The organism is Zavarzinella formosa DSM 19928 (assembly GCF_000255705.1).
GTDB lineage: Bacteria > Planctomycetota > Planctomycetia > Gemmatales > Gemmataceae > Zavarzinella > Zavarzinella formosa.
Genome location: NZ_JH636439.1, coordinates 592,111 through 636,929 on the forward strand (window position 1 = coordinate 592,111; position 44,819 = coordinate 636,929).

The 44,819-nt window shown below is 57.0% G+C and carries 35 protein-coding genes (1 of these 35 running past the window's edge); 18 read left to right on the forward strand and 17 right to left on the reverse strand.

Annotated elements, in window-relative coordinates; translation table 11 throughout:
* Window positions 1–38 carry the final stretch of a HEAT repeat domain-containing protein gene (locus BGIM_RS0103385; RefSeq protein WP_020468390.1) on the forward strand. Its footprint begins 1,798 nt before the window's first position, so only the last 38 of its 1,836 coding nucleotides appear in the window; its start codon lies off the left edge, out of view; the stop codon is at window positions 36–38.
* A gap of 55 nt (window positions 39–93) precedes the next feature.
* Here BGIM_RS0103385 and BGIM_RS48495 read toward each other — a convergent pair whose 3' ends face one another.
* The 3 genes from BGIM_RS48495 to BGIM_RS0103400 form a co-directional block, all read right to left on the reverse strand.
* Window positions 94–837, reverse strand: coding sequence for a segregation and condensation protein A (locus tag BGIM_RS48495; RefSeq protein WP_020468391.1), 744 nt, complete (start codon window positions 835–837; stop codon window positions 94–96).
* Window positions 838–866: 29 nt separating this feature from the next.
* Complete coding sequence (locus BGIM_RS0103395) at window positions 867–4,370, reverse strand: tubulin-like doman-containing protein (protein WP_029629702.1); 3,504 nt, start codon at window positions 4,368–4,370, stop codon at window positions 867–869.
* 180 nt (window positions 4,371–4,550) lie between these two features.
* Window positions 4,551–7,985: a tubulin-like doman-containing protein gene (locus BGIM_RS0103400; protein WP_029629703.1), complete on the reverse strand. Its 3,435-nt coding sequence runs from the start codon at window positions 7,983–7,985 to the stop codon at window positions 4,551–4,553.
* Window positions 7,986–8,141: 156 nt separating this feature from the next.
* Here BGIM_RS0103400 and BGIM_RS0103405 point away from each other — a divergent pair, with 156 nt between their 5' ends.
* Both BGIM_RS0103405 and BGIM_RS0103410 read left to right on the forward strand, forming a co-directional pair.
* The gene (locus tag BGIM_RS0103405; RefSeq protein WP_020468392.1) at window positions 8,142–8,564 is read left to right on the forward strand and encodes an ASCH domain-containing protein; all 423 of its coding nucleotides are present in this window, start codon (window positions 8,142–8,144) and stop codon (window positions 8,562–8,564) included.
* Entirely contained in the window at window positions 8,561–9,250 is a 690-nt protein-coding gene (locus BGIM_RS0103410; RefSeq protein WP_020468393.1) for a (5-formylfuran-3-yl)methyl phosphate synthase, read from the forward strand. The genes BGIM_RS0103405 and BGIM_RS0103410 overlap by 4 nt, the downstream gene beginning before the upstream one ends.
* Here the strand turns inward: BGIM_RS0103410 and BGIM_RS0103415 are convergent.
* The gene (locus tag BGIM_RS0103415; protein ID WP_020468394.1) at window positions 9,225–9,782 is read right to left on the reverse strand and encodes an amino acid kinase family protein; all 558 of its coding nucleotides are present in this window, start codon (window positions 9,780–9,782) and stop codon (window positions 9,225–9,227) included. The genes BGIM_RS0103410 and BGIM_RS0103415 overlap by 26 nt on opposite strands.
* Window positions 9,779–10,768, reverse strand: coding sequence for a hydantoinase/oxoprolinase family protein (locus BGIM_RS48500; protein WP_020468395.1), 990 nt, complete (start codon window positions 10,766–10,768; stop codon window positions 9,779–9,781). The genes BGIM_RS0103415 and BGIM_RS48500 overlap by 4 nt, the downstream gene beginning before the upstream one ends.
* Window positions 10,769–10,848: 80 nt before the next feature.
* On the opposite strand from BGIM_RS48500, the gene BGIM_RS0103425 reads away from it, so the two are divergent.
* The 5 genes from BGIM_RS0103425 to BGIM_RS0103445 all read left to right on the forward strand — a co-directional run bounded on the left by BGIM_RS0103425 (window position 10,849) and on the right by BGIM_RS0103445 (window position 19,381).
* Window positions 10,849–13,623 (forward strand): hsp70 family protein, encoded by a 2,775-nt coding sequence (locus tag BGIM_RS0103425; RefSeq protein ID WP_020468396.1) that lies wholly within the window; start codon window positions 10,849–10,851, stop codon window positions 13,621–13,623.
* 33 nt (window positions 13,624–13,656) lie between these two features.
* Window positions 13,657–14,586 carry a hypothetical protein gene (locus BGIM_RS0103430; protein ID WP_020468397.1) on the forward strand — a complete coding sequence of 310 codons (930 nt, stop codon included), beginning with the start codon at window positions 13,657–13,659 and terminating at the stop codon, window positions 14,584–14,586.
* Between the two features lie 136 nt (window positions 14,587–14,722).
* Window positions 14,723–17,416: a PSD1 and planctomycete cytochrome C domain-containing protein gene (locus BGIM_RS48505; RefSeq protein ID WP_020468398.1), complete on the forward strand. Its 2,694-nt coding sequence runs from the start codon at window positions 14,723–14,725 to the stop codon at window positions 17,414–17,416.
* Window positions 17,417–17,458: 42 nt separating this feature from the next.
* Entirely contained in the window at window positions 17,459–17,968 is a 510-nt protein-coding gene (locus tag BGIM_RS48510; protein WP_063607859.1) for a protein-tyrosine phosphatase family protein, read from the forward strand.
* A gap of 21 nt (window positions 17,969–17,989) precedes the next feature.
* Complete coding sequence (locus BGIM_RS0103445) at window positions 17,990–19,381, forward strand: DUF1501 domain-containing protein (protein ID WP_029629704.1); 1,392 nt, start codon at window positions 17,990–17,992, stop codon at window positions 19,379–19,381.
* A gap of 9 nt (window positions 19,382–19,390) precedes the next feature.
* On the opposite strand, the gene BGIM_RS0103450 is transcribed toward BGIM_RS0103445, so the two are convergent.
* On the reverse strand, window positions 19,391–20,203 hold the full coding sequence (locus tag BGIM_RS0103450) for a metallophosphoesterase family protein (RefSeq protein ID WP_029629705.1): 813 nt from the start codon (window positions 20,201–20,203) through the stop codon (window positions 19,391–19,393).
* A 207-nt stretch (window positions 20,204–20,410) separates the two neighbouring features.
* Here BGIM_RS0103450 and BGIM_RS0103455 point away from each other — a divergent pair, with 207 nt between their 5' ends.
* Window positions 20,411–21,010, forward strand: coding sequence for a thymidine kinase (locus tag BGIM_RS0103455; RefSeq protein WP_020468402.1), 600 nt, complete (start codon window positions 20,411–20,413; stop codon window positions 21,008–21,010).
* 22 nt (window positions 21,011–21,032) lie between these two features.
* On the opposite strand, the gene BGIM_RS0103460 is transcribed toward BGIM_RS0103455, so the two are convergent.
* Together BGIM_RS0103460 and BGIM_RS0103465 are read right to left on the reverse strand one after the other, a co-directional pair.
* On the reverse strand, window positions 21,033–22,394 hold the full coding sequence (locus tag BGIM_RS0103460) for a DUF1501 domain-containing protein (RefSeq protein ID WP_020468403.1): 1,362 nt from the start codon (window positions 22,392–22,394) through the stop codon (window positions 21,033–21,035).
* 206 nt (window positions 22,395–22,600) lie between these two features.
* Window positions 22,601–23,419: a phosphatidylinositol-specific phospholipase C/glycerophosphodiester phosphodiesterase family protein gene (locus tag BGIM_RS0103465; protein ID WP_157368584.1), complete on the reverse strand. Its 819-nt coding sequence runs from the start codon at window positions 23,417–23,419 to the stop codon at window positions 22,601–22,603.
* 82 nt (window positions 23,420–23,501) lie between these two features.
* Between BGIM_RS0103465 and BGIM_RS56875 the strand changes: the two genes are divergently transcribed.
* Both BGIM_RS56875 and BGIM_RS0103475 read left to right on the forward strand, forming a co-directional pair.
* On the forward strand, window positions 23,502–24,050 hold the full coding sequence (locus BGIM_RS56875) for a lecithin retinol acyltransferase family protein (protein ID WP_157368585.1): 549 nt from the start codon (window positions 23,502–23,504) through the stop codon (window positions 24,048–24,050).
* Window positions 24,051–24,232: 182 nt separating this feature from the next.
* Window positions 24,233–26,533 carry an alpha/beta hydrolase family protein gene (locus BGIM_RS0103475; protein WP_020468406.1) on the forward strand — a complete coding sequence of 767 codons (2,301 nt, stop codon included), beginning with the start codon at window positions 24,233–24,235 and terminating at the stop codon, window positions 26,531–26,533.
* A 17-nt stretch (window positions 26,534–26,550) separates the two neighbouring features.
* On the opposite strand, the gene BGIM_RS0103480 is transcribed toward BGIM_RS0103475, so the two are convergent.
* From BGIM_RS0103480 to BGIM_RS0103490, 3 genes are all read right to left on the reverse strand, one after another.
* Entirely contained in the window at window positions 26,551–27,393 is an 843-nt protein-coding gene (locus BGIM_RS0103480) for an SDR family oxidoreductase (RefSeq protein WP_020468407.1), read from the reverse strand.
* A gap of 5 nt (window positions 27,394–27,398) precedes the next feature.
* Window positions 27,399–28,082 carry a two-component system sensor histidine kinase NtrB gene (locus BGIM_RS0103485; RefSeq protein ID WP_020468408.1) on the reverse strand — a complete coding sequence of 228 codons (684 nt, stop codon included), beginning with the start codon at window positions 28,080–28,082 and terminating at the stop codon, window positions 27,399–27,401.
* Window positions 28,083–28,171: 89 nt separating this feature from the next.
* A complete protein-coding gene (locus BGIM_RS0103490; RefSeq protein ID WP_020468409.1) occupies window positions 28,172–29,062 on the reverse strand; it encodes an SMP-30/gluconolactonase/LRE family protein in 891 nt (296 codons plus the stop codon).
* A gap of 156 nt (window positions 29,063–29,218) precedes the next feature.
* On the opposite strand from BGIM_RS0103490, the gene BGIM_RS0103495 reads away from it, so the two are divergent.
* Complete coding sequence (locus BGIM_RS0103495) at window positions 29,219–30,655, forward strand: Ig-like domain-containing protein (protein ID WP_020468410.1); 1,437 nt, start codon at window positions 29,219–29,221, stop codon at window positions 30,653–30,655.
* Between the two features lie 37 nt (window positions 30,656–30,692).
* On the forward strand, window positions 30,693–32,078 hold the full coding sequence (locus BGIM_RS0103500; RefSeq protein WP_020468411.1) for a BBP7 family outer membrane beta-barrel protein: 1,386 nt from the start codon (window positions 30,693–30,695) through the stop codon (window positions 32,076–32,078).
* A gap of 35 nt (window positions 32,079–32,113) precedes the next feature.
* Here BGIM_RS0103500 and BGIM_RS0103505 read toward each other — a convergent pair whose 3' ends face one another.
* Entirely contained in the window at window positions 32,114–32,962 is an 849-nt protein-coding gene (locus BGIM_RS0103505) for an MBL fold metallo-hydrolase (RefSeq protein ID WP_040887580.1), read from the reverse strand.
* A gap of 75 nt (window positions 32,963–33,037) precedes the next feature.
* Here BGIM_RS0103505 and purE point away from each other — a divergent pair, with 75 nt between their 5' ends.
* Together purE and BGIM_RS0103515 are read left to right on the forward strand one after the other, a co-directional pair.
* Window positions 33,038–33,526: a 5-(carboxyamino)imidazole ribonucleotide mutase gene (gene purE, locus BGIM_RS0103510; RefSeq protein WP_020468413.1), complete on the forward strand. Its 489-nt coding sequence runs from the start codon at window positions 33,038–33,040 to the stop codon at window positions 33,524–33,526.
* Between the two features lie 21 nt (window positions 33,527–33,547).
* A complete protein-coding gene (locus BGIM_RS0103515) occupies window positions 33,548–34,648 on the forward strand; it encodes a 5-(carboxyamino)imidazole ribonucleotide synthase (protein WP_020468414.1) in 1,101 nt (366 codons plus the stop codon).
* Window positions 34,649–34,715: 67 nt separating this feature from the next.
* On the opposite strand, the gene BGIM_RS60150 is transcribed toward BGIM_RS0103515, so the two are convergent.
* Window positions 34,716–34,889 (reverse strand): DUF1328 domain-containing protein, encoded by a 174-nt coding sequence (locus BGIM_RS60150; RefSeq protein WP_020468415.1) that lies wholly within the window; start codon window positions 34,887–34,889, stop codon window positions 34,716–34,718.
* A 182-nt stretch (window positions 34,890–35,071) separates the two neighbouring features.
* Between BGIM_RS60150 and BGIM_RS0103525 the strand changes: the two genes are divergently transcribed.
* From BGIM_RS0103525 to BGIM_RS0103535, 3 genes are all read left to right on the forward strand, one after another.
* Complete coding sequence (locus tag BGIM_RS0103525; RefSeq protein ID WP_238537510.1) at window positions 35,072–36,664, forward strand: transglutaminase-like domain-containing protein; 1,593 nt, start codon at window positions 35,072–35,074, stop codon at window positions 36,662–36,664.
* A 104-nt stretch (window positions 36,665–36,768) separates the two neighbouring features.
* A complete protein-coding gene (locus tag BGIM_RS56880; protein ID WP_157368589.1) occupies window positions 36,769–38,502 on the forward strand; it encodes a hypothetical protein in 1,734 nt (577 codons plus the stop codon).
* 62 nt (window positions 38,503–38,564) lie between these two features.
* Window positions 38,565–39,863, forward strand: coding sequence for an outer membrane protein assembly factor BamB family protein (locus BGIM_RS0103535; RefSeq protein ID WP_020468418.1), 1,299 nt, complete (start codon window positions 38,565–38,567; stop codon window positions 39,861–39,863).
* 56 nt (window positions 39,864–39,919) lie between these two features.
* Here BGIM_RS0103535 and BGIM_RS0103540 read toward each other — a convergent pair whose 3' ends face one another.
* The 4 genes from BGIM_RS0103540 to BGIM_RS0103555 form a co-directional block, all read right to left on the reverse strand.
* A complete protein-coding gene (locus BGIM_RS0103540; protein WP_020468419.1) occupies window positions 39,920–40,246 on the reverse strand; it encodes an ATP-dependent Clp protease adaptor ClpS in 327 nt (108 codons plus the stop codon).
* Between the two features lie 31 nt (window positions 40,247–40,277).
* Complete coding sequence (locus BGIM_RS0103545) at window positions 40,278–42,044, reverse strand: SpoIIE family protein phosphatase (RefSeq protein WP_020468420.1); 1,767 nt, start codon at window positions 42,042–42,044, stop codon at window positions 40,278–40,280.
* Between the two features lie 173 nt (window positions 42,045–42,217).
* On the reverse strand, window positions 42,218–43,906 hold the full coding sequence (locus tag BGIM_RS0103550; RefSeq protein ID WP_020468421.1) for a putative ABC transporter permease subunit: 1,689 nt from the start codon (window positions 43,904–43,906) through the stop codon (window positions 42,218–42,220).
* The gene (locus BGIM_RS0103555) at window positions 43,903–44,658 is read right to left on the reverse strand and encodes an ABC transporter ATP-binding protein (protein ID WP_040888009.1); all 756 of its coding nucleotides are present in this window, start codon (window positions 44,656–44,658) and stop codon (window positions 43,903–43,905) included. The genes BGIM_RS0103550 and BGIM_RS0103555 overlap by 4 nt, the downstream gene beginning before the upstream one ends.
* Between the last annotated feature and the right edge of the window lie 161 nt (window positions 44,659–44,819).

Below are 44,819 nucleotides of genomic sequence, written 5' to 3' on the forward strand. Positions count from 1 at the left end.
CATCTTGGCGGGAATGGTGGATGACCCAAAAGAAATGAACTACATGTTTGATTGGAAATTCGTGAGTGCCTTGGGTCATTTTTCTTGTCGGGTTTATTCGGATGTTTCATCCGGTTCACGGGCGAGTCTGGGCATCGCCAGCGGAGTGAGCCAGATCATTCCGAATTCATCGGGTTGTTCCAGCGTGACCTCGCCTTGTTTGAGCAGTTCCAAGATGGCCAGAAAGTAGCCGATCAATCGCACCCGTGTCAGGGGCGGGGTGATCACTTCCGCGAGGGATAACCGGCCCCGCACCCCCAATTCCACGCGGATCATTTCCCGGTAGGACGACTGTGGCGTGTCATCCGAGCCGATTTCCAAAATCTGATGAGTGTGGGTTTCTCGCAGCAGGCGGGCGAATGCGCTCACCAAATCCCACATTTCCACCGGCCGGAACCTTGGGGAGGTCGCCCCCTCATTGTCTTCTGGCATGGTGCGGGCCACATGGAACTGTCGCTCTTCCGCAAGGCGTTCCAGTTCTCCCGCCGCTTCCTTGGTGCGACGATACTCGATCAACTGCCGGACAATTTCACGGCGGGGGTCGTCCTCCGGCTTGTCCGGTTGCTCTTCTTTTTGTGGCAACAACATCCGGCTTTTGATTTCCATCAATGTGGCAGCCAGCACCAGAAAATCACCAGCCCACTCGATGTCGATGGTTTGGATGAGCTGCAAATAGTCGAAGAATTCAGCGGCGATTTTGGCGATGGGAATGTCGAGGATGTCCACCTCGTTCTTGCGGACGAGGTAAAGCAACAAGTCGAGGGGACCATGATACGCTTCGAGATTGATCTGGTACATCGTCCCTGATGCCCGCCGGTCGGCGAAGTTCAGACGGTTTCGACATCCTGCCAGGACTTCACGTCGAAGCGACTGTGCGGCGTGACTCCGTCCAAGGCGGCATTATACGCATCTTCGCCGACCGGTCCTGTTTGGGGCAGGGCGTTCAGCGGAACTTGGGAGTATTCCCGGTAAACGAGGATCTCATCCTGGCTCGTGACATAGTCGCAAGGCGAGGACGGAATCGCCTGTTTGGCCAATTGCTGAAACTGGTGGGCGCTTTGTCCGGCCGGGCCGGCCACCAACACCATTTCCCTCCGTTCGGACGGAGGCAACACCAGCGGAGGGGTGGCTTGCTCAAACAACCAACCCATTGCCTGCGTCGCCGTCTTCATGTCCGGGAAGCGGGCGAAGAACATTTGAGCGATGTTGGCCGCTCCGAGACGCGGGGCGAAGAACTCTCTGGCCTGATCCTCAATGGTGGATTGGAGACTCGCCAGCAAAGTGGCCGAACTCTGGCACACGTTCAAGAGGGTGGTAAATTCCTTTTCAATGCGAATCTGGAGTCGCTTGTCGAACACACGAACATCTTCGGGCGTGATGCTTTTCTGGAGCGATTCCAAAGCCGCCTCCGGCGAGGCAACTCCCGGAGGAAGGAGCATCCGTTCCGGAGGGGGGACGTGGTCGTGACGTTCCCGCAGCATCCCGCGCATGATATCGGCAAGCCGCTGACGGCAGAATTCAAATTCCCGGAGTTGGTCGTCCAGTTGTGTCTTGGCCAGATTGAAGATCCGGCAGACTTGACGCAAAACCAGCGAGTGAAACCGCCATGTCGGGTAATTTCGCATCGCCTCGACGGCTTCGGTCAGGTTCGGCCGTCGGGGGCCTTTGGTCGTGGAAACGAACGACACAATCCGATAATACGCTTCAATGGCTTGGTGATTCAGGTGAGTGGCGTGCGGTTCATATTGTTGGAGAAGTCCTTCCAGCCGGGCCTTGATCTGCCGGATCACCTGCTCGGCCCCCACGAACCGGTAGTCCGGATGTTCCAGCAGGGTGGTGGCCAGCCGCATGATTTTGGGGACGTACTCAGCAGCCTGCCGGTCGGCGGTTTCCTGAAGCAACAGTTCCAGCGATCCGACAGATCGTTGCATGGAATGTTCGTCCGGCATGCCGACCAGTTGCAGCAGTTTGGCCAGCGTCTGATTCATGCGGGTCAGGTCGGGTTCCCGGTTGAACCAACCCTTCTTGGCGAACGGTTGAGCCTCGGCCGCGAAGAAGGCCTCGGCTGGTTGTCCGAAAACTTGCTCGCTGATTTGCTGCACGTTGCCGACGATGATTTCCGGCGCCAGTCCCTCCACAATCCAGCGTTGATTGAGCCAGTTTTCCACATACTGGCCGATCATCTGCGGATCGCTTTCGATCCAACGGGCCAACACAGACGCGGAAAGGTATCGGGAGGCTCGTGCAAGCAGCATCTGCTTCGGCCAGATGAACGAACTTTGCCCGATCACGGACAGGTTCAGTTGATCCTTGCCATGGGCCGTGTGATGCCAGCGGTTGTCGTCGGCTGTCCGGCCAAGCGGAGTGAACAAATCGCGTGCAATGATCGAACCGGCCCGCCGGACCAATGCTTCAAACAATTGCTCGCCACCCGCAGACCCCTTGGAAACAACGGGTGTCGGCAGGATCACGCAACGAGCAAACGGGGGGGCCGGATCGCTGACCCGGCCTTCCCGTTCATCGTAATGAGCGGTGAAAACCGTGTCCTCCTGGCTGTAATGATGCATTTCCCGAAGGGCCGCATAGGTGTTTGCCATCGCCGGACCCTTGGCCTGCCGATCGGCAGAAGGGATGATAAACACCCCGATAACCTCGGGTTCCAGATAGCCTTCCTGCCGCAATTTGTGACGAGCCGCGTAAGCGGCGTCCAGAAACATGCCCCCGCCGGTGCCGCCGGCGAGATTGCACACGACATAGATCAGAGGCCGGTTGGATCGCAGGCCAAGCTTGGTGTGCCGTTCGGCGTTGGCAAGTGTGTCCGTGTGTGTGATTGATTGGATGTCCGACGCGATTCGCTCGCCAAACAGCCGGTAATGATCCATGAACGCCAGCCGGCCCAGCGAGCGGATGCCAAGTGTCTCGGGGGTGCGTGGAATCTTGTACAGTGTTTGCGGATCGAACCAACCTTCGACGAGTGACCGGCCGTTTCGCCGGGGTTTCATGTAGTGCGCCGCCCGGTTTAGCCGGGCCGGGATCACATCCGCGGACGGAAGAGCACCGGGACCGTCTTGGGTGGCGGTATGAAGGGTTTCGGAAGCGGTGTCGAGGAAGATCGTGCGCACATGGGGCGCATGATCCATGTGTCCGATGAGTTCTTCGGAGGATCGTCGGAATTCCCGAAGGATGTGCAATCCGGTTTCGCCAAGGCCGATCACGATGGCGGGAACCAAAAGCCCGTCACCCGTATGTTCCGGCGGGGCGGTTTTATGGGTCACTGGGGCATCATGCACCGTGTAAGCCGACGGACTGACCAAGGCTTCCGGCCGGCGAAGATGCAACTCCGTTTTCGGGTTTTGTGCGATCGGCGTTTGGACGATGGCCCGAACCTGTGAACCATCGGACGAAGGCGAACCGTCAGACGAACTGGGAGTGTGGCGAATGTTCGACGGGGTGTCCACCCGCGATCCCGTGAAAGACGGACCGCTGACAGTCACCGAATAGGAAGACCCGCCGGAGCTGGCGAGTGCCCGCATAAAGTCATGGCAACTGGGAAAGCGATCCTCGGGCTTCTTCGAGAGCGCCCGGCCGACAGCCTCCCGGTCGGCGGGGGGAAGGCTGGCGAGGTTCGGAGCCTCCCGGATGTGTTGCATCAGCAACTGCTGCCCGCTGGTGCCGTTAAAAGGCCGGATGCCGGTCAACAATTCTTGGTAAACAATCGCCAGACTGTATTGATCGCAGTATCGGGTAAGCTTGTTTTCAAAAGTTTCGGGAGCGGCATAAACAGGCGTCACCCCGCCGGTGATCACGCCCTGCATCCCCTCCAGATCCTTGACCAAACCGAAGTCCGCGACCTTCACGTGGTTATAAACGAGGAACAGATTCTGAGGCTTGATGTCGAGGTGCTGTAGCTGGTACTGATTGTTCATCAGATCCAGAACTTCGGAAGCTTCCTCAAGATATCGCTGCAATTCAGCCCGAGGAATTCCGGGCAGGTCTTGTGACCGGCATTCTCGAAACCGATCCCAAAGATTACAGTCGGCCAGTTCGGTGACAATGAGCAATCGGCCGTCGATGATGTCGTATCGTTCGATGGAAAGCAGGTAGGGATGCCGAATGGCTTGGAGACGTTTCAAGGCGCGGAGTTCCTGCTCCGCGTGTCGTGAACCGTTTTTATCGACGGACCGCAGGTCGCCGTGAATGATTTTGATGGCCTTGAACAACCCACCGGGGGCTTCAGCCTTCCAAACTTCGCCAAAACCGCCACCGCCGATTCGCTCGATCAGGCGATAGCCGGGGATGGCCTCGACGTTCGGCTCGACTCGGAGGGACATGCTGGCATTTCCAATTCGGGCGGGGCCACGGATTATCCGGCGTGGATTTCGTGGTGCTGAAAATTAGAGCATGAACCTCCTGTCTGCAAACAATCCGAAAAGGTTCCCGAACCTTTGTGGAAACTATCCCCCTTGCCTGATTGGAATAACCAGCAATATCAGAATTGATCGGTCAGACGTTCAGGTTTTTGGCCAAGGAATATCCTTCCGAGAGTATCGAACTTCGCCAGTCGGTTCGTTGACCGGCAGGGAGCCGGGTGTTTTCGTGAAGAGTGAGGCCGGATCGACGCCCCGGCATTCCCGGAAAATCCACAATTCTCCGGAAGTCTCCGAGCTAACAAAGGCCGTGCCGCCCGCCAGCCCCTTGGCATGGTTCAGCAGTTCTTCCGTTCCCTCTCCCCTCGGCAATCCCACGACAGTGATCGCGGGACTCACGGACCCCGGCAGAAGGGCGAATTGTTTGGTCGAATCGTCGAAGGCCTTGCTTAACAAACTGCCGCCATCATCCCGCCAGTTCGCATACGCCGTGCCGTATTCGAAGATTATCGGCTCGAGAATTCGCCGGGTCTGTTCTCCAAGCAACTGAAGGAAACTTTCGCCATACTCTTTGGGCTTCAAGCACATGTTGACAAGACCGCGGCCCTCGTGCCGGATCTTTGCCTGGAGAATTTGCTCCAGTTCCCGCCGGGTTTCCAAGGAGAGTAACTTCAGCACATCGTCAGCCAGTTCGGCAAGAGAGTCAGACTTCTCGCCAAAGTACATCCGCACGCCTTCACCCGTTTCGGCAACCACTCCCCGCAAGTCAGGTATTTGTCCGATGTAGTTTTTCAATTGTGTGCGGCATTGCTGGACTTCCCGGTTATATTCCGGCAAGTTCGTCCGCAATGTCCGATAGACTGAAAGAATCCGTCGCAGAACCTGCAATTCCAAGCGACGGCCCGCCCACTCCAGCACATCGCCGATGGTCTCCTCAAAAGCCGCCGTCCGCTTTCCAAGTCGGCTGATCCCGGTGTTCACGGTCATGCCAAGGAGTGAAAAGATCCCGGCATATTCGTCTTGTGTCTGTTCATCCAACACAAGGATTTTCCGGTCAATCGCATCGAGATTTTCTGAGATCCGTTCCTCCAGACGACGGATGAACTGATCGGCCGCAGGCAACCGCAAGCTCGGTTGCTCGATCAGCATGACGACGCTGGTGACGAGTTTGGTGTCTGTCTCCAGAATCCATTCCTTTTCCCGCTTTTGAAGGACCCCCTTCACCCGGCCAGGAAACTCCTCTTCCTCTCGGCCAACACGACCAACCACATCCAAGATTCGATGGATGACTTTGGTCACCTCATCGCTATCCGGGGGATTCTTCTTGTCGCGGTTCCGGAGTGGTTCGAGCCATTCGCCAACCAATTCGACAATGGACTGTCCGAACTCTTTTTTCGCCGCCGCCAGGAAGATATTTCGCAACGAATCAACGGACAAATCTCGCTCAGCCCAGACGCCTTCAAAAATCGTGTCAAGTTGAGGGCTGGAATACCCGTCGCCCGGACGGCACCAGTCGCCAAGAATCGTTCTGTTCAGTTGGTTGGCGCAAGTCCTGACAACGACGTGATGCGGCCAGAGCGAGCTGGTGACCGTCGAGACACAAAATGAATTGGCAGGGGGATTGCCATCGTCCGGATGAGCGAGTCGTCCTGCTTGGGTGAACGCCTCCGAGTGGAGCAATCCGGCCATCCGCTCGCTGACGGGCCGACCTCCGGGGAGTGAATCGCTGTTTGGCACCAACTGGCATCGGCGAAATGGTCGTTCTTTGTCGATAAGCGGTTTTTCGCGGGTGTCAAACACGCTTTGATAGGTCGTGGAAGTGCTTTCAAAGTGGGCCAATTCCCGGATCGCGGCTTTCGCATTTTGATAACCGGCCGAGGATCGCAACGGAGGCAATCCAAACATCCCCAAAACATGCCCGGCGGCGAAACCCATCGAAAGAAGTTCCCGCCGGATCAAATAGGCCAGATCGATCATCATGCCAGACGCCGTTCCACCCGCAAGCGAACCGACCAGATAAATCCGGGGCATGTTGGTGCGAAAACCGAGTTGCGTGATCTTGTCGGCTTGAAGAACTCCCTCTGGCTTGAGAAATGCCTCCAAGGCTCCCCGGACTCGGTGGCAAACGATCTGGTAATGATCGCAAAGGGCCAGCCGTCCGAACGCCCGGTTTCCTTCGGTGAGATAGGAACGGGGCATCTGATATAACAAATCGCTCGGCAGCCAGCCTTCGACGCTCGGAAGTCCCTCCCGGTGAAGGTAATGGGTGGGACGTTGAAGCCGGGTGAGGACAACCTCTTCCGTTTCCCACCCACCCCCGTGTAGAAAAGACTCGACGTTGCCGGGGTCCGTGTCGATGGCCAGCCAGCGAATGTTCGGAAGCCGGTCCCGGTCATACCGGGTTTGAAGAATTCCCCGCAGGGAACTGAGCGTCCGCAATCCACAACCACCCAATCCGACAAACATCACGGGGCACAAGACGCCTTCGCCCCGACGCTCCAGCGGCGCCGACGGCTTTTGAAGATGCTTGGTGTCCGGCGCCAAGGGGCGGTGAATGGTGATGGGGGCGACGAGATTGTTCTCTCGCTGGCCTGGCGTCACCAAGCTCGGCAACTTCTTGTTATTGGGATCTTGTTGATCTTGCGATGTCCGGAAGAGTGGCGGGGTGATCGCGTGAGGCAACACCTTTTTGGAGGTGGAACGCGGTGTCACCATCTCCATAAGTTGTTCGGCGGAACCTTCCGGAACCGGAGCCGGGGTGTTTGGCTCTTTCAGGGCCTTGATGAAGGCCGTGCAGGTGGGATAGCGGTCCGTTGGAATTTTCGACAGGGCGCGGGCCACGGCTTCCCGGTTGCTCTCATTCAGCGGACTGAGATCCGGGGCGGCTGAAAGATGCTGGAGGATTAATTGCCGCGTGTTGGTGCCGTTGAACGGCCGCCGACCCGTGAGCATTTCTTGGTAAACGATCGCCAGACTATATTGATCGCTGTGCCGACTGACCCAGCCCTCGAATGTTTCCGGCGGGGCGTAGGTCGGGGTGACGCCGCCGGTCACGGCGGCCCTAGCACCGTCGAGATCTTTCGCCAGACCGAAATCGGCCACCTTGATGTGGTTGTGGACCAGAAACAGGTTCTGCGGTTTGATGTCGAGGTGCTGGATCTGGTAATGACCGTTCATCAGATCCAAGGCTTCAGCCGCTTCCTCCAGATACTTCAGGAGTTCGTCATGCGGGATGCCCGGCATCCCCTGCAACACACACTCGTTGAAGCGGTCCCAGAGATTTCGGTCGGCCAGTTCCATCACGATGAGCAATTGCCCGTCGATGATGTCAAAACGTTCCAAGGAAAGGATGAACGGATGCCGGATCGTTTTGACCCGGTTCAGCGATTTGTATTCTTGCTCGGCGGCTTGTCCGGAGTCTCCAAAGCCTTCCAAGTCCCCGAAGACAAACTTGATGGCCTTGAGAATTCCACCCGGCGCTTCGCACTTCCAAACTTCTCCGTAGCCTCCCCGACCCAGCCGTTCCAGAAGGCGGTAACCGGGAATGGGTTCGGTGTTCGGCTGAGTTGGTACGCTCATGGAATGCAAAATCCAATCGCCGATGCGATGACGGCAAATCCCGCGGGATGGGATTTGGAGCTACCAGAGATATAGTTCACGATGGGGGTCCGATGATGCCGGATTTGCCAGTTATTTTTATGAAGGATAATTGAGTTTTTACGAGAGTTCTTGGCCATGCCCGCCATACCGAATTATGCCCTGTCGATCAAACAACCTTGGGCCACTCTTCTCGTGTCTGGCATTAAAAAGATCGAAATCCGGTTGTGGCCCACAACAATTCGAGGTCCGGTGTTCATTCACGCGGCCAAAATTCCCGATCCACGACCGGAAGGATGGGAATATCTCACTCCGGAACTCAAACTGATCAGCGAATTGGGAGGTCAATTGATGGGGATGGCCGTGCTGGAAGAATGTCGCGAATATCGGACAGCCTCCGAGTTTACCCGAGATCAACATCTGCATCGGAATGACCCGAGTTGGTTCCAGCCTCCCCAGATGCACGGGTTCGTTTTTCGTGATCCCATCTCCATTCGGCCAATCCGCGTTCCGGGTAATGTGCGATTTTTCACGGTAGATCTGTTTCGGGAGCAAGCGTGAATTCCCGTGCCAAACTTTTGGTGAGCGTGCGATCCGTCGTGGAAGCCGAGGCGGCTGTCTTGGGGGGCGCGGACCTGATTGACATCAAGGAACCGGCGGCAGGACCTTTGGGAAAGGCCGACTCGCGGGTGATCGCCGAAATACTTTCCGTCGTTGATCGCCGATGTCCGGTGAGCGCCGCATTTGGTGAGTGGAAAGATCATCCGACCAACACGATCATTGATCCGAAACTGAAGTTTGTGAAATGGGGATTGGCTGGAAAACGCGGGCAGCTTGCGGAGGCGACCACCGAGATTGTTGGCACAGTCGGGCCGCGTGCAGTGCTGGTGCATTACGCGGACAGCCATTTGGCCGATTCGCCGACGTTGGCCGAACTTCACAACCTGTTGGAAAAGGTGTCTGTTCCATTGGTTTTGATTGACACCTTTGTGAAAGATGGGCGGGGCCTCATTGATTGGATCAGCCGGAAAGACTTGGAAAAGCTGATCGAGATGTTGCGGAAGCGGGGCACACAGATTGCGGTGGCGGGGTCGTTGAATTTCACGCTAATTCCCGCGATTGTAGCGATGCAACCGGATTGGATCGCGGTTCGCGGGGCCGCGTGCGTGGGGGGAAGAAACGGGAGCGTGAGCGAGGAACGGGTGGCCGAACTGGCCCGCCTCATCCGGGAAAATCCCGGAAGTTGACACAATTCACTGTCAGGTTTGCATCACTGATGATTTTGGCAAAATAGCGGTCCACATATCCCGCGAGGGAGATGGATTCCCAATCCGGCAAATCGGGCGGCATGGCAGATTTCAACAACACAAGGTTCGCTTCGGCCAATTGGGCGACCCGAGCCGCCATCGAATCGCTGGTCACTTTCCAATTATGCGGCAACGCCCCCGGTTGACCCTCGTCTGAGAGAAAACAAGGCAGGGGGTCCAGCACCGCGCTTTCTGTCCAGTTTTCCAACGAATCGATCACGGGGAGACCCAACAACGACCCAAGAAAATAGGCATTCACGCTCATCGTTCGGATGGCGAGCCAGTGTGAAGTTTCTTCGGGCAGGCCGTGGGTGTGATGCAAGTTCCGAATTCCATCAGCCAATTCCCCGCCCCCGGCGATGAAAAGAACGCGAGATGGGGTTGTCGAATCAAGCCATGCCCGCAAACGATGTCGCAAGTCTCCCATGTCGAAGAGGCTTCCGCCGGTTTTGGCGACGATTCGATCTTTCATCGTTGCCGTTCCGATCGCAGCACGGCGACAGAGTAAGCGCAGGCCGCCTCGCTGATCTCGGAACCCAGTTTTTCAGACAGCCGAATTTGCGAGAGTTTCGGCCGATATGTCCGAAACACATCGGCGGGCATCCATTCCCCGGAACCGGACAAAATCACGCGATCCAGCGGGCGGGAAGCATCCTCTTCAATCCATTGGACTGATCCCATCAGCAATTTGCCTTGTGCAGAGATGGCCTTGTTCGCATATTCGATGACTTCATCATTAGTGAGCGTGTCCCGATCACCACCAATCATCCGGGCGATCCGCTCCCAGGCGAATTCCTTGGTCATAGAGCGACCATCAGCCGTGGCGAGGTTGTCCGGTTCTTCCGGCAGGTTTCCCAACAGAACATGCACATCTTGTATGGTGGCAAAGAATTCCGCGCATCCATCCTGAACGATGGCGCAAAGGGGCGTTCGGCGAACGCCGAAATACAGCAACTCGCCGGAACGCAATCGTCCGACATCGGTCTCTCTCATCGGTTTGGGTTTTCCATCAAACAGCGGAATCACGTCCGTGGTTGTCGAACCGGTGTCAATCATGATGGCAAAGCCCATTGGAGCGAACCGGCCGACAAACGTGGCTTGGGCGTGCCAGTTGGCGGCGGCCACTTTCAGTGGTTGTTCGCACGTTTCGGCCGCCGACAAAAACGTTCCTTCTGTTGACCAATAGGCGATATCTCGCCCTGCTAACGCTTCCTCGACGGCCTGAACAATGTGCCGGACGCCTTCCCGCTTGGTGCGGAAGCAGTCACACAATTCGCCGGTCATGGTGACACCGACAGGCAAATCAGGCGGGATGTCCTTCAGGAAGTCTGTTAGTTCGGCCGCCAGTCGGGCGGGGTGTTTCCAAAGTTCAAATCGCCGGGATTGCGCGATCCCGCTGGCAGTGGCGAGTTTCAGGTTGGCCCCGCCGATGTCCAAACCGATGGCGTTCGTGTCCATCCGGCTAGTATAGACCCCATGTGTCGGAAGAACGGGGGAAGCGATCTTCGTTTCCCGGTTGTGCCATCAGAGTTTTGCGAATGCGTTACCTTGTCGGGATTGATCTCGGGACCACCAACAGCGCCCTGGCGTACATCGATCTCCAAAACCGGCCTCGGGTCGGCAACCTTGGGCTGAAAACCTTCCCTGTGCCGCAACTCGTCGCCGCCGGACAGATGGGGGAACGCTCGCTGTTGCCGTCGTTTTTATATCTCCCCGGTTCCCACGATTTGCCCCCCGGATCGGTGGCGTTGCCGTGGAACCCATCGGCGACGGATGCCGTCGGCGAATTCGCACGCAATCACGGCTCCAAAATTCCCGGCCGGTTAATCTCCTCGGCGAAGTCCTGGCTGTGTCATCCGGGGGTGGACCGCACGGCCCCTTTGCTGCCGTGGAATGCCCCGCCGGAAGTTCCCCGGCTCAGTCCGTTGGAAGTTTCGACCCGATATTTGAAGCATTTCGTGAGCGGCTGGAACAGCATGCCGAAGCGAGAGGATGCCGATCACCTCGAACTTCAAAACGTCGTGCTGACCGTCCCCGCCTCATTTGACGACGTAGCCCGAAATCTGACGATGCAGGCCGCGAAAGATGCCGGACTTAAAAATGTCACCTTGTTGGAAGAACCGCAGGCGGCGTTTTACTGTTGGCTGGGCCTCAGCGATCCGGTCGAAGTGACCAAGATGGCCCCCGGAATGCGTTGTCTGGTGGTGGATGTCGGCGGGGGCACGAGCGACTTCAGCTTGATCCGGGCAGCCGAGGATACTGGTGAACTCACGTTCATCCGCGAAGCGGTGGGTGACCATCTGTTGCTCGGCGGGGACAACATGGACCTTGCCTTGGCGAAACTCGTCGAGACGCGGTTGCCGCAAGCCGGAAAACTCGACGCGGCCCAGTTCGGCCTTTTAGTTCAGTCATGCCGACAAGCGAAAGAAGTCTTGCTTGCCCCGAAACCTCCGGCCAGTGTATCGGTAACCGTGCAAGGCCGTGGTCGGTCGGTGATCGGCGGCGCCATCCATACTAGCATCACCCCTGTTGATGTGCAGCAGGCGATTTTCGATGGTTTCTTTCCGTTCGTGTCGCGAGAAGCCGAGGCCACCAAGATCTCCCGTGGCGGTTTGCAGGAAATTGGCCTGCCCTATGTGGCTGATGCGGCCGTCACCCGGCATTTGGCCGGGTTCTTGCGTCGGCAACTCAAGGAAGACGAACGGCCGGATGCGATTCTCTTCAATGGCGGCGTGTTCCAGCCCCAAGCCTTGCGGGATCGTCTTGTAGACGTAATGCGGCCTTGGTATGGCGACAATTGGAACCCGTTGATTCTGGCCAATCCGTCGCTCGACCTCGCAGTGGCTTGGGGGGCGGCTTACCAAGGCTGGTTGCGGCACAGCGGCGGGAAGCGAATCGGTGGCGGGATTCCCCGGAGTTATTACATCGCCGTGGATGCCGGACAACCGGACGGATCGGCCCCGGTGTTGTGCGTGGTTCCCCGGCGATTGGAAGAAGGTCAGGAAGTCACCCTGGCCAAGCCGGAATTGGAACTGGCGCTGGGCGAACCCGTGTTGTTCCCGTTGTTCAGTTCCACCGTGCGAGGGAAAGACAAGCCCGGTGATTTGCTGACGATTGCCAACGATCAATTACTGAAACTGCCGCCGATGCACACGATTTTGCGCGGCGGCAAGCGAAGCGGCGTGAAACAAGTTCCGGTGACGCTCTCGGCCCGTTGCACTGAAATTGGCACGCTGGAACTCTTCTGCAATGCCAAGGCGGGGGACAACAAATGGCGATTGGAATTCAATGTCCGTGACATTGTGACCGACGACGGCAACGCGGGCGACGAGGGAGGCGGTCGACAAGAGGCAACGGATGTCTTCCCCGAAGAATTAGTGAGCAAAGCCCGTGAGTTGGTCGCGGATACGTTTCAAGGGCTGGGAGTTCCGACTGAGTTGACCAAGAATTTGGAAAACGTGTTGGAGACCAGTCGTGGCGATTGGCCGATGGGATTGTGCCGCCGATTGTGGACTGTTTACGAAGAACAGGCCGAGCATCGCACCCGGTCGGCGGCCCATTTGAATCGCTGGTATCATCTCGTCGGCTTTTCGTTGCGTCCGGGGTTTGGCGATTCTCTTGATCGTTATCGCATCGACCAGCTTTGGAAAATGCTTTCCTCCCCGCCAAAATCATCCGGGTTGACCGCTCAACAAGTCGAGGGGGGCGCGGATTATTGGATCATGTGGAGACGGGTGGCCGGTGGTCTTGGCTCGGCTCTACAAAACACGCTCATGAACCGTTTGCGGCCCATTCTCATTCCAGCCAAGGGCAAAGCGGTTTCCAAACCGGGGGCCAACGAGTTGGCCGAAATGTGGCGGGCCGCCGCCAGTCTCGAACGGCTTGATCTGCGGACCAAGGAAGCCTTGGCGAATGCCCTCATTCGGCAAACAGCCAAGGCGCCGGTTCCCACCTATGTGTTTTGGTCGCTCACCCGGATTGCCTCCCGCACGCTTTTCTATGGCCCGTTGAATCTGGTGCTGCATCCGCAGATCGTTGAACCAATGATCGAGACATTGCTCTCCTTCAAGCCGGAAAACGACAGCGAGCGCAATGGATGGGCATTCTGTCTGGCGAACATGGCCCGGCTGACCGGCCAGAGATCGCTTGATGTCGATGAGGCCGTTCGCACCAACGTAATCGACACTCTCAAACATCTGCCGATGGCGGCCAAGTGGCTGCCGATGCTGGAACAAGTGATCGAGATGGAAGCGGCCGACCGGGGGCAACTCTTCGGCGAATCGCTTCCCAAGGGATTGCGGCTCATCGGTTAAACGTACTCTCCTTATCCGTGTCAAGGAATTGTCATGCTGGACAGCGTCGAATATCGCGGTTGGAAATCGAACACCCGGCTCTCGAACGGGCGGGTGGAACTCATCGTCACCAACGAAGTCGGCCCTCGCGTGATTTGCTACCGCGCGCCGGGCGGTCACAATGTGATGAAGAATTACGATGAAATGATGGGCAAGTCCGGCGAAGCCGAATGGCAGATTCGCGGCGGCCTGCGTTTCTGGATCGCCCCCGAAGATTTGACGCGGACCTATTGCCCGGACAACAAGGCTGTTCAAGTCACGCCACTGGGTCAGTTTGCCGCCCGGTTCACGCCGCCGGAAGAAACGCAGTACGGCATCCAAAAGGTGATGGAACTGCGATTGGAAGAAACCGGCTCGCGGGTTCATGTGAAACTGCGGGTGACCAACACCGGCCAGACCGCCACCACGCTGGCGCCTTGGGGGCCGACGGTGATGGCTCCCGGTGGCATGGAAATCCTTCCCTTGCCGGCGAAGTTCAATCATCCCGGCCATCCGTTGAAGGCCAAAAATCCGTCCGATTTTGCCCCGAATCAGTCGATCATTCTCTGGCCCTACTTTGACTTCACCGATGACCGCTGGACGTTCGGAAAGCAATACATCTTCCTTCGTCAGAATGCGAAGAAAGGTCCGACCAAAATCGGGCTGGCTCATCATGTGCCGTGGGTGGCGTATTGGAATCAGGGAACCGTTTTCGTGAAGCGTTTCACCCGGCACGATTGGGCCGCGTACCCGGACATGGGAACCGTCTACCAAACTTTCTCCAACGAAGACATGTTGGAGATGGAAACCGTCGGCGCGCTTTGCACCCTCAATCCCGGTCAGCACGCGGAACTAACCGAGACATGGGAACTGTTCACCGATGTGCCCGAAATGAAAACAGAGGCTGATGTTGATCGCCTTCTGCTGCCACTGTTGAACGATTGAAAACATCGGAAATGCTTCTGGAATTTTCCAGGCATATGATTGACAATCAAAATCAGCATGAAATCCTCTCCCGCCTGAGTTTGATCAACAGACCCATTTTTTCTCCGTCGGACGCCCTCATCCATAGGAGCCAAGCATGTCCCGACGTGCCGTTGCTCTCGCCCTGCTTCTCGGTCTCATCGGACAAGTCCGTTCTGAACCGGCGGGAGAGGATTTCTTCGAGAAGGCGATCCGGCCGGTGCTGGTCGAACGGTGTGTTTCCTGTCACGGGCCGACGGTCAAGAAAGCCGGGCTTCGACTCGACACCCGCGAGGCGGCTCTCGCCGGAGGGACCGATGGTCCGGTGATTGTTCCCGGCAAACCGGCCGAAAGCCGGTTGATCGCGGCCATCAAGCATGTCGGCGAAGTGAAGATGCCTCAAGATGGTAAACTCTCCGTTGCCGAGGTGGCTGCTTTTGAGAAATGGGTGACCCTCGGCGCCCCGTGGCCGGCCAAGGTGGTGTTGCATCCCCCGGAGAAGGTCGCGGCCAATGGGGTGGATCATTGGTCTTTTCGACCTGTCAAAAGACCAGCCTTGCCTGTGTCCGACGCGGCAAATCCGGTGGATGCGTTCATCCGGGCGAAACTGACCGAGAAGAAGCTGTCGCCATCCCCGGAAGCGGATCGGCGAACATTGATTCGTCGTCTCACTTTTGATTTGCATGGGTTGCCGCCGACACCCGAAGAGGTTGCCGCGTTTCAGGCGGATCAATCGCCGGATGCTTATGGGAAAGTTGTTGATCGTTTGCTGGCTTCCCCCCGCTACGGCGAACGCTGGGGCCGGCACTGGCTTGATGTCGCCCGATACGCGGACAACAAAGGGTACGTTTTCTTCGAGGAGAAGAACTACCCGTGGGCTTGGACCTATCGTGATTACGTGATTGGGGCGTTCAACCGGGATGTGCCGTTCGACCGCTTTGTGATGGAGCAAATCGCGGCTGACAAGCTCGAACTGGAGGACAAGAAATCCCTCGCCGCCCTTGGTTTTCTCACCGTCGGCGGGCATTTCATGGGAAACACCCACGACATGATCGACGACCGGATTGACACAATCACCCGCGGGCTGATGGGGCTGACCGTGTCGTGTGCCCGCTGCCACGATCACAAATTCGATCCTGTTCCGCAGGCCGATTACTACTCGCTTTATGGCATCTTCCGCAGTTGTACCGAGCCGACTATCCCGCCTCTTTGGGGGACGCCGCCGGACACGGCCGAGTACAAAAAATTTGCGGCCGAACTCGTCGAGAAAGAAAAACAGTTGATGGATTTTGTGCTGGGCAAGCACAAAGAACTCGTCACTCAGGCGAGGACCAGAGCCGGGGATTATCTGCTCGCCGCCCATGCCGCCCGCAATCAGCCACCGGCCGATGATTTCATGCTGATTGCCGACAAAGGGGATCTGAACCCCGCGATGATCGCCCGTTGGCGCGCATTCTTGGAGACGACCCGCAAACGACGTGACACGACATGGGCCGTCTGGCATCGTTACGCCGATTTGCCGGATGCTGAATTTGCCGCCAAGGCGACGACCATCAAGCATGAGGAAGCCGACAATCCATTGGTGCGGACGGCCTTTGCCATGCCGCCGAAAACGATGAAAGACGTCGCTGATCGATATGGCAAACTGCTCGCCGACGCAGAGAAAGCGTGGGTTGCCGCCGGGGCAAAAGGCCCGCTTCCCGATCCGGCCGCAGAGGCATTGCGTTCCACTCTCTACGGCCCGACATCTCCGGCCGATGCCCCACTGGCCCTTGATTGGGGGTTCCTGTCGCTCTTCCCTGACCGGGCCACGCAGGGGGAGTATCAGAAACTTATCAAGGAAGTGGAAACACATGCCGCCAAGGGACCTCCAAGGGCGATGGTCTTGCTTGACGGTGACCGCCCTTTCGATCCGCGAGTCTTCATTCGCGGCCAGCCAAGCCGGTTGGGCGAACCGGTTCCCCGGCAGTTTCTCAAGGTCGTTGACACGCAACGACAGCCGTATGTGAAAGGCAGTGGCCGACTGGAATTGGCGAAAGCCGTGGCATCGAAGGACAATCCATTGACGGCCCGCGTGTTCGTCAACCGGGTGTGGATGCACCACTTCGGCCGGGGATTGGTGAACACGCCCGGCGATTTCGGCCTTCGCGGCGACCCGCCCACCCATCCGGAACTGCTTGACTGGCTGGCCTCTGAGTTGATGACCAACAGTTGGAGCGTGAAAAAGCTTCACCGGCAAATCGTCACCTCGGCCGCTTATCGGCAATCAAGCCAGCACCGCGAAGACGGGGTCGCCGCCGATCCGGAGAATCGCTTACTGTGGAAGCAGAACCGCCGTCGTCTTGAATTTGAATCATTGCATGACTCTTTACTGGCGGTTTCGGGCAGTCTGGATACGACCATCGGCGGCCCATCTGTACCACTCTTCGCCGGGAAAACCCGCCGGGCCGTATACGGCTACATTGACCGCCTGGAATTTCCAAGTCTGCTTGCCACCTTCGATGTGCCGAACCCCGCCGCAACCAGCCCGGAACGAACATCAACCACTGTGGCCCCGCAAGCCCTCTATTTGATGAACGGCCCCTTCGCCCGCGATGCCGCCCGTCGCTTGGTAAACTCGCCCGTCATCAAGGGAACGAAGACGCCGGCTGAAAAACTGGACGCCCTGTTCCTTGCCGCATTTTCCCGGAAGCCAACGGACACGGAACGAACAAAGTTGCTGGCATTCGTGGCGAAAGGCTCCGAAGCCGAGCGGTGGCTGGATCTGTCTCACGGGTTGTTGTTGACCAATGAGTTTGCGTTTGTGGATTGAGGAGGCTATCGATGAGACACCCTGCGTTGGGGAGATAATGCCGTGAGAATAAACTTGTATTGGGTAGATGGCGCCTCCTCCGGGCGCGTGGCGATCATGCCCCGACCCCGAGGCGGTGACTGGCTTGAGGACGAGATACCCGCCTGGCGGCAGGCCGGAGTTGATATTGTGGTTTCCCTGCTCACGCCGGACGAAGTGGCCGATCTCGACCTTGCCCAGGAAGAAGAACAGTGCGGCCTAAATGGCATCAGGTTCATTTCGTTGCCGATCAATGATCGCTGTATCCCCGAATCACGAGAAGCGTTTGCCGAATTAATTATGTTTCTTGCGGAAATGTCTGCGGACGGCAAAAACATCGGCATTCATTGCCGACAAGGCATCGGACGGGCGGCGGTCGTGGCTATTTGTCTTTTGATCTGGAAAGGGGCCGATCCCAATGCGGCCATCGGGCAGGTTAGTTTGGCACGCGGTTGCGACGTGCCCGAAACTCCTGAACAGCGTCAATGGGTTTTAGACTTTGCTCGTTCCTCGCCGAAACCATTGCCCGGATAACCTCCCAAGGGTGGCCGACAGATGTTTCCAATTTCACGACGCGAAGCCCTCACTCGTTGTGGCACTGGCCTTGGAATGATGGCTCTCGCCGGGGTGATGGCCGACGACGCGGGGGCGGCCCCGGCGGTCAACGATCCGCTGGCTCCCAAACCGGGGCACTTTGCCGGGAAAGCCAGGCATGTTGTTCACCTGTTCATGAACGGCGGGCCGTCTCAGGTAGATACGTTTGACCCGAAGCCCGCTCTCGACAAGTACCACGGGAAACCTCTGCCGACGACGAATCTCCGGACGGAGCGCAAGACCGGCGTTGCCATGCGGTCGCCATTTGCGTTCAAGAAGTACGGCAAGTCCGGGATCGAGGTGAGCGACCTGTTCGCCAAAACGGCCGAGCATATTGACGACCTGTGCGTGATCCGGTCGATGTATGCGGATGTACCAAATCATGAACCATCGTTGATGCTCATGAACTGCGGGGATGGCCGGCTTCCCCGGCCGAGTTTCGGTTCATGGGTGACCTATGGCCTCGGAAGCGAGAACCGCAATTTGCCGGGGTTCGTGGTCATGTGTCCCGGCGGGTATCCGATTGTCACCACCCAAAACTGGCGGTCGGCATTTTTGCCCGGTGTCTATCAGGGAACTTATCTCGACACCAAATATGCCGAGGTTGAAAAGCTGGTGGCGTTCATCCGCAATTCGGAGATGCCGATTGCTCGCCAACGAGAACAACTCGACTTGGTGAAGATGTTGAACGCAGAGCACATGGCCGCGCGCCACGCGGATGCCCAACTGGAAGCCCGCGTGCGGACGTTTGAACTTGCCTTCCGGATGCAAGGCGAGGCGACGGATGCGTTTGATTTGACCAAGGAAACCAAAGAAACCCGCGAGTTATACGGAGACACGACACATGGCCGACAACTGCTCTACACCCGTCGGCTGATCGAGAAGGGGGTGCGGTTCGTGCAAGTGTGGAGCGGCGGCGGGCAACCGTGGGATAACCACGATGGTCTTGAAGGACAACACAAAAAACTAGCCGGCGAGTGGGACAAGCCGATTGCCGCGTTTTTGACCGATCTGAAACGCCGGGGGTTGTTCGACAGCACGTTGGTGTTGTGGGGTGGCGAATTCGGCCGAACCCCGGTCGCCGAACTACCCGCGCTGAACGGCCGCGACCATAACCATTATGGCTTTACCTGCTGGCTAGCGGGGGGTGGAACAAAGGGGGGAACCATTGTGGGGGCGACCGACGAATTTGGCTTCAAGGCTGAAACAAACAGGGTCCATGTTCACGATTTGCACGCCACCATGTTGCATTTACTCGGCTTCGACCACGAAAAGCTGACGTATCGCTACGCCGGCCGCGATTTCCGGCTAACGGATGTTCACGGCCGGGTCGTCAAGGAAATTGTGGCGTGACGGTTGAGTCTAATTCATCTGAATGAATTCTCGCTTCAACGTTCCGTCTACGATCTTCACGAGAAAGTATCCCTTCTCGGTGCTGCCGTCGTGGTTCCCCTTGCTGAAGGCACAACAACGGTTGGTTGTCAGAACCGTCTTTCCGGCTTTCTTTTCCGTGAAGGCGTGAAAGTGCCCGCTGTAGGTGGCTTGCAGGTTGTGATCCATCAACCGCTTCAAAATCTCGTCGGCGTTCTTGGGCCGCATTTTCACGTCCTCGCCGAGCGGGAAATGGGTGAACACCACCAGCGGTTTTTTCTTGTCCAGTTTGGGCAACTGATCGTCAATCCATTTCAACGTGTCCGGGTTGATAACCGTGTTTTGAAACTTGAGCGACTCGGTGGAATCAAGGGCGAGAAACTGCCAGTCATGCAGGTCAAAGCGATAATTGAGTTGCTTGGGGAACAAGTCATCGTAATGTGGTCGTTCCCCGGAGTCTTTGACGTAATCATGATTGCCGGGCACCACATGGACCGGGATCTTCACCCCGCCGAAAATTTGTTTGACCGGGTCGAGTTGCTTGGCGGTACCGTCCTCGGAGAGATCGCCGCAGATCATCAGGAACTCTGGCTTTTCCGGATGTTCCTTCATCTTTTTGACGACCGACTCGAACCACGGCTGGCATTTTTCATCAAGGGAGTGAAGATCATTCACGACCAGAAACGAGAAGTCTTTTCCCTTGGATTCGTCGGCCCGCATTGCTCCGGGCCACATTCCGGCCGCGAGCAGAGAAGTCGGGGTAAGACGGAGCCAGTCTCGACGGGTCCATTGAAAAGTCGCCATTGTGTTTCGCCCGCTTAAAAGTTGATGATGGTTGAAATACCTGCCGATGGTCGGGTTGCAATTGAATTTTTCGTGAAGGAATTGGCCGGTTCTGACGGAAAGGGCGTCTGTCCGTGGAAGCCACGCCCATTTCTGTTCAATCCCCGCTTTTTCGGTCCTTCCCGGTCAATCTAAAATGACCCGATTGGAACGGGAGTCCCGAAGCGAATGGCGAAGCTCTACTTTTACTACTCGACGATGAACGCGGGGAAATCCACCTCCCTGTTGCAAGCCGCCCACAATTATGCCGAGCGTGGCATGAGGACGATGTTGTTCACCGCCTTGCTGGACGACCGGGCGAAGGGCTTGATCGCCTCGCGGATTGGTCTGGAGGCCGAGGCCTATCGATTTCACGCTCATACCAATTTTTGGGAATTATGCACTTCTTCCCCGCCGAATTGTGTGTTGATTGATGAGGCACAATTTCTTTCCAAGGAGCAAGTTCGACAGTTGACCCGCGTGGTGGACGAGGCGAACACCCCCGTCATGTGTTACGGTCTGCGCACGGACTTTCTTGGCGAACTTTTTCCGGGCAGTGCCGCCTTGCTGGCTTGGGCTGATTCGCTGGTGGAATTGAAGACGATCTGCTGTTGTGGCCGAAAAGCCACGATGGTGGTGCGAGTCTCCCCATCCGGGGTGGTCGAGCGGGAAGGGCAACAAGTCGAAGTGGGCGGCAACGAGCGTTATGTCCCGCTTTGCCGCCGGCATTTTTGTGAATCAATCCGCACAGGCGTCTGCACCGGGTGGAAACCGGAACACGGTGGCTGAGTGTCGGAGAACACCCCGGCGTTCAACTCAATTCGGGGATCGGTTCGCGGATTTCCAGAAGGTTTCGGGGACGGCCATTGTGGTCGGGATAGGTTTGGGCCGGGTCGATACCCAAGTGGCGGTAGGCCGTGGCCAGTATTCGTTCGAGGCGGTAGGGGTTTCGCGTCGGACTTCCCCCTTTGGAATCCGATGCGCCAATGACCTGTCCGCCGGGAAGGCCGCCTCCCGCCAACAGGACGCTGCTCACATCCCCCCAGTGATCCCGGCCCGGCCCCTCTTTGGAGCCTTGCATGGGGGCATACACCGGCGCCCGTCCGAATTCGCCCATCGCCACGACCAGCACTCGTTTGTTCAGACCACGATCATGCAAGTCTTCCACCAAAGCCGTTATCGCCTGGTCGTAGGACGGGGAAAGTTCGCGCATTTGCTTGCCCAAGGTGGCGTGCATGTCCCAGCCGAAAGTTCCGAGGGTCACAAACGTCACGCCGTTCTCCACCAACCGGCGAGCCAGCAACATGCTTTGTCCGAGGGAATTGCGGCCATATCGATCCCGAACGCCGACGGTTTCCTGATCCAAGTCAAACGCCCGCTTGGCGGCCGGTCCCGTGACCAACTCGAATGCCTTGGTCGTAAATTCGTCGTGGGCCTCCGCATCATGCCGAAGATCGTGAATACGGCGGGCGTTGTCGAAGTTGGAGAGAATGGTTCGCCGGTCCCGCAACTGATCGGAGGTCAATCCTTCTGCGAGTGTCAGATTTGGAATACGGAACGGAAGGCTGGCTCGCACCCGTTCACCGTCGCTCATGTTTTTGGTCCGGGGGTCGTCGAGAACCGTGAAGGGGTTGAATCCGTTCCCCAAGGCATGGGCATTGATGTAATTGGGAACGAATGGCAACGCGACGTAAGGCGGCAATCCCTTCGCCACCGGACCCCGGAGTTTGGCGACATGCGATCCGATGCTCGGCATCTCGTTTTCCGAGGCGGCGGCGTTGCAGTAATATCCCGTTTGCATCAGATGCAGACTGGAGGAGTGCTGCGTGGACGGGTGATAAATCGAGCGAAGGATGGTCAGTTTGTCCATCACCTTCGCCTGCCGGGCCATCAGTTCGCAAAACTGCACACCGGGCACATTGGTGTTGATGGCGCCAAACTCGCCACGAATCTCGGCCGGAGCTGATGGCTTGGGGTCGTAGGTTTCAAATTGGGATGCCCCGCCGCCCAACACGACATAGATTATGGCGGTGTCGGGCGGGGACTCGCCCCCTTCGGCCGCCAGCGACCGCAAGCGGAGTATCTCTGGCAGCGACACACCCGCCAGACCCATGAATCCAGCTTGAATCAGTTGCCGACGATTGACCGAATCTAAGCGTGGAAAAAAAGGCATGAGGAACGCCTTGGAGAGATTGTCTAATCAGTGACAAAGTGTGTCCGGGCAGGTGGGTGAAGTATGTGGGACGGGGCGGATTAATGCAAGAACAATCTGGAATTCGTTCGTGTGTTCCACGAAAGGCGTGTGATAAGCATGAATCGCGGAAATTCATATTCCTGATTCAGGCCAATCACACGACGCCAAAAGCATGCCCGGCAAATTTAGGGTTTGGGTGGCGAGGAAGGTTGCTTGAGAAGAAACTCACGCAAGTCGGCCAGTTTGTCCGTGTTGATGAGATCCACCCCGGCCGCCAGTTGTTCGGCCCAAGCCTCTGGTTTGTCCGGTGTCGCCCAGAAGCGGACCAAGCGACCCTGTTCATGAGCTTTTGCCACATAGTCCCGCATTTTCTTCCGTTCCGCCTCCGGCATTGTCCCGGCGCCATTCCATTTGAACAACGAACCCCAACTGGCGCTCACCCAAGGCACGAGGACGGCCGGTTCCTTCCCATCCAAGTCTTTTGGACGTCCGTCGATGGCGGCGTATCGAACCGGTTCCGAGGCGATCGCTTCCCGGTCGGTGTTGCCGCTGATGATAACTGTCACCGCCCGAACGGTGGTCTTCCCGTTGCGGGTCTCCGTCAGAATGTCCGAGTATTCCGCGAGAACCTTGGAAAGAGCGGCGAAAGTAGTCTTCGCCTCTGTTTTAATGTCGATCAGCAAAAAGAACGGCGGGCCGTCTTTGAACACGCGGCCACCGTTCTTTTTCACCCGTTCACGGAGCGGATCGAGGTATAGTTTCTGCAAGGTGTTTTCTGGTTTCAGAGCGGCGGACGTGTGAGCCACCGGCAAGCCATCTTTGGTCAGGAAGATGTCGGCTTCCACGCTGCAAAACCCTTGGTCCAGCGCGTCGAACAGGGGGTTGGTGTGTTCGTAATCATTGTGGGCGTGCGCCCGTTTGATCGGGGTCACGCCCGCCGGGGTGTCGGCAGATGCCGTGATTGTGAAAGCCAGCATGAACGTGCCGAATATCAAACATCTCATTGCCAGGCCTCTTTCAATAAGCGTTGACCGTGTGATTCGCAAATGGGACACTGTTGTTTTGTCAAATGTCAGGGGATTGGCGATGGCGAAGGGCGATCATCTCATGGTGCCGTTGGCCGGTTTGATGACGCATCACGGCATCGACATGGGAGACGGCACGGTCGTTCACTGGTCAAGCGGTCTTCCGGGAAGCATCGGCCTCGACAATTTTTTTGCCCGGATTTCGGCGGCCGAGGTTCGCCGAACGTCTCTTGAAGATTTCGGCGACCTCTCCAGCCTTCAGGTTCGAGAATATCTTTCGTGCGACAACCCCGACACTGTAATCCAACGGGCGAGCGGCAAAATCGGTGAAAAGGGATATTGCCTCTTTGGAAACAACTGCGAACATTTTGCGACTTGGTGCAAAACCGGCGAATCGGCTTCCGGCCAAGTCCGGGATGCCTCGGCGGCCGCTCTTGGTCTTGTCGGTGGCGGTGTTCGAGTCGCGGCGGTTGCCGCCCCGCTTTCGACGTTGCTGGCGCCGGGGATGCTCATGGCCGCATCAGCCGTGTTTCCCGCCGCAATCGCATTGGGTCTCGGGTGGGCCGCGTTTAACCTGTTCCAATCAGAGACAGAGACCTCGGTTGAATGAAGCGGACTTCCGCGTCATTCCACACCTCACTCAGAACCCGGTTGAACAGCCCGTCTGTCAGGAACACATTGGCCGATGCTTCCCAAGAATTCTCGGCACGATCTCATATTTCACTGGCTCCGCGCCACCTCATGCGGCATGATGATGGCCTGCCTTGATCTCATCTTTGAGGAGTAGCCTTCATGTTCCGGGCCGCGTTGCTGATTCCCGTATTGTGTGCCGCCCCCGTCTTCGCCGACCAACTCTTCGGCACCGAACCGCTGACTGAAAAGGGAGACTTGGCCGCCAAGATGGTGGCGGGCATCGACAAGTATCTGATGCGGGAACTGGAAAAGGCCCAAGCCGAACAGGCAAGCAAACCCTTTCCCAAAGAGACGCGACTGCGGGAGATTTTAGGCATCAAAGAATGGCCGTCGGACATTCACGGTGAGGTGATCGTTCCTCTTGGAAAGCCTGCCGCACTCGGAGAAACAGACAAATACACAATCACGGCGGTGCGATGGCGGGTGATTCATGGCATCACAGGGGAAGGTCTCTGGCTCGAACCCAAGAAAGAAGCCGTTGCTCAAGTGGTGGCCATCCCGGATGCCGGTCAGACTCCGGAAGACATTTGCGGATTGACCGATGCGGTCTCGCCCGAGAAGCAATTCGCCCGGTTGCTCGTTGAACAAAATATCCGCGTGATCGTGCCAACGTTAATTAGCCGTGAGACGACATTATCCAACAGCGATGCGGCCAAGCGTGTCACCACTCAACCGCATCGTGAGTTCCTGTATCGTATGGGCTATGAGATGGGTCGGCATTTGATCGGATATGAAGTCCAGCGGGCGATTGCTGCCGTTGATCTGTTGTATTCAAAGAAGAGCGATCTACCGTGCGGGGTGATCGGCAACGGCGAAGGGGGTGTCATTGCCTTGTACCTTGCGGCATTGGATTCACGGTTTCAGACAGTGGCCAGCATTGGTTATGCCGGGCCGTTGCCTTCGATGTGGCAAGAACCAATCGATCGGAATGTATGGGCTGTTGTGAAGGAGTTTGGCCTCGCAGGTCTGGGCGAACTGATATATCCCAAATCGATCTGTATCGGTTACAATAATGATTTGATTATCAAGGGCCGTGTGCCGAACTCCGGGACCGGCCTCGGCACCACACCCGGCAATATTGTGCCACTTTCAAAAGACCATTTTGCGAACGAATGGAAAGAACTCGAATCGCGTTACAATCGACTTGAAGGCAAAATCATCAAAGGAGCCAAGTTATCGCTTGTTGATTGTGGTATGGCAGACCCCAAATCAACCGATCCGAAGATTGCGGAGAAAGGCATGCAATCGGTGATCGAGAATTTGATGCAAAGGATGGGCATTGCCCAAACATTTGTGGCACCCGGAAAACCTAATTTTCCGAAAAACGCAGCCCTCCGACACATGGAAGCAGAAGACCGTCAAAAACGTCTCTTCACCCAAATCCGCGATCATGTACAAGCCGAGTGGCGGGCGAGCGAACCGACACGCTGGGAACGGTTCGCCAATCTCGATTATAAGTCCCGGAATGGGTACGTCGCTTCCATTGAACCCGTGCGAAAATACTTTGACGAAGAAGTGATCGGCAAACTTCCGGCTCCGACGGAGAAGCCAAATCCCAAGGCCCGCGAGATTTATGACACGCCGAAATGGAAGGGATACGAGGTCAAGCTTGACTTGTACTCGGATGTGTTCGCTTATGGGATTTTGTTGTTGCCGAAAGACATGAAGCCGCTCGAAAAACGGCCAGTGGTGGTGTGCCAGCACGGGTTGGAAGGACGGCCGACCGATGTGTGCGACCCGACCAAGAAAACACCGTATTACAACTCATTCGGGGCGCAACTGGCCGATTTGGGGTACATCGTCTTCGCTCCGCAGAACCCGTACATCGGCCGGGATGATTTTCGGGTGTTGCAACGCAAGGCCAATCCGCTGAAATTATCTCTGTTCAGCTTCATCGTTCGGCAACACGAACGCATTCTGGACTGGCTGCCGACGATTCCGCATGTTGACGGCAACAACATCGGGTTCTATGGCCTGAGTTACGGCGGCAAAACGGCCGTGCGGGTGCCGGCCATTCTCACCAAGTACAAGTATTCAATTTGCTCCGGGGACTTTAACGAGTGGATTGGCAAGAACGTATCGATGCTGTATCCGAACAGTTACATGTTCACCGGCGAATACGAGATGTACGAATTTAACCTCGGCAAGACATTCAACTATGCGGAGATGGCTTATCTGATCGCACCCCGGCCGTTTATGGTCGAACGCGGGCATGACGATGGCGTCGGCTCGGACGAGATGGTTTCCTATGAGTACGCCAAGGTGCGTTATCATTACGCCAAACGACTTGGCATCGGCGACCGCACCGAGATTGAATACTTCGTGGGAGGCCATGAAATCCGGGGCATCGGAACCTTTGAGTTCATCAAAAAGCACTCAGGCTGGCCGGCCACCAAATAACGCAAGTCGGGAACTCTTCAGCCGATAGAAGCCCGCAAGCCCGATTCTGCATCGGGAAACTCAAACTCCGTGGCATAAGCGTCGCGGAGTTTTTTGTTGGAAATGCGGCGGTTCGTTTGGTCATGGGTTCCGGTCGTTTCACCGGGAACGGGCGGGTTGAATCGGGCTGGCGGAGCGTTCAGCAGGATGGCCATCTGTGTGTAAAAATCCCGGCGGGTGACGGGGGTTCCATCTGAGACGTTGAAGATTTCGCCTTGTTGAGGGCGATCACTCACGTCTTCGACGATGGCTGCCCCGTCGTGAACATGGATTAGGTTCAGCCACTTTTCGGGATCGGCAGTCAACGGTTCGTCGCGTTCGATGGCGGCCCGCCGGATCACCCGGCCGGGGCCGTAAATGCCCGCGAAGCGGAGGATTATGGCCTCTGGCTTTTTCGAGTGCAGCAGGTGTTCGCATTCCAGAAGCAATTTGCCGCTTTCTTCGATGGGTTGAGTGGCCGAGGCTTCGTCAACCCATTCGCCGTTCGTATGCCCATAGACGCTAGTGGAACTCACATAGATAAACGACTTGGTTGGTGGCAACCGTTCCAACAAGTTTGCCAGGCCAGTCAGATACACATCCCGCATGGTCTTCCCGGCCGTCCGGTCCATGCCCACGGCATATAGAACATGATCCGAAGCCGGAAGAACAAGACTCGCCGGTTCGGTGACATCTCCGATCACCGGAGTGATTCCCAGTGCCGCCAGTTCGGCCGGTTTGGACCGGGTGAGGGCGGAAATTTGAAAGCCTTTGGCGATCCATCGACGAGCAACCACTCGGCCAAGGTAACCGCAACCGATGATGAGGGCCGATTCGGGCATGGTGGTCACGATTTCGGGAGAGGGATGCAAAGGGTGAATTTGGTGCCGCGTCCCGGTTCGCTTTGAACGGTGAGATCGCCGCCGTGGGCTCGCAGGATCTTGCGGCTGGTGGCCAACCCCAAGCCGGTTCCGCCGGGTTTGGTGGTGTGGAAAGGCCGGAAGATTTTTGGCAATGTTTCCGCGCTGATGCCAGTGCCATTGTCAATGACATCGACGCAGGCGTTGTCCCCTTCCCGCCGGGTTTGCAACACGATTTCCCCCCCGTCGGGCATCGCTTGTTCCGCGTTCAGCAGGAGGTTTAAAAGAGCTTGTTTGATGAGTTCGCGATCCATCGGAATCGGCGGCAGGTTGGGCGCGGGATAGGTGTTAATCTGAATGTTCGCCGCCCGTAGCGTGGGGCCGACGAAGTCGATCATTTCATCCAGCACATCTGAGAGGTTCTCCGGTTGTCGGCGGATTTCCTGGGCTCGGGCGAACCTTAGAAAATCATTGGAGACATCCACCAGCTTCTGGGCTTGTTGCGTCAACCGGTCAATTCGCTGTTTGGCCTTGCGCTCACGCGGCGTTTGAGGAGAGGCAAAGTCATCGGCCAGCAATTGCAGGTTCAGGTTAAACGTGCTGAGATGGTTTTTGATCTCATGGATAAATCCCCCGGCGAGTTCGGCGATGTCAGGGGGATTGTCAGTCATGAGGTCGTTTCTCGCCGATGACATGGTTTTAAAACGAATCGAGACTGTCGCGGCAAAAACTTGTTGACCGTGACAGTCATCTCGTCCTTTTACTTCTGAAACCGTTTCCAAGCCAAGCCGGGTGCATCCACGCGGAAACTCACCAAGCGTTGCTTGGCCACTTCGGTCACATAGATCGTCTTGCCGTCCGGGCCGCCGAAGCAAAGGTTGCTCGGCATCGCGCCCAGCACGTCGTATTCCTTCAAAACTTCGCCTTTCGGAGATAGCTTCACCACAGTGCCCTTGCCGTGCCGGGTGATGTAGAGGTTGCCTTCAACATCGATCCGCATCCCGTCGAAACCGAAATCGTCAAATTTCTTCAGCAACCGTTTGTTCTCGATCAGGCCGTCCTTGGTCACGTCGAAGGCCCAGACATTGCGCTGTTCGCTCTCGTTCACGTACAAGATTTTGCCGTCCGGGCTGAGGTCGATGCCGTTGGTGGTGCCCATCTTTTCGGCGATGAGGGTGGTCTTGCCGTCTGTGCCGATCTTCCAAAGCTGGCCCGTCTTTTTCTCCCAATTCGGGTCGCTGGCGTAGAGCGTGCCGTCGGCGGCGATGGCGAGGTCGTTCGGCTGGTTCATTTTTGGTTCATGGGCAAACACCGTGATCTTCTTTGTCGCCGGGTCGATTTTCAACACATTGTGTTCCACATAATCGGCCACGTACATCATGCCGGCTTTGTCAAACACGATGCCGTTGCCGGTGCTTTTGTTCGGCAGCTTCACCCAAACCTCGGCTTTGCCGTCGGGCGTCACCTTGCCGATGGTCTGTTGTTCGGCGAAATTCACGACGAACACATTCCCGGCCGCATCACAACCGGGCCCCTCGATACCCGGCGTGAAACCCTTTTCCGCGGTAAAGGGGGTGGCCTTGGGAAGCGGCTCAGCCGCGGTTGCCCACGCAAGGCTGAGGAAACATGCTAAAGTGGCGAATAGCTTCATCTGGCATCCTTTTTATCGTTGCACAAGATTTGGCGAACTTGGGCAACCCGATCCGGTCGTTCGGATCGGGTCTTTGGAAGATTCCGGCCGCGTTTGGCGGTTTGGCTCAGGTTTGCCGGTCGTGCGGATGATAATCTTTCTAACGGTTCGTGACACATGGCCAACCCGAAACAACAGAATCGACCTGCCTTGGGTGTTCATCTTCTGGAATCGCGAGACTGCCCGGCGGTGTTTAACATCGCCAACGGGGACGTGGCTGCGCTCAACGCCGCCATCGTCGCATCCAACGCCAATTCTGTTGACGACACAATCAACTTGGCCGCAGGGGGCCGATACACGTTAACGGCCGAGGCGGGCGTTGAATCCGGGGATGGTCTCGCCATAATCACGGCCGACAACCGATCCTCCGGGGGACCGGCCAAAATTACGATCAACGGCAAAGGGGCAACGATTGAGCGGCAGAGCGGGGCTGAAACGGCCTTTCGCCTCATGGAAGTGGAAGCCGGAGCTTTTCTCTTCATCAATGACGTGACCATGCAAAACGGAAAGACCGGCGAGGACCAGAGCGGCGGGGCCATTTTGGTTGGCGGGGGCGTCGATATCCGCAATTCGTTGTTTGTGAACAATTCGGCGGCGGACGGCGGCGGGGCCATCGCCTTTGATGACGAATCGAACACTAGTTTCTTGTGGAACAGTACGTTTACCGGCAATTCCAACACGAACACCGATGATTCAGGAGGCGGCGGGGCGATCTTTGTCTCGGATGTTTCAAGAAAAGTGACCATCACCAACTGCACAATTGCATTCAACTCGAACACGGCTAATGTTGAAAACGGAGAATTACTATTTTATGGCGGCGGGTTGCGGTCGAATAACAACGCAGAACTGGTGAATTCGATCCTTTCGGACAACACGGACTCGGATGCTCCGAACGATCTGGCCTTCGACATTGAAGGAACTTTTGAAGCCCGCAACAGCATCATCCGCGAGTACGGTCAGGGCACCCAGGACGAGATTAACATTGCCGGGCCGAACAACCTGTTGGACACGGCCGCTGACACCAACAATCCCCAACTGCGGACGCTGGCGAACAACGGTGGCCAGTCGGCCACTCTGTCGCTAAAGAGCAACAGCGCGGCGATCAACGCCGGGGACAATTTCTTTTCGCCCCCCTCGACTTTTGACCAACGGGGCAAGGGTTTTGCCCGCCGGGTGGGCGGCCACATTGACATCGGGGCCTACGAATTCAAGGCGAACACGCGAGTGACGCTGACCAGTTCTGCCAATCCGTCTGCCCTCGGGCGATTGGTGACGTTCACGGCCACGGTGATTCCGGATGCCAGCCAGCGAACGGGAATCGTGAACCCCTTGGAAAAATCGCTGAGCGGAACGTTCACGTTCACCATTGACGGCCACGTCGTCGCCAAAGTGGCGACAGATGCGAAGGGGCATGCCAAATTCTCGATTTCCACACTGGCCCGAGGATCGCATTCCGTGGTGGCTACGTTTGCCCCGGACGCGGAATCTTTGGACCCTGGTGCGGCCTCGTTGATCCAAGTGGTTGGCAAGGTTTCTCGACGATATGATCGGTGACGGTTTGGTTTCTCGACACGGATGTCGGAGTTTTATCATGAATCCAAGGATGTTGGCTCTGGTGTTGGCGGTCGGCGTCGGCTCGGCGTCGGCCGGTGATCCCGAACCGAAACCGAAAGACGCCAAGCCGGAAACGATCCCGGCCAAACAACCCGATGCCGTTCCTGCACCCAAGCCTATCCTGCCGGATGTTGACAAGTTGGGTGCCGTTTCCGACCCCATCAAGAAGGTGGAATCGTCAGCGGACAAAATTCTACCGGAAACACCGCTCCCGATTGTCACCCTCCGGAATGACGTCGGCGGGCCGACATGGTGGGTGGCCGCTGATTATTTGATGTGGTGGACCAAGGGGATGCCCGTCAATTCACCATACGTCACCACCGGCTCCCAATCAGACCCTTTTGCCGGGTCGCTCGACCGCCCCTCCACCCGGGTTCTGTACGGGGACAAGTCCATCGACTTCGGCGTCCGTTCTGGCCTTCGCCTTCAGACAGGGATGTGGTTCGACAATGAGGCCACATTTGGCGCCGAACTTGTCGGGTTTATGCTGGAACAAGGGGGCGAAACCGCGACTTTTAGCGGCGGCAGCAACGGGCAACCGTTCTTTGGCATTCCCTTCGTGAACGCCCGCACCGGGCAGCCGAACATCTATTTTGTTTCGCAGAATTTCAACGACCCGGCCGTTTCCGCCTCGTTGACCGGGGCTTTGGACATCAGCACCAAATCGCGGTTTTGGGCTTATGAAATCAACGGGTTGGTGAATCTGTATCGCTCGTCGGATTCATGGGTTGTCGGTCTCATGGGCTTCCGGTCGATGGGGTTGGATGAATCCATCCGGTTCACGGAATCACTACGGTCGTTGATCCCCGGCGGGAGCGTCACTTTCGGCGGGGCAACCGTCGATCCTTCCCAAAGCGTCGGCACCATTGATGATTTCAAGACCACCAACCGCTTTTATGGCCCCCAAGTCGGCACCCGAGTGGGAACCATCCTTGGTGGCTTTTTCATGAGTGCTTATGCGTCCGTGGCGCTGGGGGTGAATGAACAGGAACGCAATATCGATGGGAGTACCCTGCTGATGTCTGGCGGCCGGACTTTGGCCACATTGCCGGGCGGCGTGTTTGCCGTGTCGTCAAATATTGGCCGGACGAGTCAGAGTGATTTCTCCGTGGTTCCCGAAGCGGGTTTGAGTCTCGGGTATCAGTTCACGCCGTGGCTGAGTGCCCGATTCGGGTACAACTTCGTCTACTGGAACAACGTGCAACGGGCGACGCAACAAGTGGACGCGACCATCAATCCCGGCCTCGTCCCCTCGGATGTCTCCTACGGAACTCCCGGCGGGCCGAACCGCCCCGGTGCCATCGTGCGAACGAGCGACTTCTGGGCGCAGGGGATCAATTTCGGGATTGAGATCAAACGCTGAACACGAACGGGCCAATTCCGGTAAAAATCTTCCGGTTAATCCCAAATTCGCAACCGCTCGAACAGTCCCGCCGGGAGGCGGGCTTTCGCCCATTCGCGGAATTGCCCTGGTTCGTCGCGGGTGGTCAAATGGGCCGCGATGATCAATTCGTTTTGGAAGCGTTCGGCCTGTTCAACAAAATCGTCCAGATGGGTGTGGCCGAAGGCCCGAATCCGATCCCGCGAGTGTTCCTCGCGGGCAAAGCTCATTTCTGTCATTAAAATTTGGGATGCGAACACGGCCGGTTCGCTGTCCCAGCCGGCGGCACTGGTATCCCCCGTGTGGCAAAGCAAAGGGATGGTCACTTCGGACGTCAATTCCACTCCCGAGTTCTTGGCCATTTGAAATCCCACCGGGCCAAACTTGGCGAATTGCGGCTTCAGTTTTCGCCGGCGTTCCCACACCACATAGCCACGAGACGGAACGGTGTGTTCCGTGGCGAAGGCGGTCACGAATTGTTTGTCATTCAAGTTGAATGTGTCGCCGGGGGCCATGCCCGTCAGCGTGCATTCTTGCGGGCCTTTGTCCAGCCGTTGCCAGCAATCGAGCATTGCCCGGATGTCGTCCCGCACCTCGGCGGGGACCACAATCGTCGGTTTCGGAAGTTTCATCATCGCCCGCCGGGCGAGGAACACCGGCAGGGCGGCCAGATGATCGAGATGGGCGTGGGTGATGAAGATGGTTGAAGTGTGCAGAAAATCCCATGCGGCCACCCCGAGATCGAATCCGATCTTGAGTTCGGGGATTCGCCAATAACTTTGTACCCCGGCGCGTGACCAGCCTTCGATGGTCAACTGGCCGTGCCGCATCCGGTGGTATGGGGCGTTTGGCAATGTCTCGGGCATGGTTCACACCGGGGTGGGTGGTTTGGGCTGTTCGGTGCGAGTATATCAACGACAGGCATCAACGAGGGGTGGTTCATGCAACCGCTGGTCGGCATTATCATGGGGTCGAAGTCCGATTGGGCTACCCTGTCCCACACGGCCGAAATGTTGGAAAAGCTTGGTGTTCCCCACGAGGTGCGGGTTGTTTCGGCCCATCGGACGCCAGATTTGTTGTTTGAATATGCGGACACCGCCGAGCTACGCGGGATCGAAGTCATCATTGCCGGGGCTGGGGGGGCCGCCCATTTGCCGGGGATGGCCGCCGCCAAAACCGCCTTGCCGGTGCTGGGTGTTCCGGTGGAATCGGCTGTTCTGCGCGGGGTTGATTCACTTCTCTCCATCGTCCAAATGCCGGCGGGCATTCCGGTGGGAACGCTGGCCATCGGCAAGGCCGGTGCCATCAACGCCGCCCTGTTGGCGACGACGATCATCGGCGGGAAGCACCCGAAGTTTCGGGCCGCCGTCCACGAATATCGCATCGCCCAAACCAAGGCTGTGCTGGATGCCTCCGACCCTCGAAACTAATCTCACCCGGAAAATATCCCCATGAGGATTGGCATTCTCGGCGGCGGGCAACTGGGGCGAATGATGGGCTTGGCCGGTCATCCGCTCGGCATCTCCTGTCGCACGCTTGAACCGGGGGCCGTCTGCCCCAGTTCTCCGGTCGCCGAGCATCACCCCGGCGATTACGAGGATCTTCAGGCACTCTATCGCTTCAGCCAAGGGGTGGATGCGGTCACTTATGAATTTGAAAACGTGCCGGTTGAATCGGCCCGTTGGCTCGCCGAGCGGGTTCCGGTTTATCCGTCGCCCCAAGCATTAGAGATCGCGCAAGAGCGGGTGGGGGAGAAAACATTTTTCCAGGGTTTGGGAGTGAAAGTTCCCCCGTTTGCCGCCATCAATTCGCGGGATGAATTCGACCAAGCCATCCGGAAAATCGGGTTGCCCGCCGTCTTGAAGACGACTCGTTTCGGTTACGATGGCAAAGGCCAGACCGTGATCCGCGATCACACGGAAGTGGAACCGGCCTGGCAAATTTTGGGTGGTCGGCCGCTCATTTTGGAAGGTTTTGTTCCGTTTGACCGGGAACTTTCCATCTTGGGCGTGCGGAGTCGAACGGGTGAATGTGTCTTTTATCCGCTAGTGGAAAACGTTCACCGGGCCGGAATTTTGCGGCGAAGTTCCGCTCCGGCCGCGAATATTTCTGAATCGCTTCTGAACCAAGCCCGCGAAATTGCCCGGCGGGCGATGGAGGCCATGAACTACGTCGGCGTGCTGGCGGTGGAACTCTTCCAGACGGGCGATCAATTGCTTGTTAATGAAATGGCTCCGCGAGTTCACAATTCGGGGCACTGGACCATTGAGGGATCGGAAACCAGCCAGTTTGAAAACCACCTGCGGGCAGTGGCTGGATTACCATTGGGTTCCACGGATTCTCGCGGCCACTCGGTGATGCTCAACCTCATCGGCAACTGGCCGACCCCGTCGGCGATTCTCGCCGTTCCGGGCGCGCATTTGCATCTTTACGGCAAATCACCGCGACCGAATCGCAAGGTGGGGCACATTACTATTCGAGAGGATAACAAACAGGAATTGAACGAAAAAACAGGTCAAATTCAGAAGTTGATTGACCAAGCAGAGGATTGACGGATCGCCGCCGGGTGAGATGTGGGTCACCCGGCGGTTCACCGGAGCGGCGACGGCGATCTGGGGGCTATGCAACCGAGCGACCTTGCAGTGCATTGGAAAGCAAGGAAATCACCGCCAGCACCAAGAAGACAAAAAAGGCGATCTTGGCGAAGTCGAAGGACATGTCGGCAATAAGTCCAAACCCGAACATGGCGGCCAAAAAGGCGATCACCACGAAAGCCAGTGCGAGGCGAAGCATGGGAACCTCTCGTTTGTTTTATTTTCTGATGGATTGAAAACTCACTCTGATTGTTTTGGAATGCAATCCTCGTGCCGAAAAAGAATGCGGCCGATCAAAGCCAAACATCTTCGCATCTTCAATCGGTCTTGTCGAAAATCTTCCTGTCAGACATCATGGAGGGGAGCCTCCCTGCCCACCAAATGCGAAAGATCTTTCTCATGCGCCAGCACGTGCGGATACTTTTGACTCTGTTATTAATCAGTTCGCCCGCAATGGGTGACACGCCTGTTCTGAAAGTGACGCCAGAACCGAAAGTGACGCCGGAACTCAAGCCGCTCGACGAGGTTTGGGAGGCCGCCTATGTGGATGTCGGCGGGGTCAGCACCAAGATCGGGCATATTCATCTGACATCGAAAATCGTCGAGGCGGGCGACAAAAAATTCCTTCGCACGACCAAGGAACTCCGCTTCGTCGTCAACCGGGGGGCCAACCAAGCTGAGATGAAATCGGATGTCACTTGCGACGAAAACGCCGCCGGTTTGGTTTCCGGCATCAACGCCAAGATTTGGCTCGGCAAAGAAAACGTGCTTGAGCTAAAATGCAATGTGACACCGGAGAACATCATTTCCATTCAGGCCGCCGGGCAATTCAATTTCAACCGCCAGTTCAAATGGGATCCCGCTTGTATTGGACTCGCCGGGGAGCAAACCTTCCTCAAGAACAAGAAAGCCAAACCGGGCGACAATCTGACCTATCGTTACTTTGAGCCGCAAGTGACGAATTATGTGACGGTTCATGTTGTGGTGAAAGATCTGGATGAAGTGGTGTTGCCCGGCGGGCTCAAGCGGAAATTGTTGAAAGTGATCGCCACGCCCGATCCGTTGAAACTCGAAGGAGATCGGAAACTACAACTCCCCCCCGCCACGTTCTGGGCTGATCCAATCAGTCTGGAGACAGTCAAGACGCAGATGGACATCACCGAACTCGGGATTGTCACCCTCCTTCGGACATCGAAGCTCGCCGCTCTGGCTTCCAACGGGCAAATGCCGGATTTGATGAAACGACAGTCGATCTACCTCAAAACCAATGTGCCGGACATTCATGATCGAGAGTCGGTCACCTATCGCATCACATTTGCCGGGGATGCACTACCGAAGGAATTGGTCAGCACGGACAACCGCCAGAGCATCAAGAACATCGAAGGCAAGACGTTTGATCTCGTCGTCACCGCCCGTCATACGCCGCCGAGCGTGAAACCCGAGGACAAAGTTGACGAGCAATTCCTCAAGAGTAACTATTTCATCAATTGTGATGATGCGACAGTGCAAGAACTCGCCAAACGGGCGACGGGACTGACGACCGATCCGTGGCAGCAGGCGAAGAAAATTGAATCGTTTGTCCGGGGCTTCATGAAGCCGGTGGATTACTCCGAGGCGATGGCCCCGGCCGATCATGTGGCCAAGACTGCCCAAGGAGACTGCACGGAATACGCGATGCTGACCGCCGCCATGTGTCGGGTGAAGGGAATTCCTTCCCGCACGGCCATCGGGCTTGTGTATGTGGACGACCTCCTCGGCAAGCCGGGACTGGCCTTCCACATGTGGACGGAAGTGTTGATTAACGGCGAATGGATGGGAATCGATGCCACCCGGCCCCGACCTCGCGGGGCCATCGGGCCGGGGCATATCAAGATCACCGATCACAGTTGGTCGAAGGTGATTTCCTTCACTCCGCTGTTGCCGGTGAAAGGTTTCATCATGGCAAACCCGACCATTGAGGTCGTGGGGAAGTGACAGATCGAAGGTAGAACGGGCTTTTTGTTCTTCTCTCTCCCGTCATTCTGTGAAAGGATGACGGGAGTTTGTTTTTCATCCCCCGAGTCTTCGCGATGAAACTCATGTCCCGCCGAATCCCGTTTCTGACTCTCGTCGTGTTCATGAGTTTGTCCGACTCCGCCGGGTTAAGGGCAGAGACTTTGCCGGGTTTTCGCGGAAGCCCGTGGTTTGAAGAACAAGTGCGGGAGGAATGGCCGGCCGATGGAATCAGAGTGCTCGCCAATGCCGACGGTGGGGTCGATCCCAAAAAGAAAACGCGGTTGGTGATCTTCGCCACCCCGAACGGGAACAGCATCGAACAAACGCTCGGATGCGCCAAGGCGGAAGGAGCGGACTTTCGCTTTGACATCCAACACGTTGCCGCCCAAGTCAGAAAACTGCGAGAAATCACGCCGGGAGAGAACATCGTTCTGGCGGTGACTGAAGCCGAGGTTTTAAGCTGGCCGGCTTGGAAGCGAACTCGCAAGGATGCTCCGGCGACGATCCGCAAACTGGTTGACACCATTCGCGACTGGGTGCCGGGCAAAGACGTTCGCGTGTCCCTGGCGTGCCACAGTGGCGGGGGAAGTTTCCTGTTCGGATACTTCGACGGCGGCGAATCGATTCCTGACTATGTGGACCGGATCGTTTTTCTCGACGCCAATTACTCGTATTCCGACGCCGACAAGCATGGCGACAAACTGCTCGGCTGGCTGCGGGGAGATCAGACCCGTCGGCTCGCTGTTGTCGCCTATGATGACCGCAAAATCATGCTGAACGGGAAGCCGATCATCGGACCTGATGGCGGGACATTTCGGGCGACTGATCGCATGGTGGCCCGGTTTTCCAAGGACGTCAAAATGACCGAAACGACGGTCGGTGATTTCACCAACCGAACCGGGATCGATGGTCAAATCACGTTTAATGTTCATGCCAATCCCAAGAATCAAATTCTGCACACGGCCTTGGTCGGTGAAATGAATGGCTTGCTGCACGGGTTGACAATCCCCAACGACAAAGCCGAATGGGGCACGCTTGGCGGGCCGAGAGCGTATGCCAAACTGGTGCAACCAGCGCCCGGCATCCCCACCCGGCCGAAAGACGCCGTGGGCGGCGCGGAGTTCTTCCGTTCGCTGGAAAAGCTGAAACCAGCCGAACGCGAAACGGCGATCCTGCGGGAAGTGAGCCGGGGGAATATCCCGGATTTTCTTCGAGGGTTTCGCAAGGTCACCATCAAATCGAAGGATCAATCCGGCCGTGAACATACGGCGGTGATTGAGGTGATGCCGGACTATCTGGCCGTGGGGAGCGACGAGGATTTTGTTCGTGTGCCGATGACCCCGATGACGGCCGCCCGGATTGCCGATGCGTTCGGATGTTCGCTGCCGACGCGAAAAATCGTCGATGAGTTATGGAAGGCGTCCTCGGTGAAACTGGAACCGAAGCCGCTGACCAAAGACCGTGGGCTTTCATCGACTTTTTTGGAACATCACCAGTTGATCGAAAAGCAACGCGAAGGGAACAAATTGGGGGAGATCGTGGCGGGGACAAAGAAGGATGTGGTGATTACCAATCGCCTTGGCGAGAAGGCGAATCGGGTGGCAATTTATGGCTGGCACAAGACCGATGGCTCGCCGATCCAACCCCTCACCATTGTTCATGTGAACTGGTATGTCGATTACAGCCACGGCGTCCGTTTGGTGAAGCGAGCGGTCACGGTGGACGGCAAACCCCGCGATATCCGGCCCGCGTTGTACTCGGCCGATCTTTGGCCCCTGCTGAGCGACGAAGGGCCGATCACGCATCCCGCCTACTGATCGGTCAATCGACGCAGGCGTCTTACAATCAAAAGAGTGTTGTTTTCCTTGGGGAACGCTTCATGAGACTGTTGTTCATCATCTTGTTGATGGCTTGGCTGGTCCTGCCGCAAGCTGGTTTGATCCTTGCGGAAGAACCGAATACAGGCTCGGCTGTTGAGCCGATCACTGTGGCCAGGACCGATTGGGCGTGGTGGCGGGGGCCGAATCGCAACGGGGTGGCCGATCCCAACCAACATCTGCCGCTGAAATGGAGTGAAAAGGAAAATGTTCTCTGGAAGACACCCGTTCCCGGTCGCGGGCATGGGGCGCCGACGGTTGTCGGCGATCAGGTGTTTCTGGCGACGGCCGAGCCTGACAAGGAAGTCCAATCCGTCCTTTGCGTGGATCGCATGACCGGGAAACAACTCTGGATTACGGAGGTTCACAAAGGAGGTTTTGAGAAAAAAGGCAACACCAAGGCCTCGCTTGCTTCCTCCACGATCGCTTGCGATGGCAAACGGTTGTTCGTCAATTTTCTGCATGACGCGGCAATCTACACAACCGCACTTGATCGCAATGGCAAGCAACTGTGGCAAAAGAAGATCACCGATTACACGCTGCATCAGGGGTTTGGTTCCTCGCCGGCTGTTTACCAATCATTGGTGATCGTCTCGGCCGACAACAAGGGAACAGGCGTCATCGTCGCCCTTGACCGGGCGACCGGGAAGGAAGTTTGGAAGGTAGATCGTCCGAAACTGCCGAACTATGCCTCGCCGATCATTCTCAAGGCGGCCGACAAGGAACAACTGCTGCTGATTGGTTGCGATCTGGTCACCAGTCTGGACCCGCTGACCGGCAAGAAAATCTGGGAGATCAAAGGTTCCACCACCGAATGCGTGACCTCCACGGTCACCGATGGAAAACACATCTACACCTCGGGCGGCTACCCCAAAAATCACATCTCAGCCGTCGTCGCGGATGGTTCGGGCAAGGTCGCATGGGAAAACGGCGCTCGGGTGTATGTTCCCTCAATGCTGCACAAGGATGGTTATCTGTACGCGGTGTTGGACGCGGGAATCGCCATGTGTTGGAAGAGCGACACAGGCAAGGAAATCTGGAAGGGGCGGCTCGAAGGAACCTTTTCCGCTTCCCCGGTGATGGTGGGCGATTTGATCTTCGCCACCAACGAAGCCGGGCGGACATTCATCTTTCGGGCCGCTCCCACGGAGTTGAAGATCCTTGAGGAAAACCAACTGGGCAACGAGGTGTTTGCCTCCCCGGCAATCTGCGGGGATTGCATCTACATGCGGGTGGCCAATCAGGACAAGGGACAACGGCAGGAAATGCTTTATTGCATCAAGAATGCCGAAAAGAAATGAGATTTAGTGATCGGCCGCAAGTCTTGATGACGCTTGTCAAGCCGGTCAATGCACAATCACTCGGCCGGTTCAATCGTTGCGGTCATCGACCCCGCACAACGGGGGATCGTCGGGTCGGGTCCGAAGGCGTGGATTTGATCTCGCTTCAACTCGGCTCGTTCCATGGAGGTCGTGCAGACGATCACCCGGCCGGTGTCATTCACTTCCTTCGCCATCTGGAACCCCTTTTCCTCCGGATGGGCGAAGAGTTCCTTCAACATGAAGATGACGTAGGCAAACGAGTGGTCGTCATCGTCGTGCAAGATCACGTTGTACGGAGGTTGTTTCTTGACCTTCGTTTGTTCCTTTGTCTTGCGTTCGGGGGTGGTGGTCGTTCCGCTCATTCCGGGTCTCCTCCGTGGGGTGGGCTGACGGTCATCGTTCCAACGTGATCTCACCGTGCCCGGTGGGAATGTGGGAATCATCCGTCTCTTGGGGAAGCCGACCGTAACAGACCAATGCAATGTCGTCGAACTGCGGATGTGTCCCCACATGCCGCTTGACCGCCTCCACGACCACCGTGCCAAGATCGCGGGCAGACATGCTTTGCCCGACGCGAATGGCATGCTCCACCGTGCGGACGACGCCTTCTTCCAAGAACCGCTGGCCGGTGTTTGGTTGGGCGTCCTCAATGCCATCCGTGTAGACAATCAGGCTGTCTCCCGGTTCGAGTCTGACCTTATGGGCGCTGTACTCATGCCCCGGAACCCAGCCGATGGGGAAGTCTCCGGAGTCTTTTTCAAACACTTTTACGAATTTATTCGTTGCGCTCCGGTAGATGAACGGAGACAGGTGACCGGCGTTGACCAATTCCACCTCGTGCGTCTTCGGGTCGATGATCGCCGCCGACAGGGTAACGTAACGGTCATGCAAATTCGCCTGCATCAATTGCTCGTTCAGGTGCGTGATCGCCCTGGCAACCCCCGCTTGAGTAAGCATGGAGACACGGGCCTCCCCGCTCAACCGAGCCATGAGGAGGGCGGCCGGAACACCTTTTCCAGAGACGTCACCCAATAGCACGGCTTGCTTGCCGTTGGGCAACGTGATGAAGTCGTAATAGTCCCCGCCGACCGTCCGGGCCGCGAGATAAAAGGAGAAAAACTCGTAGCCGGGCAGAAGCGGAAAAGCCTGTGGCAAGAATCCTTTTTGCACGGTGGTCGCCGCTTTGTTCTCCTCCTCCAGTTTTTGTTGTTTGAGAACAGTTGCGTGCAACCGGGCGTTTTCCAAGGCGATGGAGGCTTGGGCCGCCACGCAGATGAGCAGTTTCAGGTCATCCTTCGTGAATTTCTTGGTGCGGTCTTGGCTGTCCAGTTGGATCACGCCAAGACCCCGGCCGTCTTGCGAAGAAAGGGCCACGCACATGACGGAGCGGATTTTGAAATCCGCAATGGACTGGGCAAGCCCCATGCTTGCGTCGGAGGAGGCATCTTCGCTCAGGTAGGATTCCAGTGTGGACAGGCACTTGCGAACGATCGTCCGGCTAAATTGTTCGCTGGCGCTCGGGCGACGACTTTTAACCACCTTCGGAATCAGCTTGTCGTTTTCCCCAAGTTCGATGATGAAACACCGGTCGGCTTGTTTGAACACTTTGAAGAGTTCGTCAGCGATTTGCGGCATTAGCGCTTCGATGTCAAGCGTCTTGCTGAGGGCGGTGCTGATGTCCAACACAGCCCGGAGTTTTTCGCTCGGCTGCGAATCAAGGAACTGCTGAACGGGTATCCGTTGGAAGGTGGCTTCGACCGTCGTGTGAGAGTTCGGGTCTTCTTCTGGTTCTTCCTCCGGTTGGGATGTCTTCGGACCGAGCAGGTCGTCGAGCCCCCCCGACCCCTTGTAGTTCTCGTCTCGGAACGAGAAGAGAAAGTCACAGATTTTGATGTTGTCCCCGTGCTTTAGAGGAGTGTTCCAGCGTCCCTCAACCTTTTTGTTGTTCAAGAAGGTGCTGTTGCGACTGCCCAGATCCTCAATGTAAAATTGTCCGTTGGTGTGGATGATTCTCGCATGTTCCCGGCTCACGGCGTTGGCGGGCAGCACCACCTTGCATTTTTCCGGGCTGCGGCCAATGAGTGTGGGGTCTTTGTCAAGCGGGTGTTTGTCCCCGGCGGCTGATCCATCGGGCGTTTTGGTCAGGATGAGGCTTGGCATGGACAGCATCGCGAGTGAGAATCAGGGTGGTCGTTCGCTCAACTGAAGTTTACCGTCTGATTCGACTCAGCACAACAGTTTGCCGGTAATTCCGCGACCTTGCGACCTTGTAAGCCCCGCTTCGGCGACATTGCCTGAATTCCGAGGTGTTCGACTCCCAAAACGAATATTGTTCAAAATTCAATTTGTTTGAAATTTCGGTATCCCGCCCGCATCGGCAGCCAGGTGGCCAAGACACAGGCCACCGTGGCGAGGAATACCCCTCCCGCCAGCAACCACCAAGGGGTAGTCTGTTGGCCGACGAGGCTTTCCGTCGCCCGGCTCAAATGATACGGCCCGCACATCGTCACGATGACAATCACCAGATAACCCAATCCGATCAGCATGTTCACGGTGCCGCCGAAGCCGAGGACGATCTTCGAGGGGTCGGTTTCCCGGAAATTCGGCAGGCACGCGCTGATTCCCACGCTGAGGCCGCTGAGGCCGAGTCCCAGATATAAGATCGTCAGCAAGTGCAACCCCACCACGAACGGGGACAAGCCCATCACCAGATCACTGATTACGCCAAGCGAACCGGCCAGCAGTAACGACCCCGTCAGTGCGTAGGCGAATTTCCCCCAAAGGATTTGCTCCCGTCGCAGAGGCAATAATCCGAGGATCCAAAATTTACGACCCTCCAGACTAATCAACGGGTAAACGAACCGGCCGAGAAACGCACACATCAACAGCCCGGTGGCCGAGATTTTTAAAAGGCTGAGGGCGTGGGAATAGGCTTCTGGAATTCCGGCCTCGAAGAACCCCCGCATGTTCAACGCGGCCAGCACCACCAAGCCGCCGAAAATCACCACTTGGCCAATCTGGGCGGGTTCTCGGCGGAATGTGCGGAAATCCTTCACGATCAGGATGCGGGTCTCCCGTTTCAGGTAAAAGACGCTCCACTCCATCACTGTGTCGAGCCGTGACCGGCCGTAAGTTCGCCGGATGTCGCCCCCGGTGGCCATCCGGTTGAAGCCTCGCCGATACATCCTTTTGGCTAAAAACGTGGCCAGAAGGTAGAGCGCCAGCCCATTTGACCAGACAACAGCCAACGCTTGGACACTATCCCGCAGATTTCCCCGGCCGGCTGACAACACACCATGTGAAAGCCAGTCGCTCGGAGAGGCAATGCCCTTGGTGATGCTGAACATGTCGAACAGGCCTTGGAGTTCCTCGCGATTGTTTGCCCCGACTCGGGCGGCCATCACCGTCTTGTAGCCCCAATACCCGAGGGCTGCCGCCAAGCCAAGAATCAGGACAATCAACGCTTGTTTCCGTCGATGCGGGAAGAAGTTCACCAAGATCAGACAGAGAATGGCTCCGACAGAACCGGGGATGAACACGAACCCGAGCAAGTGAACAAAAAGCAGAGGGTAAAAGTACCAAGGGGCTGCAAAAACGATCCCGTAGGCCAGCAGCACCGGCACGCCCAACACGAGAAACGCCCAACTACTGAACAGGCTGGCCCCCTGAAACTTGCTGGCGAAAATATGGTCTTCCCGCGCCGGAGTGGCCAGCAGAAACCGGGTCTCGGCCCCGTTGAACAGACTGGCGTATAACATCAAACCGGTGGAGAAGACCAGCATGGTTCCGAGCGTGAAAAACATCGCGTTGAAGATCAGATCGACGATGGCGCCGGGCGGGATGTTTTGCGTGTTGAGCAGTTGGAACCCGCCGTGGGCCGCCGCGTATACCGCGATCCAGACGACCACACTGCTGGCGATCATCGTGAACAATCGGACCCGCGAATTGCCGAAGAGTTGTGTTCTGGCATTGCGTAACAACCGGATTCGGAGCTTCCAGAACGTGGCGGCATGATTGCTCACGGCACGACCCCTTCCGGCTTCGGATCAAGGGCCGCTTCCTCGGTCAACTTCAGGAACACATCCTCCAATGATCCGTCAATGCTGGCCATTTTGCGGAGGGTATCCAGCGTTCCCATGCCGATCAACCGACCATGTTCCACGATGCCGATCCGGTCGGCCAGTTCTTGGGCGATGTCGAGTGAGTGGGTTGAAAGGAAGATCGTGGCGCCATTCTTGGCGAGATTGCGAAGAACATCCTTCAACAAACGGATGCTCTTGGGGTCCAACCCCACGGTTGGCTCGTCCACGATCAAGAGCCGCGGCTGGTGGAGCAGGGCGGCGGCGAAGACCGTCCGTTGTCGCATGCCGTGGGAATACCGTTCGGTGAGGTCGTTCACGAAGTCTTGAAGACTGAATAGCTCAATCACCTCGGTCATTCGTCGCTGGCCGTCTTCGCGGGACATGCCGTACAGATCGGCGATGAATTCGAGAAACTCCCGGCCGGTCAGTTTCTCATAAAGAAAGGGTTGATCCGGCACATAACTCATGAGCTGCCGGGCATGTTCTCCGTGTGTTTGCAGGTTAAACCCGCCGATGCTCACGGTCCCGCTGGTGGGAAAAAGCAGCCCGCACATCATCTTGATGCTGGTGGTCTTGCCCGCCCCGTTGGGACCGAGAAAGGCGAAGACCTCCCCGTCCGGGATGGAGAGGTTCAAGTCCCGCACGGCGGTTTTGGTGCCGTACCGCTTGGTGACGTTCTGGAATTCAATCACCGGATAATCCTGGGGGAGGAATCGATGAACCTGCGATGTGCCGATGATATCCATAACATTGGATATCGTCGAAGAGATGAGGATAAGAGTTACATAGATGCTGGTGGCGGGAGGTTAGGTATCAGCGTTGAAAAAATCTACCGACAAACGGGTTGGATGAT

Bases quoted from the DNA above. Each gene is read 5' to 3' on its own strand.
- BGIM_RS0103475 (WP_020468406.1), top strand. From the start codon at position 24,233: ATGTTCCGGGCCGCGTTGCTGATTCCCGTATTGTGTGCCGCCCCCGTC.
- BGIM_RS0103485 (WP_020468408.1), bottom strand. From the start codon at position 28,082: ATGACTGACAATCCCCCTGACATCGCCGAACTCGCCGGGGGATTTATC.
- BGIM_RS0103405 (WP_020468392.1), top strand. From the start codon at position 8,142: ATGCCCGCCATACCGAATTATGCCCTGTCGATCAAACAACCTTGGGCC.
- BGIM_RS0103460 (WP_020468403.1), bottom strand. From the start codon at position 22,394: ATGCCTTTTTTTCCACGCTTAGATTCGGTCAATCGTCGGCAACTGATT.
- BGIM_RS0103445 (WP_029629704.1), top strand. From the start codon at position 17,990: ATGTTTCCAATTTCACGACGCGAAGCCCTCACTCGTTGTGGCACTGGC.
- BGIM_RS56880 (WP_157368589.1), top strand. From the start codon at position 36,769: ATGTCCCGCCGAATCCCGTTTCTGACTCTCGTCGTGTTCATGAGTTTG.
- BGIM_RS48500 (WP_020468395.1), bottom strand. From the start codon at position 10,768: ATGGACACGAACGCCATCGGTTTGGACATCGGCGGGGCCAACCTGAAA.
- purE (WP_020468413.1), top strand. From the start codon at position 33,038: ATGCAACCGCTGGTCGGCATTATCATGGGGTCGAAGTCCGATTGGGCT.
- BGIM_RS0103545 (WP_020468420.1), bottom strand. From the start codon at position 42,044: ATGCCAAGCCTCATCCTGACCAAAACGCCCGATGGATCAGCCGCCGGG.
- BGIM_RS0103465 (WP_157368584.1), bottom strand. From the start codon at position 23,419: ATGAGATGTTTGATATTCGGCACGTTCATGCTGGCTTTCACAATCACG.
- BGIM_RS0103480 (WP_020468407.1), bottom strand. From the start codon at position 27,393: ATGCCCGAATCGGCCCTCATCATCGGTTGCGGTTACCTTGGCCGAGTG.
- BGIM_RS0103430 (WP_020468397.1), top strand. From the start codon at position 13,657: ATGCTGGACAGCGTCGAATATCGCGGTTGGAAATCGAACACCCGGCTC.
- BGIM_RS0103495 (WP_020468410.1), top strand. From the start codon at position 29,219: ATGGCCAACCCGAAACAACAGAATCGACCTGCCTTGGGTGTTCATCTT.
- BGIM_RS0103425 (WP_020468396.1), top strand. From the start codon at position 10,849: ATGCGTTACCTTGTCGGGATTGATCTCGGGACCACCAACAGCGCCCTG.
- BGIM_RS48505 (WP_020468398.1), top strand. From the start codon at position 14,723: ATGTCCCGACGTGCCGTTGCTCTCGCCCTGCTTCTCGGTCTCATCGGA.
- BGIM_RS0103450 (WP_029629705.1), bottom strand. From the start codon at position 20,203: ATGGCGACTTTTCAATGGACCCGTCGAGACTGGCTCCGTCTTACCCCG.
- BGIM_RS0103395 (WP_029629702.1), bottom strand. From the start codon at position 4,370: ATGTCCCTCCGAGTCGAGCCGAACGTCGAGGCCATCCCCGGCTATCGC.
- BGIM_RS0103490 (WP_020468409.1), bottom strand. From the start codon at position 29,062: ATGAAGCTATTCGCCACTTTAGCATGTTTCCTCAGCCTTGCGTGGGCA.
- BGIM_RS60150 (WP_020468415.1), bottom strand. From the start codon at position 34,889: ATGCTTCGCCTCGCACTGGCTTTCGTGGTGATCGCCTTTTTGGCCGCC.
- BGIM_RS0103540 (WP_020468419.1), bottom strand. From the start codon at position 40,246: ATGAGCGGAACGACCACCACCCCCGAACGCAAGACAAAGGAACAAACG.
- BGIM_RS0103415 (WP_020468394.1), bottom strand. From the start codon at position 9,782: ATGAAAGATCGAATCGTCGCCAAAACCGGCGGAAGCCTCTTCGACATG.
- BGIM_RS0103535 (WP_020468418.1), top strand. From the start codon at position 38,565: ATGAGACTGTTGTTCATCATCTTGTTGATGGCTTGGCTGGTCCTGCCG.
- BGIM_RS0103525 (WP_238537510.1), top strand. From the start codon at position 35,072: ATGCGAAAGATCTTTCTCATGCGCCAGCACGTGCGGATACTTTTGACT.
- BGIM_RS0103515 (WP_020468414.1), top strand. From the start codon at position 33,548: ATGAGGATTGGCATTCTCGGCGGCGGGCAACTGGGGCGAATGATGGGC.
- BGIM_RS0103500 (WP_020468411.1), top strand. From the start codon at position 30,693: ATGAATCCAAGGATGTTGGCTCTGGTGTTGGCGGTCGGCGTCGGCTCG.
- BGIM_RS0103505 (WP_040887580.1), bottom strand. From the start codon at position 32,962: ATGCCCGAGACATTGCCAAACGCCCCATACCACCGGATGCGGCACGGC.
- BGIM_RS0103400 (WP_029629703.1), bottom strand. From the start codon at position 7,985: ATGAGCGTACCAACTCAGCCGAACACCGAACCCATTCCCGGTTACCGC.
- BGIM_RS48495 (WP_020468391.1), bottom strand. From the start codon at position 837: ATGTACCAGATCAATCTCGAAGCGTATCATGGTCCCCTCGACTTGTTG.
- BGIM_RS0103455 (WP_020468402.1), top strand. From the start codon at position 20,411: ATGGCGAAGCTCTACTTTTACTACTCGACGATGAACGCGGGGAAATCC.
- BGIM_RS56875 (WP_157368585.1), top strand. From the start codon at position 23,502: ATGGCGAAGGGCGATCATCTCATGGTGCCGTTGGCCGGTTTGATGACG.